Consider the following 52,145-nt stretch of genomic DNA (forward strand, 5'->3'; position numbering starts at 1 on the left):
GACTGTTATTCCTCCCAACGGAATGATGGAATTTTACAAATACGATGCGTATAACAGATTAAGCAGAGTCGTAGATGTGAATGGAAATACGGTTAAAGAGCACCAGTATCATAATAAAAACTAATAAGATGAAAAAGTATAAGAAATTACATACAGTATATAACAATGCCGTAAAACGAAAGCTGAAAAGTTTATTTTCTATTATAGGGGTTGGTTTGTCATGGTTTGCCCATGCACAGACCACTCCTACAGCTTCTGAAAACTATATCTATACCAAAGTATATTTATCTGCAAATGGGAGTAAGAAGAATGAAACCGTACAGTATTTTGACGGACTGGGAAGAGCAAAACAGGTCGTACAGGTAAAAGTTACTCCTTCAGGACAGGATCTTGCCATACCTGTTGTGTATGATGATCTCGGAAGGCAGGTAAAATCGATCCTTCCTGTCCCGGTTCCTACTGCGAATTTGGGCATCCAGAATACCGTTTCAGAAACATCAGCCAATACCTATTACGGAGTATTCAATGCGTATACCGAGCAAAAACTGGAAGCTTCACCTTTGGCCAGGACATTGGAGACGGCTCATCCCGGTACAGAATGGGCCATGAACACAGGACATACCGTCAAAACACAGTATCTTACCAATACGACATCGGACCAGGTTAAAAAATTTGCTACGGATGCGGCATGGAGCAGTAAAATTCTAACGACATCCATTACTGGAATCTCTACATACGGCAACAGTCAGTTATCCAAAACCATTGTTACCGATGAGAACGGCAATACAACCAGTGAATTCAAAAACTCAGAAGGAAAGACCATATTGGTAAGAAAAGAATCGGGCACCACTAAGCAGGACACCTATTATATCTATAACGACTTGAACATGCTTGCCTTTGTGATTTCTCCTAAGGCTGTAGAGAGTATCGCGGCAAATAGCAATTCTTTATCGCAACAGGTATTAAATGACCTGTGCTATCAATATATTTATGATAACAAGTACAGGCTCATTGAGAAAAAGATTCCCGGAAAAGGATGGGAATATATGGTGTATGACCAGCAGAACCGTTTGGTGGCTACTCAGGATGCCAATATGAAAAATAATCCTGATACTCCAAACCAGTGGCTATTTACCCGATATGACAAATTTGGACGGATCGTGTATACAGGCCGTTTCACGGGAGGAACAAGAGCCCAGGAACAGGCAAATGCCGATTTAAAAGGACTGAATAATGAGGCCAGAAGTTCTACCTCCTTTATACAGAATACACAGGAGGTATTTTACAGCAATTCGGCATATCCTGCGGGAACATTTACGCTGTACAGTGTGAACTATTATGATACTTATCCGGGAACGAATTTTAATAATACGCTTCCAAGACCTGAAACGATCTTAGGCCAGAGCATACTTTCCAGTTCTTCTACGGTGACCGCCAATGGAATCACCAGCATCAGGAGTACCATGTCAATGCCTACGGCTTCCCTGGTGAAAAATCTGGATGATGATAACTGGTCTTCCACCCACATCTGGTATGATCTTACCGGAAGACCGGTCGGAAGCCAGGGCAAAAACCATTTGGGAGGATATACCAAAACAGAAAAGCAGCTTGACTTTTCCGGAGCGGTTCTTATGGCTAATACGTATCATAAAAAATTAAGCACCGAAACTGAAATATTGATAAAGGAACGGTTTATTTATGATAACCAGTTCCGCCTTAAGCAGCACTACCATCAGGTTAATAGCCTTACGGAAGAATTGCTGGCAGACTATACCTACAACGAACTCGGACAGCTCACCAGTAAAAAAGTAGGGAATAATCTCCAGGATATACAGTATACCTACAACACCAGAGGCTGGGTAAGCAAAATCAACGATCCGGCCAATCTGGGCAGTAAATTGTTTGGTTATGAGCTGAAGTTCGGTTCTACATCCAATGCGTCCGTAGCACAGGCCAATTATAATGGAAATATTACGGAAGTAAACTGGAAAACGGCTGCAGATGGTATCTTGAAAAGATACAGCTATCAGTATGACGGGTATAACAGGCTTACCGCTGCGGTTTACCAGGAACCGGAAACCACAGTTCCTCAGAACGGATTCTATAATGAGAATATGAGCTATGACTCCAACGGAAACATCATGGGACTGAACCGAAACCAGAAATCATATTCAGGATTTGCCGAACAGATCGATGAGCTTATGTATACCTATAACGGAAACAGGCTTACCTCAGTAGTTGATCAGAAATCGAACTACAGTGGCTATCCTGATACTTCGGGCAACACCATTACCTATGATGATAACGGGAATATGACCAAGCATTTGGATAAAGGCATTCTTCAGATTAAATACAACTACCTCAACCTGCCTTATTATATCAAATTCAATGATTATGTCACCAGAAACGGAGAGGACATTTACAGTAACGTTCAGTACGCTTACCGGGCGGACGGCGTTAAGATAAAAAAGAGATTCCATTATTTTTCCGGAAAAACAAAACAGGATACTTTCGTTGATACAGAATATATTGACGGATTTCAATACAGTTACCAACTCTCAGATCTTTTCAATAACGGCCTTAAATTCTTTGCCACGTCGGAAGGCTATTATGATTATGTAAAAAAGAAGTATATTTACAATTACATTGACCACTTGGGAAATGTACGGGTAAGCTTTACCAGAGAAGGTGCACAGGCGGCAATCGTTGAAAAAAATGATTATTACGCTTTTGGATTAAAACACGGAACTGCTTCAGATACTTCCGGAGTGAATTACAATTACGAATATAACGGAAAGGAATTCCAGCAGGAGATCGGCATGTACGATTACGGCGCGAGGTTCTATATGCCGGATATCGGTAGATGGGGCGTTGTGGATCCGTTGGCGGAAGTGTACAGAAGGCATTCACCATACAATTATGCCGTTAATAATCCTATCATGTTTGTCGATCCGGATGGAAGAGGTGTAGAATACAATTGGGGCACAGGTGACTACGAAAGCATTGATTCGAATGGTACACGTAGCACATTGGATGAATGGGATGCGATGAATTACCTTTTAAGTCAGTCTCATTCTGTAAAAGTCTACCGTACCAATTCACTTGGCGCAGTAAATCAAAATTCAGGTGGTGGTGGAAGTGCCACTTTCGGAGAAACTCAGATGTATAAAGATATTATGGCATATCTTGCTGAACCATCATATTTCCAAGGGATTGATTTTTCGCAGTTTGGAGATGATGATATAATGAAAATCCGTCAGAATATTGTTAAGAATGCGGTGAAACATTTCGATAGTAAATCGTGGGCATATGAAATAGAAAAAGGTAGATTTGCAGCAAATACAAATAAATGTAATTTATTTGTTGATGATGTGTTAAAAGAAACTGGAATCAATATGCCCGGTCCTAATGGTTTACTTTCAATCATAAATTTTGGCACTCCTATAACTGCTGGTCAATGGGCGGATCCTAATTATATTATTTCTGGCTGGCAAGTTGTAAATTCACCTCAACCAGGAGATATTGTAGCAGCTTCGGCTAGTTGGGACGATGCCAGTGGCCATGTTGGGATTATTATCTCTAGTACAGAATCTATTTATGCTTCTCATGATAGAGTAAAAATGTCAAATTATGGTTACAGTAATAAACACTTAGAAAATATGCCAGGAACTAATGGATATGTCTACCGAAGATATGTTGGAACTCCCAAACTTAACAGTATAATAAAGCATAGTAATTTAAAACTTTTTGGTCAATAATATTATGAAAAGAACTATTTCAATAATTACATTTATTTTTCTATTAGTAATTCTCTGTTGTGTTCAATATTTTACAATTCTTAAACCAGAGAATACATTTTCATTAACTAATAGTAATGGAAAGAGTATCCCAGCTAAGATATACTCAAGAATTGTAGAGTCAGAGATTGATAATAAAAAAGAAAGTGTTTATCAAATACTTATCTTTTTTGATGAAAGAGAAAATAACAAATTTAATCCCATTTTATTAATTCCAAAATATAAGATGATAGGTATAGTTGAAGGAGGAAAGGATGGGTTTATTTTTTTTGGTAATAAAGTTTTACAAAAGTCAAGAACTTCTAACAAGTTTAACCTTCTAACAAACTCAACTTTTTTTGATAATGCCCCACCTATATTTTCAATAGTTTTTGAAGAAAAAAAGATTACTTTTAATAGTTTTGAAGGATTAGAAAAGTATGGTCAAAGTATAACTCTTAATTATGAATAATTATAAATGGTCGCTATCAATATATTGGTGTCGTGTATCAAAGTTAGTGATGGCATAATCTCCAATCATTAACTTGTTTAAAATCAATAAAAATTAAAAACAAATTAATATAAATCAAGAGTAGGTATTTCCTACTCTTGGTTATTTTTGTCGATAAAAACATTCTCAAATATCTTCATAATTATAAAAAAATTGATATATCTCATGTTTTTATATTTTTCTTTTTATTTCACAAGTAAAAGTCATATAAAATTTATTGATTCTAACAATGACTTAGTTAAATGAAAATTTTTAGAAATTAAGTTATTAATAATTCTGATTATATTTTACCTATTGACACAACAGATTTTAGTACTTTTTATTCTACTGAAAAATGTGTAGATTTTTTTGATTTAGAAAATTATAAGAATTTGACATTTAAGGCAGATATAAAAAATTTCAATAAGGATGTATCTGAGATGTCAATTCCTCATTATAAATTAACAGGTCAAATTGATAAGAAGAGAAAGTCTCAAACTAGGTAAACAACTATTAGAAAACGCAGATATAAAATTTTAAAAATGAAAAAAGTACAATTAGGCGATATTTACTCTATATCCACAAAAAAAGGACTTGGCTTTTTACAATTTGTTAAGTCACCCGAAAATGATAAAAGTGATGTTGAGCTGGTAAAAGTGTCATATGATTTACATACGAAGATTCCAGATAATATTGAGCGGTTTTTCTTAGAAGATTTTTTTTATGTGCAATTTCCTGTCAAAGCGGCACTAAAAAAAGGAATTATAGATTTTGTAAAAAACATTGATCTCCCTCGTGACTTTGTCACACCAAGATATTTTAGGACAGAACATTACCTGCATCGCGCAGAGTGGCTTATCATCGATAAAAAAACAAATGAGGTAGAACATCTTAAGAGTCTAACAGAGGAGCAATTGAAATTCTCTCCTAATAGCGTTTGGAATGACACCTATCTAAAAGAGCGTTTGGAAGAAGGATGGAAATTAGAAAATTGGAAATAAATGGAAAAGTACCATATTTTGATCCCATTTTGGAGCGATGACATATCTGAAGATTTCAATTTTAGATATGAATTATGTGATTATATCGAATCAATGAAAGGTATATGAAGAGGGTACGGGTGACGATGGAATGCACCTTTTTTTTGAAACCATTATTCCAGCAAAAGAGATTAAAGAAAAAATAGAGATGTTGATTCGAATGGTACGCGTCCGTTATTTGATAAATATAAAAGTAAATATGGGAATTATTCAATATTAAAAGCATATGAATTAGGACAAAGAGGTGCAAAATCATCAATGAATTATGTTTATACTGAAAAAGGAAAACCGATTCCATCCTCATCTTCAGTTTATTGCTCTGAAAAGGCGTCTTCAAAAAATGGTAGATAATTTTTTAGTCATGTATCAGAATTAGTGACAATCCCGATTTCGCAGACTTTCAGTCCGTGATCAGATAATAAAAAAAACTCGCAATTTTGCACTCACAAAATAGTAAGCATGAAATGAGATATGTAATATTTTATATTGATTTTACAAATGATGTTAAAGTATTTTATTATCCCAATCAAGAAGAAAAGATCTATTTAATGGATAAAGAAAAAGAAACAATTTTTAACGATTATAATGAATTGGTTACTTATGTTGATAAAGAATATCATAAAAAATTAAAAAAGAAATTTAAAGATAATTTCAGCTTATCTGATACAAATAGGAATTTATTTTTAGGTCAGAATCAATATAATGTTGATCAAATTTTTAATGAGGTTAAACAAAATTTTACTAACAAATACAATATTGATTTTAATAATGATATACAAATAAATACGGTTATTAATAATTACTTAAAAACAGCCGATGTTAATGAATTTATTGTTGATGCTGAAATTCCGTTGTTACTATATAGTATAGACTACATTAAATCCAAATATAAAACAAAGAAGAATTTAACCCTGGAGATTTTAACAGCAGAAGAAAAAAATAGTTTTGGAGAAATATTTTATACGAAAGTTATTAATTTTAATGGAGTTAAATTCAATCCTATTCTTTCAATAAGATATTATTTTAATGAATTATTGTATCGTAATAAATGGATAAAAAAAGATTCTGAATTTGATATTTTAATGTTAAAGCAATTTTTAGATAATGATATAGCCATTATTGGTAAATGGTGATATTTATTATTTGGTTATGATTTCTTGTTCCTATCTGTCGAATTTGCAATCATTACCAATAAAAAATAAGAGACTGTTGAAATTACAGTCTCTTTATTATCATTTAAATAATTCAGCAGGTTTAATTTAAAAAGTACACCGATGTTGACCAATTGGGCAACATCAGGGTAAGCTTTCCCAGAGAAGGCGCACAGTTGGTGATTGTTGAAAAATGATTACAACGCTTTTGGATTAAAACACAGGAATACTTCGGATACCTCCGGAGTAAATACAACTACGAATATAACTAAAAAGAGCTCCAGCAGGATATTGCAAATGGAATTTTACATATTGGCCAGAGCTGCTGCATGTATCACATTCAAAAAAAATCGTTTTAGATAATCTTAAATTCGAAAAATGAAAAATATTATTTTACTGTTCAGTATTATGTTATTCTCTTCTTGTAATTCTCAAGAAAGGATTTTTTTGAGACGGATGAATGTAAATTTATTAAGAGATAGAAACTCTTTTACTTATCGTGATTCAACAGAAATAAAGATGCTTACAGAAGGATATCAAATTTTTAGATTATTGGGTGCAAAGATCAATGATATAAATCCAGATAAAAAATATTCTCACATGTATATAGAAGACGGTTTCCACGATGAAGAAGGTTTTTACAACGGAATTTTTATTGTAAATAATAAAAATATTTTTGAGGTTACTACGAGTCCTTATAAATTACGATATGACAGTCTTTCTTATACTAAAGTTAAAGAGAAAAATAAAATTGTTTTTTACACAAAAAAGCTTTCTACAGAAGATTTTAGGAATAATTATGTTGATGAGTATTTTAGATACGAATTGGTCATCCAAGATAAAGTTAATGCCTTTGAAAAATGTTTGGCAATAGATCAATATACACCGAAATCAGTTATTTATGCCAGGAACTATTACTTTGCAGGAAAAGGGATTAAAACTTATAATTTACCAATAAAGTATAGCGATATTAAAAATGGTATTGAAGGGCTACCTTATTTTAAAGAAGATAGGAAAAGAGAATTTATAAAGTGTATAAATGAATTAAATATATTGAAATAAATGATGATCCCTGCTGAGGTGAAAATTTTGTTCGGGCCGATAAGATAAAGAAAAAGGCTGCATTTTGAGACAGCCTCTAATTGTCGGAAAAACCGTCAATGAATTAATTTTCATAATTAAGTTTTCGAAAATAATAGTAGGATACAGCAAGAAATACAAAAGGAACAAGCGGTGCAACACCCTTTACAAATCCATCGACAATGCCGTGCGCCAGACTTGCCGACAATAGCAGGATACCGAAACCAACATAGGCCCATTCTTTGAACATCGTAGGGATACGCGGAACCAGGATAACAATAGCTCCAACGATTTTTAAGATGTCCAGTTCAAGAGTAAAGTAATCAGGAAACTGTAAATTTTTTACCGCCTGGATGAGGTACTCTCTTGGTGCGAAATAGGATGGCAATATAATCAATGCCATTGTAAAGCTAGTGATGATCCAATAGATACGTTTGGATTTTTTATCAGGATTTTTTACGAAGTCAATCTGTTTTGTCATTCTTTAAGGATTAATTGTTGAAAATTTTATTTACATTTTTATTGATACAAAATTACGTACATTTGCTTACATTTTGTAAGCAGTTACCCAAATGTAAGCAGTTACCTTAAAGTAAGCAATATGACAGATCAATTTCCGGAAAGTACTAAAAACGAATGTTTGGCAAGAATGCTGACCGTGCGTGATGCCCTTGACGTCATCAGCGGCAAATGGAAGATTCTCATTATTATTTCTATTATGAGCGGTCATAAACGCTTCAGGGAAATAGAAAGGAGCATTCCGAAAATATCCTCAAAAGTTTTAGCTAAAGAACTGAAAGATCTGGAGGAACATCAGCTAATCAAACGCACAGTTTATGATGAATCTCCTGTATTGGTGGAATATACGGCAACAGATTATGTTTTTACTTTAGAAAAAGTTATTGAGGAATTGCATAACTGGGGAGCTAATCACAGGAAAAAGATATTAGGGAAATAAAGCGTTCTGTAAGTGATGTTTCCCCCAGTAGGTTTGGGATAAATCTTCCTGTAGTCTGTTTACTAAGATAGTAATTAATAAAACCGTGATGGCTAATGCTGCTGAATAAGGTGCAATTATAATTATAGAACGCTGTACAAAATTTTTAAACTCAAAATGATAATTTAATTATTATGTAATTACGATAGTAGACTTTATCAATTGTCCATTGTTATAGGTTGCCAATTAAATAATAAATAAGAAAGATGCTTAAGGAGATCAGCATGACCGCAAGGATCAGCAGCATAATATTGTTTCCCACGTAAGAATTGCTGATAATCTGCTTCTTAATCCGTAAATAATTGATGTACGAAAGGATTAATACAACTACACCTGCACCAACCAGCAATACACCTGTCAGACCGGATTGTCCATTCTGAACGTGCGAAAGAAGGTGATTCTCTGATGCAAGAGATATCTGTTTAAGGAAAATGGAAAATTTTACCAAAATAAATCCGAATCCCATCATGGCGATTGCCGTACGAACCCAAGCCAGAAAAGTCCGTTCATTGGCAAGGTGGTCGCCCGTATTGTTAGAAACTTTTTTATCCATAATTTTTATTGACTCATCAAATGATGACAAGAATTGTTCCTATTCAGATTGCTTTCATGGTTGGAAGCAACAATCAGTGCTATATTTTCCGATTTTCTTACTTTGATCGGTTTAAAGGGTTTCAGTTGTTTGATTTTTGTAATCTATTGTTTCAATTTGGTTATCACTGATGTACATTGTTACTCTAATTTTGTGTCATTAATAAAATCAGAATATGGATACGGATAAAGTATGGTTTGTAACGGGGGCCTCCAAGGGAATGGGACTTTCCTTAGTGAAAAGACTGATCAGAAGCGGTTACAGGGTTGCTGCAACAAGCAGTTTGATATATGCCGCCCAACTTATAATTTTATTATTTGCCTCAATACTACTACCAATATTTGTCATAAAGATTTGTAACTGTTTTTTATTTTGATTGACTACAACAATTACCAATTGGACTACTTTTTATAGAGTGAGATTAAGGAATTTTGTAATTGAAAATTGAGGTCAGTTTTAAAAACGAGTAAAAAAATTAATTATGCAAAAAAGAAAGTTAGGAAATAACGGGTTGGAAGTTTCCGCATTGGGATTTGGCTGTATGGGTTTAAATTTTTTGGATGGCAAAGGGCTTGATAAGAAAGAGGCCATAAAAACTACTGCGCAATGCCGTTGAAAGAGGAGTCAATTTTTTTGATACTGCTGAAGCTTATGGACCTTATACCAATGAAGAGCTTGTTGGAGAGGGATTAAAACCTTATAGAAAAGACGTTGTGATCGCCACAAAGTTCGGGTGTAAAGATGCCAGTCCTGCAGTAGGTTTAGACAGCAGACCCGAAACGATAAGAGCAGTAACTGAAGCATCACTCAAAAGATTAAAGACAGATTACATTGATTTGCTGTACCAGCACAGGGTTGATCCCAATGTTCCGATAGAAGAGGTTGCCGGAACAGTTAAAGACCTCATACAAGAAGGTAAAGTAAAATATTTTGGCTTATCGGAAGCCGGCGTTAAAACGATAAGAAAGGCACATTCAGTTCAGCCTGTATCAGCATTACAGAGCGAATATTCATTATTCTGGCGTGAACCGGAGGATGAGATTATACCAACTCTGGAAGAGTTAGGTATTGGCTTCGTCCCGTTCAGTCCTTTGGGAAAAGGTTTTCTCACGGGTGCCATCAATACAAAATTAGAGGCTGTTGATCGCAGGAATGTTCTCCCACGTTTCACGGAAGAAAACATAAAGGCCAATTGGGTTTTGGTGGAGGCGCTTTCCGAGATCGCCCAAGAAAAAAATGTAACCACAGGACAATTGGCATTAGCTTGGCTTTTAGCCCAAAAGTCGTGGATTGCACCGATTCCCGGAACCACAAAGCTGCATAGGTTGGAAGAAAATATTGCCAGTACAAATATTATTTTAACCCAGGATGAGCTCGCCAACATTGATATAACGGTGAAAGGAATTACACTTGCAGGTGACCGTTATCCTGAGTTTTTAGCAAAGCAAATTGACAAATAAAAATACAAGCAATGCATCATATTAAAGGAAAAGTAGTTGCCATTACCGGTGCAAGCAGCGGGATGGGTAAAGCCATAGCCATTGAATTGGCTAAAAACGGAGCAAAAGTTATTTTAGGTGCGAGACGTACAGAACAGTTGTTGCAGCTTGTGGAAGACATTAAAAGTACAGGTGGCGAAGCTGCCTGTATTACAACTGATGTGAAGAATAAAGCTGATCTTGATCGTCTGGTTCATAAAGCTGTTGACCAATATGGAAAATTGGATGTGATGGTAAACAATGCCGGTATCAGTCAGCTAAGCCGCATTGACGATCTGGATCTTGAAGGTTGGGAAGAAATGATCGACATTAATCTTAAAGGTGTACTCTATGGAATGGCCGCAGCAATTCCTGTTTTTAAAATGCAGGAGGCGGGACATATCGTCAACATTATTTCTACGGCTGGCTTAAAAATTACCCCGATGATGGGCGTTTATGCCGGAACAAAAAATGCTATTCGTACCATTGCGGAAGCTTTTCGCCAGGAATCGGACGGAAAAATACGCATTACGGGAATATCGCCGGGGTTTGTAAAAACAGATTTTGCTGGCAGCATCAAAAACGAAGAAATGAGAACGGCCATTCAAAAAGAAATGGATCAAATGGCCTTAGATCCTTTAGCCATTGCCAATGCGGTAATGTATGCAGTTAGCCAGCCAAACGATGTTGAAATTGGTGAACTGGTAATTCGCCCGTCAAAACAAAATTGATTAAATTAGTAACGAAATGCAAAAATCATCTGACATCTTTCATATCAACAGTATATCCCAATTGATACGTCTATTGGAGCTTCCTGCGCCGTTGCATCCAATGATTGCATTGGTTGACTATCGGAAAGTACCCATGGAGACATTTCCCAGAGGACAGAAAATAAGTCTTGATTTTTACAAAATTTCCTTTAAAACGGCATTTACGGGACAAATCAAATACGGACAGGGATATTATGATTTTGAAGAAGGCGGAATGGCATTTCTGAAGCCCAGACAAATCGTTTTCCCTCCCGAAGAAATAGAAAGCTATGAAGGAATTGCGCTTTATTTTCATCCGGATTTTATCCGAAACTATCCTTTGGGGAAGACCATACATCAATATGGTTTTTTCTCTTACGATGTGTCGGAAGCATTATTTTTATCCGCTAAGGAAAAAGAGATCATCGCAGGCTTATTTGCTTCAATTGCCGTTGAACTTGAGAATAATATTGACAGCTTCAGCCAGGATGTTTTGGTGTCACAATTAGAATTGTTACTGAATTACAGCAACCGTTTTTACAACAGGCAGTTTATTACCAGAAAAGCCGTCAACAACGATATTGTCAGCTCTCTGGACCAACTCTTAAACCGTTATTTTGAGGAGGGCAACAGTCTGAAAAACGGATTGCCGTCAGTTAAATACATAAGTTCCGAATTAAAGCTATCGCAACGCTATCTAAGTGATTTGCTGAGTTCACTGACCGGACAAAATACACAACAGTTTATTCAGAATACAATTATAGAAAAAGCGAAAGAAAAGTTATCGACAACGAATCTTTCCGTTTCGGAAATTGCGTATGAACTGGGCTTTGAACATTCGCAATCATTCAGTAAACTTTTTAAAACCAAGACTAATTTTTCGCCTTTGGAGTTCAGGCAGTCGTTTAATTAAATATAGCAATCGATCTACTATACGCCCCTTACTTATAGTAATTGAAACTGCCTTTTCATTCGTTATTTCTTACTGGAATTTTTTTGAAGGTTGATCTTTGTCATATATCTTTTGCCGTCATTCATGTATGTTTTTACATCAGTCTATTAACATCAGTTATGCGTTAAAGTTGTCTGAAATTCTTAGGATATTTCAAAGTCGGTATATTTTCCGGTGGCATACGCTTTGCGTATATTAAGGTATGACACCAACCAATAATTCACAAAATACAGAGCATGCCCTGTCAGTACGAGATGCTTTCAGGTCATTTATTGAAGACAAGTTATTTCCTTGTGTAGCAGCTAAGGCTGCACTTACGAGAGATCATATGCATATTTTTGTTGCCGGTCATTTGGCTTGCCCGAAAGATGATCAGGAAATCCTGGATTTCATTTATAAATTCATTGATGAATACAGATCGGCAGATAGCGATTTTCACACTGTTTGTGTGATCTTTCCCGAAACGCATTCTATCAATGAGGAGATGTTTGACAGTCTTCTTTGGCAGAGGTTACAGGCATTGTCTGATCTGGATGCACAGAGATATCCTTATGATTCCCGTGTAGATTCAGACCCGTCATCTCCACAGTTTAGTTTTAGTCTGAAAGAAGAAGCTTTTTTTATTATTGGGCTTTCCCCGGGAAGCAGCAGGGATGCAAGAAGATTCCGTTATCCGGCAATTGTTTTTAATCCACATGAGCAATTTGAAGAATTGAGATCATTAAAAAGGTATGACAAAATGAAAAATATTGTGCGTAAAAGGGATGTTGCGCTTAGCGGCTCCATTAATCCGATGCTTCATGATTTTGGTGATGATTCGGAAGTGTATCAGTATAGTGGTATGAGATATGATAAAAATTGGGAATGCCCTTATAAATATAAAAATTAATGAATACAATACAACCACGAAGCGGTACCGCATTTATTCTACGCAAAGGAGAAAAACTTAAAATTACCGATATCAAAGGAGAACAGGTTTCAGATTTTATATGTTTTAATCTAAATGATACCAAAGAATATCTTTCATCCGGAAGAACAATTGATTATGCAGAAACCATATTTCTGACCAAAGGAAATCCCTTCTATTCAAACAGAAGTAATATTATGTTTAATATTATTGAGGATACCGTGGGCCGTCATGACTTTCTGTTAACTCCCTGCAGTGCCGACACCTTCCGAATTATATACGGCGATGAAAATCCTCACCGCGGCTGTTTTGGCAATCTTTGTGAAGCACTAAAACCATTTGGCATTGAACCTGATAGCATTCCTATTTGCTTTAACGTTTTTATGAATGTTGCAGTTAATGGTGAGACTGGTAAAATAAGTGTGCTTCCTCCCAAAAGTGCAGCTGGAGATTATATAATTATTGAAGCAGCAATGGATCTTATTGTTGGTATGACAGCTTGTTCAGCTGAAATGTCTAATAATTACGCATTTAAGCCTATAGGCTATTCCATAATGTAATTGTAATACCGTAGGAAATCAGTATCAATCGAAATTATTTATAATTCGTGTAAATAGTATATCTTATCATCTGATTAGAAATTAGGAAATAAAAAACCGACATAAGAAAGTAAATCTTCAAATGTCGGTTTTGTGACCAATACGAGCGTATTTACAAAATAAATAATGTTTGAAAGTGATAGAATATAAATTTATATCGATGAGTAAACAGACAAAACATTTTATTTCTATTTATTTATAAATCTTTGAAAGAAAATCAAACCATGTTTACAAAATTGTCGTATATTATAAAAGATATTGCAGAATGAAAATTAATTTTCGTGTGAATAGTGGCTAATCAATTAAGCATAATTTTTTCTTTGCCTTCCGTAATACTTCTACGATAATTATTCATTTTAATTTAAAACTTATGGCAATATTCATTTTTATACTCATCCATTGGTATGCATCTCTTTTTTTTCAGTCCGTTTTTCACCATCGTTATGCTGCACACAATCTTTTTACAATGTCAAAATTTTGGGAAAAGATGTTTTACCTGGGCTGTTTTTTTACTCAGGGTTCCTCTTACATAAGCGCTTACACGTACGGTCTAATGCACCGTTTGCATCACGCACATACAGATAAAGCCGAAGATCCACATTCACCTCACAACGATCCTAATCCTTTTGTCATGATGTGGGCAACACGAAATAACTATTTTAACCTTTATATCGGAAAAACAGATGCCGCAGAAAAATACAAAAAGAATCTTCCGGAATGGGAGAGGTTTGATAAAATAGCACACAATTATATTACAAGATTTTGTTGGATTACTGTGTATATAATTATTTATGCTTTATTGACAACAGCTTGGTGGCAATGGCTTTTTTTACCAGCGACTGTAATAATGGGTTCTCTACAGGGAATGGCCGTAAATTGGTGGGCGCATAAATTTGGTTATGAAAACTATAAGTTAACAAATACTTCAAAAAATATTCTGCCATTTGATTTTATTTTCTGGGGCGAAGCCTATCATAATAATCATCATAAGTATCCGCAAAGACCTAATAATGCAACGAAGTGGTTTGAATGGGACATGGGTTTTCAAACGATGGTTTTTTTACAAAAACTTAAGATAATCAAAATAAAATATCAATAAACAGATTTTAGTTAATGATAATTATTCGATTAGTACCAAAACACATAAAGGAAGTTTCTACAATACTTAAATTGAGAAGAACTTTGAAGATATAATATTCCGTGACCGGTAATTTTTGAAACTAAAGGTTTGATTGGGTAGGAATAATAGATATTGACGAGAATATTGTGAGAAATTTCTCAGATCAAAATATTTTATATGTTTGCCTTCAAGAATCCTTTAAAAAAGAGAATTTCGTATTGCCCATTTGATGCTAAAGGAAGGAAATCATCATTTATTTATGGAGGGCGATAAATTTATAAAAGGTAAATTTTGTCATTCAGAAATATTAGATTAGATCATAACCATTGTTGTTTTTAATAAAATAATGTTCTATGGTTTGTTTTGAAGAACTGCATAAGTGTATCAGTTCTTTGTACGACAGATCTTCGTAAATAAAGGCACTGGGGATATTAATTACATATTCCGTAACAATTTGAATGTCTAAAGTTGTAATTTGCCTGGAGTCATCTAAAATATCCAAATTAGATTCCTTATTCAAAAAAGGTATTTTGCTGGTGATTGAATCTTTAAATTTATATAATCGTATAGTATTCATATGTTAATTTTTAATGATTAGGGATTTAAATTAGAAAATAAATGTTCAATCGGGAATAATGGAACAAATTATTTTACTAACTTCAATATGAAATAGTTTTCGGAACAATCCGGAATCTTATATTTAAATGCTATTAATCTTTCTTCTATCCTTGCCATCAATCCATCTTTCTAGCATTGTTTGTTCTGAAGGAGATTGATCTTTATTAATGGTCAGAGCTTTTAATACGACATTCCAAAAACTGAGTTTTTCGCTGAATTCCTCTTTATAGTTTTTTAAAGCCTCAATATATATTTGTTCGTACCTATTAAGTCTATCACTATTTTTGATTTTCGGAATGTTTACAATAATGTTCTGTATGATCTCTGATAAATTATGAGGGGAATGGATTTTGATAAAGTTTAGTTCCATTTTGCAAATATTTAAAAATGAAATCATAAGATGAAAAAACTCATCATGCATATTACGAATATTTGTTTTCCAGTATTGTAATACTTCTTTTGGGAGAATTTGATTTCCTAATAGCTCCAGTTTTGCGTAATTTTCTTTTATTATTTTTATGAAAATTTTATTCTGTTGCCAAAACAGAGAATAATTAAAGTAGTTTGCTTGTATAGTATTTTCTTTTATATATTCAATTTGGAGTTTGATATACATAAGATTTTGTTTTATCTCATTGATAATGGTTTCCCAAAGAATATGTTTAGTCAGTGTACAATTGGTTTTAAAAACCAGTCTTGATTTTTTATTTGATTTTTGCAGCTCTTTTAGTATACGAAGAATTTCTTCCAGATCTTTATTTAAGGCGATATTGGTATTTCTGATATAAAGCAATGAAACAAATTCAGTATGAGAGATTTTATTCAAGCTGTTTTTTTTATTGAGCAGACGAAATTTAGTTTTCCTTTTATTAAGTGTATGTTTCATTTTAAGCATCACAGGCAGTTATTTATTCTATTGAAAATTCCAGACTAAGCCTTGCCATCAGATAACTGACGGTAGATTCTGCACCCTGATTGAGATTTACATTTTTTTCCTCAAGCCCATCATAGCAACCTCCCGTTGCAGGGTTATAAACAATCTGATTCAAATGATTTTTCCCCAAAAACCAGTTGAAGGAATTCTTCATCATTTGCAGATACTTTTCATCTTTAAAAGTTTTATAAAATGAAGATAAAGCCAGAACGGTGTAGGCAACATCAATAGGTTGCTCTCCACCAATGGGGAGTACATTTTCAGTATTTTCTTTTTGCAGCCAGCCTTTATTGGAAATCACTTTTATGCTGTCATTAATCATAATTTTAGACATTAAAAACTGGAAAGACTCTTCAGCAATTTGCTTGTAAAGTTCATCCTTAGTAGAAATCCACGCACACAGTAAAGCTTCCGGCAATACGCTGTTTCCGTAGGTCAGATAATTCTCAAACCAATGCCAATCGTATTTTGCTTCATGTTGATACATTTTCACCAGACGATTTGCTAATTCTTTTAATAAAGGAAGGTTATTTTCTGAGTTTTGATAATACAATCCTTTAATAATAAAAGCCATTGCTCTTGTAGAATGAATTTTTTCTGCCCAGACAAGATTTTTCTGAATGATTTTTTCCGCATTCTCAGACAATTCCTGTGGCAAAATTTCTTTTAATGAAATTAAATAACCTAAAGCCCAGATTGCTCTTCCATTGGAGTCATCCAGATTAGTTTCATAGTTTTGATTAGTGAATTGTTTTTGTTCATTTACATAGTTCAGGAAACTCCCGTCTTTATGCTGGCAAAATTTAATAAAGTTTAAATAAATTAAAATCAATTGCAGATCTGCTTTGTTTCTACTGATTTGAAAATGCTTGCAAATAGCGATCATCGCCCGTGAATTATCATCCAGCGTATATCCTGAATTGATATCCGGTTTGCTTATCTTTGAAAACTGAATCATCCCAAAATCGGTTGTCATATTTTGAATATGCCCAAGATTGATTTCCGGTAGAGTATAATTGAGTTCTGTTTTATTATTTTTAAATTTCTGAAATAACAAAGCGTGTAAGATAGATGAATTTTCCCACGCTGTCGGAGCCATTTTTTCCAATGATTTCTGACGTAGCTCCTCTCGTTTGCTTTCATTTTCTAATAATGTGTTTACCGCAACAGCCAACTGCTCCGGAGCTTCAAAATCAATAATAATTCCTGTATCTTCCTTTAAAACTTCCATAGCATGCGGAATTGGAGTAGAAACAATGGCGCATCCGCTGCTGATTGCATAGGAAAATGTACCGCTTACTGCCTGATTTCTGTCTTTTGAGGTGAAAAGATAAACATCGGTAAGCTGAAGATATTCTAGTAATTCCTGAAGTGGAAGATAATCATTTATAAAGCGGATGTTGTTTTCCAGATGAAGGGTACAGGTAAGGTCTTCCAAAAAGTCACGATATTTTTCGCCTTCATGCCTTACTAATGCAGGATGTGTTTTGCCAAGAATTAAAAAAATGACATCAGGGTTTTTAGCAATGATTTCCGGTAAGGCTTTCAGTGTCGTTTCAATATTTTTTCCGGAACCTAATAATCCGAAAGTGGAAAGAACTTTTTTATTTTTAAGATTATACTTTTCTTTCAAAGTAATTTTGTCTACGAAGGGCAAAAGGTGTGTTCCGTGAGGGATTACCGTAATTTTATCAGGAGAAAGGTCATAATGGTTCAAAAGAATGTCCGCTGAAATACTTGTCATTACGATAATAGATTTTGCATAATCTGCGATCTTTTTCACTTTTTCCTTCAGCTCTTTATCAGGGTTTGGCAAAACAGTGTGAAAAGTGATGATAATATCTTTTTTTAAGTTCTTGAGAAAAAGTAACAAACCATTTTGGGTTTCATTAAAAAATCCGAATTCGTGCTGAAGCATCACTAACTCAATAGCATCATTTTTGTTGATTTTTGCGGCTAATTCCAAGTAGGAAACGGCGTCCGAGATATTTAATTTATACTCGGTAAATTCTTGATATTCATAATTTTCCTCTTCTGTTTCCATCGGACAAATAATTGATTTGAAGGATTCTCCGAATTTCGACTGAAGAGATTTTATCAGATCTTGTGTATAAGTGGCAATTCCGCATACCTTTGGAGGAAATGTACTTACAAAGACAATCTCGGTTTTATTATAGATTTTGTGTTTTTTATCATTATAAGATTGTCTAATTGCTTTATCCTCCACGTCTGAATTATTATTTTTATTCATTTTAATTTCTTTTTTAATTTGCCGAATAATTTTCATACCGCGTACATCATAAGCTCTTTCAATAACTTTGAAATACTGAGTGAGGCAACAGCAATTCTTTCGTCTGCGGCTCCATAATAAATATATAGTTTGTTATTTTCCACAATGGTTCCCGTCGGGAAACATACATTGTTAACCTCACCCTTGAGTTCCCATTCTTTTTCGGGTTTGAAAAGCGGATAAGGAAGTCTGGAAATTTCTTTTTTTGGATTTTCAAGGTTCAGTAAAGCTGCACAGGCGTTGTAAACATAACCGTTAATGGTGTCATAAACACCGTGATAAATCATCAACCAGCCGTATTCTGTTTCTATTGGCGGACATCCACCTCCGATATAACTTGATTCGTGATCGTATTTTGGAGATAAAAGAACATGGTCTTTAAAATGTGAAAAGTAATCCTGCCAGAAATCAGAATTCAAGTCTTCAATATTTTTTATGCTGACAATCTGAATTTCAGGCCTTATTCTGTGAAGAAAATAAAATTTATCGTTTATTTTTCTTGGGAAGAAAATCAGATTTTTATCCCACAAAAAAACAGGATCGCTGTCAGGATGATTGGTTTGAAATTCGTTGTATCTTCTATATTTATCCGGGATTAAATCCTCTGATTCTGATAAAAGCTTAAACTCTTCATAAGAAATTTTTGGAACAATAATTTCCTTATTTTTCCAGGATTTGAGATCTTTTGAAGTCGTTAATGTTCCTAAAGCATTGATGCCATCATAACTGGTGTAAGTAAGATAAAACAAATCATCTATTTTTACAATTCGAGGATCTTCTACACCGTGTTTTTCGTATTCAGATTCAGGAACAATAATGGGTGAATCTGACCGTTTTTCTACCGTAAGCGGATCTGACAATATGCAATGCCCGACAGTTGAAAAATTACCCTTGGCAACAGCGCGGTAAAATACATGTATTTTGCCATTTTCCTTAATAATAGCAGGATTCAAAACCCCTTCGTTTTCAAAACTTAAATTGGTTTTTCTAAGTATAATTCCTTCTTTTTTTATTTCTACCATTTAGGTTGTTGCGTTGCGACTTTCATTTTCTTTGTCTTTCCTTTTGTTTTGTTTGGCTTCCCGCTTCTCTTTTAATGATTTTGCCGCAGGTGTTTTATCTGTTTTTTTCTTTGTATCCTTTTCTTTTGACATTTTAAAATATTTTTATTATATGTAAAGGTCATCTATTAAAAAAAGAAAGGTTTGTAATAGTCTATTAATTTGTTACATAAATCATAGTAATTAAAATTTAAAGGACTAACTTTGAAAGGATGGCTGTCAACATATAGATTGACAAACACGAAATACGGTAAGGATTATGAAGTTATATATAAAATATATGGTAAGCCTGCGCTGCAAGATGGTGGTTCATCAGGAGCTTGAAAAACTGAATATCAGAAATGCCGTAGTAGATTTAGGACTTGTAGAAATATTGGATGATATTACAGATGAACAGCGACAGTTTTTAAAAGAAAATCTCCTCAAAACCGGACTTGAATTACTTGATGATAAAAAAAGCATTCTGATCGAAAAAATAAAAAGTGCGGTTACAGAAATGATCCATTATTCCGAATCTCTTCCGAAAGAAAATTTCTCAGATTATATCAGTGAAAAGCTTGGTTACGATTACACTTACCTTGCCAATACATTTTCTGAAGTGAAAGGAATGACTTTACAGCATTTTATCATCATCAATAAAGTGGAAAGGGTAAAAGAGCTCCTTTTGTATGATGAACTCAATCTTACTGAAATCTCTTATAAACTCAATTACAGCAGTGTTGCGCATCTTTCCAACCAGTTTAAAAAAATAACTGGACTTTCTCCTTCTTTCTACAAACAGCTAAAGCAAAAACGGCTGAAAAATTTAGAAGACTTATAAAAAGTGTGATATATGTAAATTTAGTATTGAAATGTGTAGCGGGATAAGATTAAAATGGATCACCTTTGGATTGTAATAATTCTGTTACACAAAAATTCGAATTATGAATACAAATCACAATAAAGCTCATGAGGCTTTTAAAATTACAGGAGATTGGAAAGAACAATCAAAACAGTTAAAAGAAAAGTTTTCACAACTTAAAGATTCAGATTTGGTGCTTGAAAAAGGAAAAGAAAATGAATTGCTAGGAAGATTGCAAAATAAACTAAGTAAAAGCCGTGAAGAGGTTATTAAGATTCTTAATAACACTCAACTTTCATAATGAGTTTATTATAACTCCGGTAAACAGCTCAATATGTTTAAAGGGGTTTTAATACAAAAGGGGACGGGTACTTTTTTAGTTCCCGTCCTTTTTTATTCTGATATTATTATATTTCGTTTAACTAGAAAGATATGAAATCAACTTATAATTTGCAGAATCTTACCGGACAGATCTTCAATGTAACGGCTAAAATCCAGTCTTTATATCCTGAATTGTATTTTCTATTAAATGAGACTCCATTATTTATGTCACCGAACGAGAAAAATATTACAATGAAAGACTTTAAGCAATATCTTTCCTCTATTAGAATGCAGCTCATTACTTTCGAAAAAGCAAAAAATAAAAAATGAAAACAATTATATTATATAAATTTAAAAACTCTTTCACGCAGAAAATGCCTCTTCTGAAAGAAAATAATCTGCTTAGTTCGCTTAATGATCTGATGGCAATTGATCTTCTTGATACAGAAGTGATAACGGAATATACAATTGATGTTCCTGACGATTTTAATTTTGAATACCACAGCAATGAAGAATTGTTGGAATTGTGCAAGGCTTCTAAAAGTTTTATAGATTATCATTTTGTAACAACTTTAAACGACTATGATGTTATCTGATTTTAGCAATAAAAGTTTCAATTTATTAGTATACTAATAGATGTAATATTCTAAAATAAAAGCGCAATCTGATATATTGAGTATATCCAAACTAAAAAAATCAAAATGGCGCAAACTGTCTTTAGTTTGCGCCATTTGGTAAATATGTGACCTCGACAGGATTCAAACCTGTAACCTTCTGAGCCGTAATCAGATGCGCTATTCAGTTGCGCCACGAGGCCATTGTTTAATGGTTTGCAAATATAACACTTTTTTGCTTTCTTTGAAAGATGAAACCAAGAATTTTACTATTAATCGCGTTTTTAACGCTAACGGCTTGTAAAAGAGAACAAAAAAAATCTACTTCAGAACCTGTTTTAATTTCAAACAACGTTCAGTATACCGAAGAAAACGGAATTTTAAATATCCAGTCGGGAAAGTTTAGCTATAATTTTAAAGAAAATCAGCTTCCATTCAAAAAAATCATATTGCTGAATGCAAGTATGGCGGGATACATAACCGAACTGGGAGCTGAAAATATGATAATCGGCGTTGCAAGTCCGGAGTATATTTATTCCGAAAATATTCAAAAATTAGTAAGAGAAGGTAAAATTCAAAACGTCGGAAATGAACAGAAATATGATGTGGAAAAAATCATTTCTTTAAAACCCGATGCTATTTTTACCAATCATATCGCGAGTTTCGACAATACCTATAAACTTTTGAAAGATAATGGAATTCAGGTTGTATTTTTAGATGAATATCTTGAGCAGAATCCGCTTGAAAAAACGGCCTATATTAAACTTTTCGGGAAACTTTTCGGGAAAAGTGACACAGCAATTGCTAAATATGATGAAATTATTAAAAACTATCAGGATCTAAAGCAGATGGCTGCTAAAGCTAAAGAAAGACCTACTATTCTTGCAAACGAAATGTATGGCGACATCTGGTATCTTCCCGGCGGAAAGACATCACTGGCACATTTTATTTCAGACGCCAACGCCAATTATATTTTGAAAAATAATACGGAAGAAAAAGCAGTTACCATGAGCTTTGAAGAGGTTTTTGCAAAAGCAGACCAGGTTCAGTACTGGATCAACGCCGGAAATCATCCTTCGAAAAAAGAAATGCTGACAATGAACCCTGTTTATAGCAAATTGCCTGTTTTTAATAAAGGGAAAGTGTATGTAATTACCGGAAAAGAAAAAGCCAAAGCCAATGATTTTTTCGAAAGCGGCGTGGTAAGATCGGATCTTGTGTTAAAAGATTATATTAAAATTTTCCATCCTGAACTTTTGCCGGGTTATCAGCTTACCTACATGAAAGAATTGCAATAACTCGGACTATTTGCTTATTTTTGACTTTTCATTTTTTAAATTATGTGGAAAACGATTAAACGCATCATATTCATCATTCTTATTCTGAACGTAGTATTTATTGTTTGGGGAAGATTTTTTAATCCGCCTATAACGATTACGCAAATAGGAGGATTATTAAAATACGGAAAATTGAACAGGGACTATGTTTCGTATGAGGAAATGGGAAACAATGTAAAAAAAGCAGTTATCGCTTCCGAAGACCAGAAATTCTTTTCACATAACGGTTTCGATTACACTGCCATTGAAAAGGCGATGAAGCACAATGAAAAAGGTAAAAAAATCAGGGGAGGAAGCACCATTTCCCAGCAGACGGCAAAAAATATATTTCTGTGGCAGGGAAGAAGCTGGTTCAGAAAGGGGCTTGAAGCTGTTTATACTTTTATTATCGAAAAAGTGTGGAGCAAAGACATTATCCTCGAAAGATACCTCAACTCCATCGAAATGGGACAGGGCGTTTTCGGAGTTGAAGCCGCCTCAAAGTATTATTTCGGGAAATCTTCAAAAGACCTTACTGTATCCGAAGCAGCTTGGATAGCAGCCGTTTTGCCCAATCCTAAAAAATATGATCCTAAAAATCCTTCAGCCTATTTAAGAAAGAAACATAATTGGATCATGAGACAAATGAGGAATGTGAGTTTGAAATAGTATCTTTGTACTAATGAAACTCTTTAAATCCGGTAACAATTTCGAGTCTGTTCTTAAAAAATATTTTTCCTTTAAGAATGAGACAGCTTCTCTTGAACCCTTTTCAGAATTTATGGAAAGTGCTAAAAGTGCGGATTTTACAGATGTGATTAATTTCCTGAGAAGCAATCCGCCAGTCGCAGAAAATTTTAAAAAGTATATTCATAATATTTTCAGGGATAAAACCTTTAATCTGTCTTTAACAGAAGCGAATATTCTCTCTGAAAATGCTTTCGTTCCTGAACTTAAGAAAAGAATTCTTAATAAGATTCTGCCCCCCGTCGTCAATGAACAGACGATCTGGTACATGATCGACAATGTAAGTTTTACACCGAAAAAAGATATTGAATTTCTTCAGAATCTGCCGGAGAATGAGATTGATGAATTCTTTAAAATTTTAGGATTATCGGATTTTATCATAAAGCCACAAGTAAAAAAAGAGTTGCTTTTCTCAATGAACATACTTTCGTGGCGTGTTACCGGCTCGGCAATGGAAGTTGAGGTAGTAAGGATGGCGCCTCAATATCGTAATTTTGATAATCCTTTTCTTGCTTTACAGAATGAGCTTGAGGAGCTTGCTGCAGAATTTGAGAAAGATCCGGAACTGCAGCTGCATTCTAAAGACAGCCGCTATAAGCAGATAAAAATTTACATCGAACAATGTCTCGAATTTGTAAATATTTCATTTAAAAATTCATCTAAATACGGAATTTCCGGGAAAATCAACCAGTCTCTGCTGAAAATCCGCCAGCAGGTTCAGAGAATTTATGAAACGGTACAGCTGTTGGTAATTGATGATGAAAAAGATATTTTAATCAATTCAAAGCAATTGGTATTTAATATTTTAAGTTATAAATCACACAGGAATAATATTTCAGAGCTTATTAATGACAGCACAAGGCTGATTTCGCATCTTATTACCAATCATACGGCTGAAACGGGAGCACACTATATTACATCCACACGCAAAGAATATATGACGATGTTCTATAAAGCCAGCGGCGGCGGAATTATTGTAGGAGCGCTTTGTGTTTTGAAAATGCTGTACGGCTATGTTCCGGGAAGTGATTTTTCACACGCATTCCTGTATTCCATGAACTATGCAATGGGCTTTGTGATGATTTACCTGATGGGCTTTACGCTGGCAACAAAACAGCCTGCGATGACGGCCGCCACCATGACGAAAGTTCTGTCTGAAGAAGGGAATATAAAAACAGACAGCAAAGAATTTGCCCACCTGGTCTCAAAGCTGTTCCGCAGCCAGTTTATTGCTTTTGTAGGAAATGTTCTTTTATCTTTCCCTGTCGCATTGATTATTATCTATGGCCTCGACGTTTTTTTCTCACAGAATCTTGCCGTTGAAAGGTCTGATAAACTCCTCAAAGATCTTGATCCTTTTAAATCCAAAGCGGTACTGCATGCATGTATTGCAGGATTTTACCTTTTTATTTCGGGCATTATATCTGGAAATATCGGCAACAATTCCGTGTTTTATCAGATACCGGAGAGAATATCAAAAAACCTTTCCATCAGAAGATTATTCGGAAAGAACTTTGCAAAAGGCTTATCAAAATATTATGCTAAAAACTGGCCGGGTATTGTATCGAATTTCTGGTTCGGGGTATTTCTCGGAGCGACGGCTCCGGTAGGATTGTTTTTAGGTCTTGACCTGGATATCAGGCATATTACTTTTGCAGCAGGAAATTTTGCCCTGGGTCTTTACGGAAAAGATTTCACTATAGATTCTTATACATTCTGCATCTCACTATTTACCGTTTTCCTGATCGGGTTTTTCAATTTTGCGGTCAGCTTTAGTTTATCTATGTTTCTGGCATTCCGATCAAGAAAGCTTAATTTCGGACAGGTAAGTGAAATCTATAAAGGGATTTTCAGATATTTTCTGAAAAATCCGTTGAGGTTTTTTATCCCGCTGCGCTCCGGACTTGATAAAAGAACGGATGATCTTATGAACAGCAGGATTACTACGAAATCTGAAGATCATTAAATTTCTCAGCACCAAACTTATCCTGGAATTTCTTCAGATAAAAACTTTTACGCATCTGAAAATCGTTTTTCAATAGCGGTGAATGGATTTTGATAATCACGGTTTTGTCTTCAATATTTACACTTTTAATTTCCCGGAAAAGGCTTTCATCAAGATATTCCTCTAAGAAATCCTTGATCTCAAAGGCAATCAGTTTATCTTCAAAACCATAGATCCTTGCGAAAGATTTCACAAGGTCGGATGACTGGTATTCCCGTTTTTTATTTTTCTTCATGATAAAATTCTGTTACATCAAACGGATTATAATTCGAAAATGATACTTTCCTCATTAATTTTTTTAACCACATTTTCTGTACGTTCCCGATGGGTATCTGTAATAAAAATCTGCCCGAAATTCTCCTGATTTACCAGCTCAATCAGCTGAGAAACCCTGTTGTCATCAAGTTTATCAAAAATATCATCCAGCAGCAGAATCGGCGTTTTTTTGGTAAGTTCTTTTACAAGGCTCATCTGTGCAAGCTTTAAGGAAATAAGGAAAGATTTTTGCTGTCCTTGTGAACCGATTTTTTTAATTAAAACAGAGTCCATTTCAAACAAAAGATCATCTTTATGAATGCCTTTTGAAGTATAGGTAAGCATTCTGTCACGCTCCAGGCTTTCTTTTAACAGGTCTTCGAAAGAGTTTTCCAAAAGATGGGATTCATAAATTACCGAAACATGTTCCATGCCCCCGGAAATAATCTGATAAAAACTCTGAACGATAGGATTCAGCTTTTCAACAAAATCCCTGCGTTTTATGAAAATCTTGGTTCCGGTTCTGGTAATGGGATCATCATAGATTTCCAGGGAATCTTTGTCCCAGATTCTGTTTTTAGCAAAATATTTTAATAGTGCATTTCTTTGCTGAATGGCTTTCTGATATTGGATGAGATCAAACAGATATTCGGAATCGGTCTGTGAAATCATAGAATCCAGAAACTTCCTTCTGCTTTCTCCGGAATCTGAAATCAGGTTGGAGTCGTAGGGGGAAATCATAACGCTGGGCAGATAGCCGATATGATCCGCGAGCCGGTCATAGCTTTTGTCATTCTTTTTGATGATCTTCTTGGCTTCTTTCGGCTGAGAAATTTTAATGACATCTTCACTGTCTTCATTCATAATTTCTGCATCAATTGTGAAAAAATCTTCCTCATGCCTGATATTATTGAGATCAGTGTTTCCCAGGAAACTTTTTCCTACTGAAAGATAGTGGAGCGCATCCAGGATATTGGTTTTTCCTACACCGTTATTTCCCACAAAACAGTTGATCTGCGGTGAAAACTCAAATCTTTTTTCAGAATGGTTCTTAAAATTATACAGCGAAAGTTTCTTGATAATCATTCTTCAAAAATACTTCATTATTACTGAAAATAAAAAAGGAAGTGCAGAGCACGTTTCCACTCCGAAAGAAAAATAGACATCATCTCTTTCGTTCTCAGAGAAATAAATAAAAATATACGTAATAATACCCGAAAGAAAAAAAGAAACCGAATAATTGAAAGTAAGATATTGTGAAGCAAGCATCATGCTTAGAAATACTAAGATATAAGCAATGTATTTGGTATTCTGAACACCGATAAGTGCAGGAAAAGTCTTTACTGTGTCCACTTTCATATCACGGATATCAAACGGAAGTACCAATGCGGTGATGAAAAAAAAACTGATCATGAATATAGGAATATTAAATTCCGGCAAGGTAAGCCAGCAGTTCACCAGCGCCCAGACCAGACCGACATAAAATACTTTCAGCAACGGGATTTTCCGGATGTAAAGATCAAGAAAAAAACTATTGTAGAGGAGTCCCAGAAAAACAATGATGCCCCATTTTATCAGGCGTATTTCATTATGATTATAAATAATTAAAAGAGCGCAAATCATCCCGGCGACAATATTCAGAATCAGTATTTTAAAGAAATGTTTTGTTTTCTGGTACTTGGTGTAAAGATATCCGCTGAAATAGGTGATAAAAATCAGGAAAACAGTAGGATAACGGAATGTGTTTTGCTCCTCCATGAAGAATACTGCAAAAAGGGTCCCCATTAAAGAAACATACAATTGGCTGTCTATAACGGATTTTTTCAGTATTTTTAAGAAATTCATTTATCAAAAATAACATATATGAAAAGATTTTCCAAGATTTTTATGCTTTTGCTGCTCCTGCTGAATTTTTCGGTGGTTTTTGCTCAGAAATATTATGATGAGCAATGGAAAAAAGTAGCTGCAAATTCTCAGAAAGGAGCTTATAAATCAAATCTTCCCATCATTTCAGAAATACAAAAACAAGCGATGAAAGACTATGATATCGTACAGCTAATTCAGTCTTTAAAGGCGGAATTTATCATAATTAACCGAATTCAGGATGATGAAAAAAACAATACGGCAAGTCAGTTTTTCAAAAAACTTACGGATGTAGAAAAACAGCTGAAAAGTGATGACAAAGTACTATTTGAGGTTTTACTGAATAGTTTTTTCCTTGATTATTATAATGAGCATTCCTGGGAAATAAGACAGCGTACCAATATCAATTCGCAGGATCTGTCACAAATAGAAACCTGGAGCAGGCTTGATTTTAAAAATTATTTAAATAAAAGCTATCAGACGCTTGATCTGCAAAAAGAAAAAATGAAAAAAATTGCTTTGAAAAAGTTTGAAAACACATTTTCAAATGGCGATTATATTACTTATTTTCCAACATTATGGGACTGGTATCTTATCCAGGAAAATATTTTTTTTGCCAACAATGATTTTTTTACTAAAAATGAACTCGAAGAAAACCGCATTAAAATTAATACAAACTTTGATGAATTAATCACTCAGAATACAGGCAATTCCAAACTGTATTTTATGCACCAAAAATTGCAGCAAAACTGTAATTTCAATCAGTGCAAAGACAGGTTGGTGCAGCTTCGTAATCTTCTGAAATCCGATGCAGATGGCGATTATAAAGTCCTGATCATGGAGGATATCATGAATCAGCTGATTTCTGATAAAAAGCAAAAAGAAGCGCTGGAAATAGCCGCTCAGGCCAAAAAACAATATCCGAAATCTCCTTTCATCGGTAATATAAAAAATATAGAAAATCAGATTTTAAATCCGTTTTTGAATATAAAATACGAACAGCAGACTCAAAGCAATAAACCGATTCACTTTGTAGCAGAATATAAAAATGTGAGTTCTTTTTCCATCAACATTTATGAGGTGAAAGAGGATCTGACCTCATTTCTAAAATATGCCAAAAATCCTTATGCCAATACGTTCAGCAGTGTTAAAAAGAATCTTATTAGAAAAGAGGCATATCAGCTGAATGATCCAAAAGATTACCAAAATCACAAAACATCTCTGGAAATAAAGTCTCTTCCGTCCGGAATTTATCTTGCGGAATACACTGTTGACGGGATCAGCGCCAAAGATGCCGAAGCTGAAAAAGATTTTTATTTTCTGGTCTCAGACAACAGAGTTATTTACCAGTCAAAGACCGACAGAAATCAGTTGGAGAATGAATTAAAATTGGTTAACAGCGAAAACGGACAGCCTGTTGCTAATGAGAGTCTTACGTTTTATGAATTTGTTTCAAATAAAAACGTCAATACGATACAAGGTAAAACCGACGGTAAAGGTGTTTTTACATTTCCAACAACAATCAATAAAGATTATTACAAAACTTTCCTCATCTCAGAATCGAAAACAAATAATTTTCAGATGATGGATGTGTATGGAAACCGAGCATCCGTTGTAGATCGAAACAATGAAACGAAACCCACCAAGGCCCAGATTTTTATGGACAGGGCCATCTACAGACCCGGTCAAACAGTTTATTTTAAAGTGATTAATACCAGTCTTGATAAAGAGAAAGAGTCCGTTACTTCAGGGCTACAGCAAAAAATAACATTAAACGATGCAAACGGTCAGGAAGTTTCGTCGCAGACATTCACTACCAATGAATTCGGTTCTTATCACGGAAGTTTTATGTTGCCGAAAGGTAAATTAAACGGAGTTTTCTATTTAAAGACCGATACCAATGAAGGGTATAAAGATTTCAGCGTTGAAGAATATAAACGACCGAAGTTTGAAGTAACCTTTGATCCCGTAAAAGACGAATACAAATACGGACAAACCATTGAGCTGAAAGGGAAAACCATGATGTTTTCCGGAGTTGCTTTAAGCAATACAATGGTACAGTACGAAATTAAAAAACACAATATCCGCTGGAGGTATTTTTCCTGGTATCCGCAGGATGATGATAATGAAAATTCTGTTTTGGGAGAAGCAAAAACCAATGAAAAAGGAGAATTTATCATTAAGCTTGATCTTAAAAAAGATGAAAATGTAGAAGGTATCCAGATTGATAACTATGAAATCAATGCTTCCGTTACGGATATCAACGGGGAAACACAGAGTGCGGATACACAGTTGAAAGTTGCGTCAGTTTCCCATTATATACAGGCTGAGGAAATTAAAGATGTATTCTCTGATGAAAATATAAAGCTGAAAGTTGAAACCAAAAATTATAATGAACAGAACCTTAAAAAATCGTATCAGGTAAAATTATCAAAGCTGCAGGCGCCGGACAGGATTTTCAGGGACAATTTTACATCTGAAGTTCAGGATATGCCGAAATACTCAAAAGCAGAGTTCATCAGCAAATTTCCTCATGATCTTTATGATAAAAATGATGAAAAGAAAAACTGGAAAACAGCTTCTGTTATTCTTAATGATGTAAAAAGAAATGAAGAATCGCTTGATCTTGGAAAACTAGAAGCGGGAGATTATCAGCTCGAATTATACAATATCGAAGGTAAAGACACGATAAAAACGACTCAGAATTTCAGTGTCTGGGATAAAAAATCTTTAAAGCCGAATCAAAAAACCTTCCTTACGGTTCTACAGCCTAAAGAGTTTCTAAGAGGCGAAAAAGCGGTTTTTACTGTTTATTCTTCAGTACCTGAAGCCTGGCTGAATATTTTCGTTCAGGACGGTTCTGGAAAAACAGTTTCTGAAGTTCGGCAATTTAAAAACGGAATGATAGAATATGCAGCAGGCATTCCGAAAGATAAAAATATTCAGACGTTGAATGTGCAGTTTCAGGTAGTGGCATTTAATGACGTTCAGACAGAATCTGTCAATCTTGCCATAAAAGATGCTGAGCAGCCTTTAAGAATTGAAACCGTTACTTTCAGAGATAAAATTCAGCCGAACTCAAAAGAAAAATGGTCAGTAAAAGTATCTGGAAATGAAAAAGAGAAATTCAATGCCGAGGTTTTAGCCAATATGTACGATATGTCTCTGGATAAATTTGTGATCCATAGATTCAACTGGTACAGTTTATATACGCCGGTTTCCATTGTTACTTCTTATGACATCAGAAAATATCTTAATCAGCAATACTATCAGAAAAGATTAGAATATATGGCGAAAAAACAAGTGAGTGTTCCTACTTTTAATTGGTTTGATAGGAGCTTTTTTAGATCACTGCAGGGTAATTTATCTGGACTTACAATTCGTAGCGCTGCCAATCCGGCACCAATGGCAGATAGTATTTCAAATAAAAATATTGAAGAGGTGGTTGTAATGGGCTACAGCAAAGTAGCTGCAACAGCTTCAGAAGTTGTTGCTGACGATGTTGATTATGACGGAGTTCTTGATAAAGACGACAAACCCTTGGAAAATATCCCTGTCCGCCAGAATCTTAATGAAACTGCTTTCTTTTATCCTGATCTGAAAACAGATTCCGAAGGAAACGTAAGCTTCGAGTTTAGTTCTCCGGAAGCGTTGACGAAATGGAAGTTAATGTTCCTGGCTCACACAAAAGATGCAAAGGCGGCAACTTTGGAAAAAGAAGTCATAACCCAAAAAGAATTTTCGGTAACACCCAATTATCCACGATTTTTAAGGGAAGGTGACGAATTAAATTTACAATCAAAACTGTCGAATTTAACGAATAAAAAATTAAACGGTTCGGCAAGCTTACAAATCCTGGATGCTATCACTAATGAAGATATTTCATCTCAATTCGGATTACATTCAAGTGCCAAGAATTTTGATTTAAGTGAAAACGAAAATTCAGCGTTAACATGGAACATAAAAGTTCCGGAGAATGTTTCTTCGATCATTTTGAAAGTAGTTGCCAAAGCCGGTCAGTTTTCCGATGGCGAACAAAAAGCGGTGGCAGTTTTACCCAACAGAATGCTGGTGACAGATGCGGTTCCGATTTTCGTGAAAGAAGGTGAAACCAAAACATTTACATTGGAAAATCTTAAAAATTCAACTTCAACATCAATTTCCAATGTTTCCAATACGCTGGAACTGACGACCAATCCGATCTGGGAAATCATGTTTGCGCTTCCAAGCCTTAAAAATGACCAGAATAATTCTGCCGATGTGATCTTCAATAAATGGTTTGCGGATGTTCTGGCTTCAGAAATTTTCAGGGCTAATCCGAAGATGAAAACTGTTTTTGAAGAATATCAGAATAAAGGATTATTAAACTCCAATCTGGAGAAAAACCAGGAATTAAAACAATTGTTACTGGAAGAAACGCCGTGGGTTTTGGAAAGTAAAAATGAAGAAGAGCAAATGGCTAAACTGGCAGTGTTGTTTGATGTAAATTCAATGAAAAATTCAATTAATCAGGATTGGGATGATCTCAGAAAACTGCAGAATCCTGATGGCGGATTCTCCTGGTATCAGGGATATCCGAGTTCCTTTTCCACATCATTGTATATCCTGAAAAACTTAGGAAAAATTAATATATGGCTGAAAGATCATGTAAGTGATTATCAAAGTTCCGAACAAAATGATTTGGTTAAAAAACTCATTCAGTATGTAGATAATGAAGTTGCAAAATATGATACTTCGGCTTCGCTTAAATCAAATAAAGAAAATATCCTGAATAACTGGACGCTGGAGTATCTTGATACCCGGAATTACTGGGAAAAACAATATCCTTTAACAGGAAAAAGCGAGACAATAAAATCACTGGTAAAACAAAAAGCAAAAACAGCAAAAATCACGGATTTCACATTTTTCGGATTGCATCGTACTGCTTTACTGATGAATGATTTCGGTTTGAAAGATGTTTCGGATAAACTGATGAATTATTTAAAAGAAACTTCCGTAGACTCAAAAGCTCAGGGCGTTTACTGGAAACAGAATCTTGACAACTGGGGTTGGTTCAGTTCCAAAGTTGTGAATCATGCCGGAGCGTTGGAAGCATTTAATACATTAAAGCCGAACGATCAGAAATTTATTGAAGATTTGAAAATCTGGCTGATCACACAGAAAGAAGTGAATTCATGGGGAAGCTCGAGAGCAACTTCGGAAGTAATTTTCACGATCCTAAATTCAGGAAAATCATGGACTTCTGCTGAAAGTGATAAAGCAACCATTATTTGGGATGGAAAAGAACTGAAGCCGGAAACCCAGGCAACCGGTTATGTGAAATCTACAATAAAAACGGATGTTCTCAATAAAAATCTTGCTGAGGTTACCATTACCAAGCCGGGACCGGGAATCGTTCAGGGAGGTTTATTCTGGCAATATTATGAAGATCTGGACAAAATAAAATCTTCAGAAAATTATCTGTCGGTAACAAAAGAATTGTACAGAAAAATCAAAACAGTCAACGGTGAAGAATTACAGAAAATAACACCGGAAACTCCGTTGAAAGTAGGAGATAAAGTTACGGTAAGAATGATTTTAAATACAGACCGTGCCATGGAATTTATTCATATCAAAGACATGCGGGCAGCTGGTTTTGAACCTTTGGATGTACTATCCGGATACCAGTGGAAAAATAATTTAGGCTATTATCAATCCACAAAAGATGCTTCCACGAATTTCTATATTCAGTATATGCCGAAAGGAAAATATGTATTTGAATATGATTATGTAGCGAACGCTTCCGGAAAATTCTCAAACGGAATTACCACGATCCAGAATTATTATGCCCCGCAGATGAATGCGCATACAAAAGGAAGCAACGTCAATATTTCGGAATAAGTAAGCTTTAGACCGTGACATAAAAACTCCGCAAATCAAAAGATATGCGGAGTTTTATTATTTTTAAAGTCTATATGAAAAGTTAGCTGACAGTCATCTTAAATGTTTTTAATGATTTTTGATGAGCAGAAATTTCAATAATATAATTTCCTTTTTTAAGTAAGTTTTGCATTTCAAAATATTGAGAATTTTCATTGTTCAATTTTCTTGTGATGATCATTCTTCCGGACATATCATAAATTTTCATGATGCAATCTGTTTTTGCAAGAACTTTTCCGCGGAGTGTGAAATTACCATTATTAGGATTGTTGAATAAAACGAGATCTGATGAAACTTCATTTTCAGATGTTGACAGATTTTTGTTGTCGAATCTTGCAATAAAGCAGGTAAGATCATTGGTGTTGGCCGGATTAGGCAGCTGCATCCATGAGCCTTCCATGCTGTAACCATTGTTCGAATTTGTGCTTCCGTACAGATAGAGGGTATTATTATTAAAAGCTACATTAATAGGTACAATCATTTGTGCAAGAATGGTAGACCCTCCATAATAAGAGCTCCATACCAGATTTCCTGAAGAATTGAATTTTGCAAAATAAAAGTTATAGTAATTGGCGGCATTTATTTCGGGTGTTTCCTGGTAAGCTCCCGGCGTTGCAATATTATTCCCTATGCCATATGTATTTCCAGTAATATAGATGTCATTTCCGTTTACCGCAATCACCTTATCGAATTCATTCATATCTTCCGCTGAAGATCCGAAATAAGTACTCCATTCCCGATCTCCGGACAAAGAAAATTTGGAGAGAAAGATATCCGAGCCTCCGGTCACATACTGCTTGTAGCTTGATGGGGTTCCAAAGAAGCTCGTGCCGTCATAATTATAATCTGTTCCGGCAATATAAACTCCTGTTTCATTGACATCCAGATCTACAAGAATGCCCAAACCTGTAGATGGGGCAGGTCCGTAATATGTTCCCCATTGCCTTGTTCCGTTTATCGCATTCATTTTTGTAATAGAGCTTGATGCAGGAGAAGTCTGAAATGCTCCCGCAGTAGCCATTGTATTCAGTGCAGGATTGGTGTTTGATCCGGAAATCATATAGAGAGAACCATTGTAATACTTCATAGCCGGTGCCATGCCGGAAGGCATGTAGGTTCCCCATATTCTTTGTCCGTTGGGAGAGAGTTTCAGCAAATAACCATTTGCAGCAAATTGTCCGTTGGGAGTAGGTATAAAATCATAGTCTTCCTGCAATACACCCGGTGTAGATAAGTTGGTGCTTAAGGTGGTTGTACTGTAAATATACAGATTATCCGCCTCGTCAATTTCAATATTAATATTCATTTGAGTTGAAGGCAGATAGCTCGCCCAGAGAAGTGTTCCGGAAGGGGAATATTTTGCCAGGATAATTTTGGCAGGTGAAGAAGGTTGCGGATCGGTACTTAAATATACTCCTGCTGTTGGCTGAATGGTCGGAGAAACAGCGTATGAAATATAATATCGGTTGTCCTGGTGATCGATTTTTTCTAAAAGTGTTGAAAACTGATTATTGGGATATCCATAATACGAGAGCATTCCCGAAGGTGTAATTTGGGTTTCAAAAAGATGTATGCCCGGCTGAGTGATATATGAATTTCCACTGCCTACTAAAAACTGATTGAAATATGCAGGTCCATAATTGGAAGAATTCCATATATTGCCTCTTAAATGCATATTCCTTTGAGAATCGAACAGAATTCCTTTGTTAATATATACCCCTGCGATCTGACCGCCGGTTGCTCCAAAATAGGTCCCCCAGGTTCTTGCATATTCAAAATTATTTTGAGAAAAAAACTGACTGGAAAACAGCGTAAAAAGTAAGAATGTATAAATTTTCATATCATAGTTATTAGCCTATATGGCGTTTACATTTAAAAAGGGATTATCCTTCGGTCTGATTCATTATAATTTTACCATGAAATTACAGTAGAGTCAATGGAAAGGCTGAATAATAATCAAAACACAATGATTGAATAATATTTTGATATTAATTGTGGATGAAAATATGAAAATTAATTGATATTTTATTCAACATTTTGTGACAAAATAATATTACTAGGGTTTTATAGATTTAAAATTAATTTAAATTAAATTTTTTCTAATATTTATGATGAAATGAAAAAAATTAATCTTTTAAAACATATTATAGTTTTATTTTGGATAAGTAATTTGTTGCATGCATTTTAATATTTCATGAAAACTGATCAGAAAAAAACTAATATATTTGTTTTTTAACATTACTAAACTATGGAAAACATTTTTGATGTAAAAGTTGTTCAGAATTACATTGACAGGATCAACACGCTTACTCCTGAAACACAGCCGTTATGGGGTAAAATGTCGGTAGACCAGATGCTGGCTCATTGTAATGTTTCTTATGAAATGGTCTACGAACCGGAAAAACACAGAAAGCCGGGATCTATTGCGAAATTTATTTTAAAAACATTCGTGAAATCCAAAGTTGTAGGTGAAAAAGGATATCCCAAAAACAGCCCTACAGCTCCTCAGTTTATCATTGCCGACAGGAAAAATTTCGAAGAGGAAAAGAAAAGACTCATCGGTTTTATCCAGAAAACACAGCAGCTGGGAGAAACAGCTTTCGACGGTAAAGAATCCTTCTCATTCGGTAAACTGAAGGCCCGGGAATGGAATAATATGTTTGCCAAACATCTGAATCATCACCTGGCGCAATTCGGAGTATAATTTAAATTAAAATAAAACACATGAAAAAAATATTACTATTTCTCGTTCTCATTTCAAATGTTCTGTTCTCACAAATGCCTGATATCTCCAATGTCTGGTTAAATAATGGTAAAACTTACACAGGAACAATCGGCAGCAAAGATCAGCAGATCAAACTTAAAATTAATATCTCCGAACAGGACCGGAAAAATGATCAGGAATATTTTGTTTCGGGTTATACGATGGTGGATAAGAATTATACCAAATTTGAAGGTAAATTTAAAATCAAAAAATACAGAGACTCCAGTAAAAAAGGAACTGTATATGGCGAATATGAACTTGCCGAAGAATACAAAGGAAAGCATTCCGGGATGTTCAGAGGAAAATTTGTATACACGTTTCGGTGGAATAAAAACAGCGAAAAAGTTGAACAACAATATATAGAGCTTACCGGTGACTGGAAAAGCTATGACGGGACTCTGGATTTTAAAACCCGCATACAGAACAGTCAGTAATTTAACTTAAATAAGATAATCCTTAAAAACAAAATATGAAATTAGGAGCTTTTTCAATCAGTTTAAGTGTAAAAGATCTTCAGAAGTCTAAAGATTTTTACGAAAAGTTAGGATTCAGCCAGATGGGCGGAAATATGGATCATAATTATCTTATTATGAAAAACGGAGACCACATCATCGGTCTTTTTCAGGCGATGTTTGATGGTAACATGCTTACGTTTAATCCGGGATGGGATCAGAATGCCCAAAATATTGATCGTTTTGATGATGTCCGCGATATTCAGAAACAACTAAAGGAAAAAGGTGTGGTGCTGGAAAAAGAGGCCGATGAAAATACCTCCGGACCGGAACATATTTACCTGAAAGATCCCGACGGAAACATGATCCTCATCGATCAGCACAGATAAACTAAAAAATATATTATTATGGCTACAGTAAATGTTTATTTAACATTCAACGGAAACTGCATGCAGGCTTTCGACTTTTATAAATCTGTTTTCGGGGGAGAGTTTCCCTATGTAGGAACTTTTGGCGAGATGCCTCCAATGGAAGGTAAGGAAACTCCTGAAGAAGATAAAAATAAAATTATGCATATCAGCCTTCCGATTTCCCGGGAGACGATACTTATGGGAAGCGATACGGCCGGAGAATGGGCTTCAAATCATAAGGAAGGAAACAATTTTTCGATTTCCATCAATGCAGAATCCAGGCAAGAAGCAGATAAACTGTTCAACGGACTTTCTGAAGACGGAAAAGTGACCATGCCGATGTCTGATACTTTCTGGGGGGCGTATTTCGGAATGTTTACCGATAAATTCGGAATCAACTGGATGGTAAATTATGACGATCCTGCCAAAACACAGCAGCATCCGTAAAGAGTAAAGAATACCGGCATTAAGTGCCGGTTTTTTTATTTTAAATTAAAACCAGACATAAATCATTTTTATAAACTGATTATTTTGCTTATTATTGATAAATAATATTAAACTTCAAATTTTAATAGATTTTAGTAATAAACAATAAAGAATGAAAATTTTAAGATTATTTGCGGCAGGACTCCTTATGTTTGGTATTTCTTCAATTCATGCACAAAAAAGCGATCTCGGCGCATGGTATATGTATTTTGGAAATAATAAAATCAGCAAAAAATTAAACTGGCATAATGAAATTCAGTACAGGAATTTCGATGCAGGCGGAGATCTCGAGCAGCTTCTGATCCGTACGGGAATCGGATATGACCTTACTGAAAACAACAACAATATTTTATTAGGGTACGGATTTATTCTAAGTCAGCCTTATACGAACGGTGAAAAAACTGAAAATATTGAGCACCGCATCTTCCAGCAGTATATCACGAAGCAAAAATTCGGAAGATTTTACCTTCAGCACCGTTATCGTCTGGAAGAACGGTTTCTTGAAGATGATTTCAGGATGAGGTTCCGGTATTTTTTAGGATTTAATATTCCCATCAACAACAAAGAGCTTGTCCCGAAAACTTTTTATGCATCTGCATACAACGAAATATTTCTGCATTTCAACAGTCCGGTTTTCGACAGGAACAGGGTTTACGGAGCATTAGGATATGTTATTAATAAAAATATGAGAATTGAAGCGGGATATATGAATCAGATTCAGGAGAACAGGAATCGCGGGCAAATTCAGATCGGGTTTTATAACAATATTCCTTTCACAAAGAATTAACAGGGAGTTTTTATAATTAATTTTTACCAACCTTCATCTGTCTGTTTACGGCTAATGAAATTCTTTTAGCATTCTTTTTGAAAAAAACATTACATTTAATAATGAATAGAATGAAGAAAAGATGACAATGTCAGAAAAGTTGCATTAAAAATCAATAAACAAATATATGAGCCATCCGATCATTGTAGAACAGAAAGTGAATGCGCCTGCAGAAAAGGTTTGGAAAGCATTAACGGACATAGATGAAATGAAAATATGGTATTTTGATATCCCTGATTTTATCCCTGAAACAGGAACCGTTTTTAATTTTTATGAACCGGGAGACGAAAGAAAATATCATCATCAGGCAGAAATTCTGGAAGTTATCCCGGAAAAAAAACTGAAACACACCTGGTTTTATCCCGAATTTTCAGACCAGAAAACCACGGTAACCTGGGAGCTTTATCCAGAGGGGCTACAGACTGTCATCAGACTGATTCATGAAAATATTAATGCTTTTCATAATCTCGGTGAAAATTTTTCCGAAAAAGCTTTCACGGAAGGCTGGACACAAATCACAGAACAAAGCCTGAAACGGTATCTTGAAAGTTAATCTTCATGCTTAATATATTACAATTTGGTGAACCTGATAAGTAAATTAGCAGGGTGCCATAAATTTTGCTAATTTTGAAAAAATTTTTAGAAATCAATGAAGAAAAATATTATAGCCGGTCTTGCGGCAATCTTATTGTTGTCAGCTTGCAAGGATGATCGAAAAGTTCTGGATGCATTGGCAGATTACAACAACTCTATGGAGCAGAAAGGATATCACTTCGGGGAAAAACTTATCCTGCCGAATGAAGTTACCGATGAAGCGGAAAGTATATCCATTAGTTTCGGGGATAAAGAAACCTCCAGTTTGACAATTGATCCGAAATTTTTTACACTGGGCGATAATCCGGTTACCTTTAATATCAAAACCAAAAGCGGTGAAACGCTTACCCAGGATGCAACCATAAATGTTTTTGCTAAAAATCCGGAGGAAAAAATGTCTTATGAAATCGTGGCAGAATATCCTCATGATCCAAAGAATTTTGTTCAGGGCTTCCAGGTTGAGGGAAACACTGTCTATGAAAGTGACGGACAAAACGGCTCTTCCCAGATATTAAAATACACATTGGGAACCACAACACCACTTGCTTCAACAAAACAGCCGCAGGAAGATTTTTCTGAAGGAAGTACTATTGTAGGAGATAAGGTCTATCAGCTTACATGGCAGAGTAAGAAAGGATATATTTACGATAAAAGCTCCCTGAAGTTATTATCAGAATTCGCCTATCCTAATGTGCTGGGTGAAGGTTGGGGACTTACTTACGATGGGAAAAATCTTATTGCATCAGACGGAAGCAAACTTCTTTACTTTCTTGATCCTGCCAATCCTTCAAAACTGGTAAAGTATATCGCAGTAGCAGGAAGCGCACAAGCATACGATCAGCTGAACGAACTGGAATTTCACAACGGATTTATTTACGCTAATGTCTGGCAGAAACCTATTGTTTTAAAAATTAATCCTCAGAATGGAGAAGTTGTAGGAACATTTGATTTTACGGATATTGCAAAACAAAATACCAAAGGAAGTGATGATGTACTCAATGGTATCGCTTTTAAAGGAGAAAATATGCTCGTAACAGGGAAAAACTGGCCGAAAATTTATGAAGTTGCTGTTAAATAGGTAATGATTATATTTAAAATTCTGATTAAGCTTTAAATTTTAAATAAAATAAATAGTAAATTGGTAGCGTTCCTTTGGAGCGCTACTTCAGTAAAATAATTTGAGAATATTATATTTGATATTGGTGTTTGTTTTCTGCTCTCTTTCAGCGCAGAAATCTCTTCCTTTGGATACGCTGAAACTGAAGGAAGCTAAAGATATGCTTGCTGATGATTACGGAAACCTCTATATCTACAAAAACAAAGATTTCAGTCTCACCAAATATGATTCGCTGGGAAAACAGATAGGGCAGATGATGCTTACGGTGCCCTTCAAAGTTCAGAGCGTACAGAATCCGCTGAGTGTGCCGCTTTTCTCGGAAAATGCGCAGGAACTTAAATTTGTTGACCAGAATATGAATGAGATTCAGCGCGTGGATTTTAAACAAAAATTCGGGTTTATAAAAATGGCCTATGCGGAAGACCTTCAGCAGCTCTGGCTGTTGGATGAAAGTACCAAAAGGCTCATCCAGTACAATTTCAGAAACGAAACCATTATTAATTCTTATCCTTTTGATGCGAGTTTCGATGATCTTATGGATCTTCTGGTGTACGAGAATAAGATTTACATATTAACAAAACAGGCTTTTCGGGTATATACTTTTAAGTTTGAAAAAATCTTTGAAGCACCGGTAGAAAATGGGAAACGTTTCAGAAGGGAAAATGAAAATATTTTAGTGATTACCAATAATGCTATTTTAAAATACATTCAGGAAAAAGAAATTGTTAAAATTTTTCAGGATCCCGAAGCGCGGATTGTGGATAAAAATACCCTTTCTTATTTTGAAATCAAGACCAACAAACTTTATCTTTACAGCCTCGAAAAAGAGGTTCAGCCGCAGCAGGAACCGGAAGAGAAGCAGAGAGAACCGGAGCAGGAGGTAAAGCAGCCTGAAGAGAAGCCGGCAGAATCCGGAAGCCCGGAAGAAAAGCTGGAGAAAAAAACTCAGGAAATTGAAGATAAAAATCCTTCCGAAAGCTCTTTGCAAAAGTTGATAGAGGATATCTCAACGCTGGAATCAGGCGGCAATTAGTCGGTAAAAAATCAAAAATATTAAGGAGAAAATATGCATATTGCAGTTACAGGAAATATCGGAGCAGGCAAAACTACTTTAACCACCATGCTTTCTAAACATTACGGATGGGATGCCCAATTTGAAGATGTAGATCACAATCCATACCTTGAAGATTTCTATGCAGACATGAGCAAGTGGAGTTTTGCGCTGCAGATCTATTTTTTAGGTAGCCGTTTTCAGCAGGTGAAAGAAATAAGGGAAAGTGGGAAAAATATCATTCAGGATCGAACGATTTATGAAGATGCCCATATTTTTGCAGAAAACCTGAACGATATGAATTTACTTTCAGACAGGGATTTTAATAATTATTCGTCTTTATTTAATCTGATGAAATCATTTGTTTCTGCGCCCGATCTTTTAATTTACCTAAAGTCTGATGTGCCTAATCTGGTAAAAAAGATTTATAAAAGAGGAAGGGAGTACGAAGCATCAATCAGCATAGAATATCTATCCAAGCTCAACCAGAAATACGAAAAATGGATCTCAAATTATACGGAAGGAAAACTGCTTGTCATTGAAGTAGATGATCTTGATTTCGTAGAAAAGCCGGAAGATTTTGGTTTTATCCTTGAAAAAATTGAGGCGGAGCTTTATGGCTTGTTTTAGAAAGATTTATTAAATTAAGATAGTTCTGGTAGTATTCTTGCTACATTTGTTGTAATCAGAATATATTTAAAATCATTAAAAATGTTAGTGAAAGTCTTACACAACGGAAATTGCTCAAAATCCAATGCGGTTTTGGAGTATCTTGATGAAAATGGGGTTCCGTTTGAAATCATTAATATTGTTGAGGAACCGTTGACCGTGCAGGAAATTAAGAGCGTTCTTAAAAAGCTCAATCAAAATGTTTTTCATATCATCAGAAAAAATGAAAAGCTGTATCTTGAAAAATATGCCGGGAAAAACCTTTCAGAAGAAGAATGGATAAAGGTTTTATCCGAAAACCCTTCTCTCATTCAGAGACCTATTTTGATTAAAGGTTCTGTAGCTATGCTGGGTAGGCCTGTTGAAAATGTAAAATACTTTATAGACAAATAACTAAAAAGTCAGCTTTTTGAGCTGACTTTAATTTTATAGTAGAATAACGCCTTCTATCTTGGCTACTTCCTTATAAATAGTGACTACCTGATTGGCATCCAATACAAATGCATTGATATTGCAGGCTGTATATTTTCCGTTTTTACTTTCCCTGTTTCCCAAAGTAAATTTAATCCCGTCAAAAACCCGGTAAATTTCGGTAAGTTTTGCCTGATCGGTCGGAATAATAAATTTGAATAAATAATCTTCCGGAAAATCATGATGATCTTCCAGTTTTGTCCTTAATGAATTGTAAAAATCATCCGGACTTGCATGTTGATTTCCTTGTAAAATATCCATCTCCAGTTGTAAATAATATATAAATATAACGAAAATTTTTCTACTTTCCAAGTGGGCCTAAAAGCGATCTGGAATTCTGAATCTCGTAATCTTCAATAATGTTAAACAGACCGTTCACCAGTTGCTCAGAAGCCATCTGACTCAGTCCGCCGGAATTTACCGTAGTTTTACTTCCTCCAAGCAGGCCATTCAGAAGATTACTTCCTGATAAAGCTGTATTGATGCTTCTTGTAATGCCATATTGGTTCAGCTGCTCTTCAACTTTCGGCGTAATTGCGGCGATAAGCTGTTGTGATGTCTTTTCCTTCAGGATAAGTGTGGCTGTCCCTTTTTCTCCCTGGATGATTCTTGTAACATCCTGAGCATTAAGACTGTTTACGGCATTTACAAGAATAGGTTTTGAAATATTTACGGTATAGACGGCTGCGTCTGCAATATATTCTCTCTCTTTAGCTACTAGTGAAGGTGCTACTTTTTCAAGCATAGAATTGATTTCCCGCAGCTGTTTAGGAAGAGCCTTGTCTACCATGTTATTTTGCAGAAATGCGTCTCTGTTGCTGTAGATGTTCACTCCTTTATCTATTCCGTTCAGAAGTAATCTTTTAATAACCGACAAACCGAGATCTGACGTTGCCAATGTAGTGCAAGACTGCACTGATGTACTGATGACAGCTCCAGTACCTATAATAAAGGCAGCAGCGATGATGTATTTTTTCATTGTAATGATTAAAAATAAATATATTCTCAAATAATAAACCAAATTTAATTACAAATATTGTTTTAACAAATTTTATAATAGTGAATACTGAGAATGTTAAAAAATTAGTATGAGGATAAAATATTTTTGATTTGAACTAAATATTAAAAATAAATATTTTTTGTTAAAAACAGATCTTGTGATTAAGTATAATAGCTATTTTAAACTAAAATTTGAATATCTTTTTTAAAATGGAAATATTATCTCTATTTTATACAAATTGATGATTTAACTAAAGTATAAAAACATTAAGTAAAATTAACATTGTTCAAGATATTTTTATAATTTTGACTAATGTCTTTTTGTGAGAATATGCGATATTTTCATGATAAGCAGGAAAAAATCAGGCATTTTTTCCATCACTATGATTGTACGAATAAAAAATAACTATATGAAACAACGTGATTTAAAGTATTCATGTCTCATTGCTGTTTTATACTTCGGTATGAATGTCAATGCACAAACCACACCAAATGATACTGTTGCGAAAGAACAGAAGATTGAGGAAGTGGTGATGATTGGATATGGTAGTAGAAAGAAAGTTGACAATACTGCAGCAATTAGCTCTATTAGCGCGGAAGAAGTCAGCAAAACAAAAGTGTTAAATCCAACTCAGGCTATTCAAGGTAAAGCTGCTGGTGTTCAGGTTTCTGCATCGGATTTGCCCGGTTCAACACCTTCAATTGTTATTAGGGGTTTAGGAACAGCACTTGGTGGAAGAGAACCACTTTATGTGGTAGATGGAATGATGGTTGGTGGTATTTCTAATATCAATACTAATGATATTCTTACTTACGACGTTCTAAAAGATGCATCAGCTTTAGCAATTTACGGTAATAGAGGAGCAAATGGAGTTGTAATCATTACTACAAAGAGTGGTAGAGGTAAAGGTATTTCTGTAGAATATGATGGATTTATAGGAGTAAGAACACCTCTTAAAAAGGTGAAAATGGCTGGTAGTAATCTGTTTTCTTACTATACTAATACAGCGTTAGGAACTACGAAATTTTCTCAGGATCAACCTGTAAATACAGATTGGTTTGATGAAATAACAAGAGTAGGTATATACAATCAACATAATGTTTCAGTTTCAGGTTCTTCAGAAAATGCAAAGTATTTCTTCAGTGCAAGTAATTATGATGAAAAATCAATTCTTAAAGGTACAGATTATAACAGAACTACAGTAAGAACCAACAATGAGTTTAAAATAGCCAAAGGTGTAACGCTTACTCAGACGTTAAGTGTTGCTTTTTTTAATGTCACTCCAAAACCATTAAGTGCTTTTACTGCTGCTTATAAGCAATCGCCTATAGTTCCTGTTTATTTTGGAACGGGGCAGTATGGTGTTTCTTTTGTAGGAGCAGATGGTTTTGCTTCGACAACAGGTTCTTCATTTAATAATGTTGGTAATCCGGTTGCACAATTAAATTTCAATAATCAAAGAAATAATGATTTTCAGTTACAAGGGAGTGCAAAATTAGATGTAGATATATTTAAAGGACTTAAGTATACAGGACAGTTTTCAGGACAGTATAATAACGCAAAAAGCTATAACTATACTCCAACCAGACAGATTTGGCTAGCTAATGACCCTACAAGAACTTTAGCCCAATATAATCCATCTGATCCAATCAATACTTTAACAAATAATAGATCAAATGATTTTAATTATGCAATCACAAACTATTTAACATATAATAGAAAGTTTGGAGTTCATGATATTGAGGCTACGGTAGGTACTGAACTTACAGTCTTTACTGGAGCAGAATCTGTAGCATATACAAGAAATAATGTCTTAGAAAACAGTAATTACTGGAATCTTGACGGTACTAATTATGCAGGTAATAATTTGGCTACCTTAAACTCAGTAAAAGCAAATGATGCTAGAACATTATCTTATTTCGGAAGAGCTCAATATAAGTTAATGAATAAATATTTATTGACAGCAACTATAAGAAGAGACGGTTCTTCTCAATTTACAAAAGATAACAGATGGGGAACATTCCCTTCTTTTGGTGCTGGTTGGGTTGTATCTGAAGAAGATTTCTTAAAAGATGTTTCTTTCTTAAATCTATTAAAGTTGAGAGGTGGCTGGGGTAAATTAGGAAACCAAAATGTACCACTTAACTTCTTGCCTTTCGCAACAGGTCAAAATTACAATTATTACTTCAATGGAGTTGCGAATAATGGAGGAACAACATTGGTAAGATATTTTGATCCGAATTTATCTTGGGAAATAGTTAAAGGTAGCAATATTGGGCTAGATTTTGAGATGTTGGATAGAAGATTAACAGGGACAATTGATTTATATAAAAAGGTTACTGATAATCTAATTCTCCAGGCTACACCTATTAGTACTACAGGTTTGGAAGAAGCAGGTTATTCTCATTTAGGTCAAGTTACAAATAAAGGTATTGAGATATCTTTAGGTTGGGGAGATAGAATTGGTCAGGATTTTTCTTACTCAATCAATGCAAATTATTCATTTAATAAAAATACTTTAGATAAGCTTGGTGATGAAAATGTAAATGACATCAATGGTGGGAGCTTAGGAAATGGACAGTGGACAAAACTTTTATCAGAAAAAACACTAGGGCAGTCTCTGGGAAGCTTTTATTTATGGGAAGTAGCTGGATATGATGCTAATGGAAATTTTATTTACGTGGATACTGATGGAGATGGTAAAAGCGGTGCGGCAGATGCAGATGACAGAAAATTCTTCGGATCTTATATTCCTAAATCTACTTTAGGTATTAATATCAATCTAAAATATAAAAATGTAGATTTATCAGTAAATGGTTATGGAGCATTTGGCTTTAAAGTTTATAATGGTAAAAAGGCACAAAGGTTTTCTGGAGAAAATATAGAGTACAATGTTGCAAATGATTTTTGGACTCCAAATAATACTTCAGCTGAAAACCCGGCTCCATTTAATTCAGTTCCGATCGCATCTAATTATTATTTAGAGTCTGGAGATTTTTTCAGAGTAAATAATATCACTTTAGGATATAATATTGATACAAAATTAAAATCAATTAAAACAATACGTTTATATGTAAATGCAATTAATCCTTTTATAAGCCAAAAATTCTCAGGATTTACTTCTGAATTACCAGGAGATAATAATCCATACGGAAGTGCAGGTATTGAATTAGATGCATATCCAACTGTGAGATCATTTGTATTTGGGGTTAATGTAAAATTTTAAATTGTAAGTCATGAATAAAAAAATAATAATATTATCAGTTATAGCTTTGTCAGGATTATTTTTGAATAGCTGTAATGATGAGTTGGATGTTACACCAACGGCAAGTGTATCTACTCAAGATTTATCTTTATATAATAATGATGAAGGAGCAAAAAGCTTTGTAACAGCTGTATACGCAAAGTTTTTAGATTGGGATATGAGTACCTTCTCATGGATTGGTATTACAAGTATAATTACTGATGATGCAGATAAAGGTTCTTCTCCTGGAGATTCAGGTTCAGATAAAGATTTAATAGATGCTTTAAATATCACACCCACTACGGGATCTTTTAACGAAGTTTGGAGAGCTAACTATAAAGGTATAAATAGAGCGAATCAAGCTCTCAAGTTTATTCCTATGCTTGATCAGGCAAATCCGCAGTTAAGAAACAGATTAATTGGTGAAGTAAAATTCCTAAGAGCATTTATGTACTTTACACTTGTTAAAGGTTGGGGAGGAGTTCCAATTGTTGATAGAATTGCAGATTCAAACAATGAGGAAGATCGTAAGATGTTATTAACCAGAAAATCAAAAGAGGAGGTTTATGCATTTATTGTTAAAGATTTAGAAGATGCAATTGCCGCATTGCCTGCAAAGAGTGCATATTCTGGGGCCGATGTGGGCAGGGCTAGTAAAGGAGCCGCTTATGCCTTGTTAGCTAAAGTTTATTTATATCAGAAAAACTGGCAAAAAGTTTCGGAAAATTGCGATCAGGTAGTAGGTTATTCATTGACTCCAAATTTTCAGGATATATACAAGGTATCTGGAGAAAATAATGCAGAATCTATTTTCGAGATTCAAGGTTTTGGTGGCGCTTCAATGCCTGGTATTCAGCAATATTCACAAGTTCAGGGCGCTAGAGGAGCTGGTGGCTGGGGTTGGGGCTTTAATACACCATCTCAAAGCTTAGTAGATGCTTTCAATGCTGCTGGAGATACTGAAAGAAGAGATGCTACAATTATTTTCAGAAACTCAACCTTATACGATGGTAGAGTAGTTCCAGCTACTGTGGAAAACCCGTATTATAATTACAAAGCTTATTCATCTGCATTTACTGGTTCGGATGATTCCGACGCAAATATTAGATATTTACGATACTCAGAAGTTTTATTAATGAAGGCTGAAGCTCTAAATGAAACAGGGCAGACTAATAATGCTGCAACATATTTAAATCAAGTTAGATCAAGAGCAGGGCTTGCAAATACTACCGCTACTACCCAAGCTGCCATGAGAACTGCTATTTGGAATGAAAGAAGATTAGAATTAGCTTTTGAGCATGATCGTTGGTTTGATCTTGTAAGAACTGGACAAGCACAAGCTGCTATGGCTGCAAATGGTAAAACATTTGTTGTTGGTAGACATGAATTATTTCCAATTCCACAGTCATTTATCGATGAATCAAAGGGAATGTCTCAGCAAAACCCAGGTTATTAATATTAATAATGTATACAGATGAAAAATATAAATTTAATTAAATATATAGCAGCAGCATTTTTATTTAGTATAACTGCTATCAGCTGTGAAGATAGTATTGACAAAGACAATCCGCCAATACCATATTCTTCTATCGGAGGATATCAAAATTCAGACGAAGTAGCATCCGGTAATCTTGTTGCAAAATTAAGTTTCGAAAATAACTTAAGTGATAAAATAAATAATATTACGGGGCAAATGCCACAGGGTGTTGCGTATACCTCAGGTGTAAAAGGAATGGCTTATAATGGCTCTTCCTCAGAAATGAAGTATTCTGTTGCTAATGCTACAACTGCGATTACAGGTCTGAATAGTTTTACAATTGCTTTCTGGATGAAAAGTGATGGTACGGTAGATCCTGCAACTCCGGGACAAGGTAAAGGTGCACAAGGTATTTTTACTATAGTTCGTCCAACCGAATTCTGGGGAGGTATTAATCTATTCTTAGAAAATCCGGATGCATCCAAACCAAACAGGATAAGACTTAAATTGGGTGTTGAAAATAGCAGAACAGGAGTTTCTTGGAAAGGACAGGGTGTTATAGCAAACCTTGATGGATATAAAGGAAAATGGGTTCATATAGTTTTCGCTTATGATGCTAGCACAAGCAAATGTTATGTATATCAAGACGGTGAAGCAGCCAAAAATCTTGACGGATTTGCTTATTCTCCTGCTGGAGGAGAGCTTGGTGGAGCTGCAACATGGTTTGCTTCAGATCCTGGCGGTGCGAGCAATCCAGCCAATGCTCCCGGATACGGTAACTTCCAAATGGGAGGAACGAATGGAAAAGTGGTTTTTGGATCACACCAATTTGAAACCGTACCACCGCAAAATAACGGATCACAGCAGGACTGGGCAACAAGTTACGCTGGACAGCTGGATGAATTCAGGATATATAATGTGGCTTTGAAAAGTTCTGATGTAATCGCGTTATATAAACTTGAAAAAGACGGAAGATAATCTTAGAAGAGCCTGTAATTAGGCTCTTTTTTTATATATTTGAATATGAGAAAAATGATAGCTTCAATAGTATTCATCGGAATTTTATTAAATTCTTGCTCTTCAGATGATACACCGGCAAGTTCCGGAACACCAATCGGGGGTGGTAATACCGAAACACCCAACAATTATACAGATCCACAACTTATCGAAATGGTTCAGAAAGATGTTTTAAAATATTTTTGGGATTATGCAGAAACGAATTCAAAGCTGGCCAGAGAAAGATACCATACCGATAATACATCTCAGGATGCAAATGTGGTAACTACAGGAGGATCAGGTTTCGGATTGATGACTATTCTGGTAGGAATTAAAAACGGTTATATCTCAAGAGCAGAGGCTGTTTCGAGACTTACAACTTCACTTAACTTTCTACAGAATGCCGACCGCTTCCATGGAGCATGGCCCCATTGGATGAACGGAACATCCGGACAGGTTATTCCGTTTAGTACAATGGATAATGGAGGAGATCTTGTGGAAACGGCATTTTTGGCACAAGGTCTAATCTGTGTAAGGGAATATTTTAAAAATTCTTCTGATACCTCAGAATTAGCACTATCTCAAAAAGCAGACACTCTATGGAAAGGAATTGAATGGAATTGGTATACAAAAGGAGAAAATGTACTCTATTGGCATTGGTCGCCAAATTATAATTTTCAGATGAATATGCAGCTGAAGGGCTTTGATGAAACATTGATTACCTATGTGTTGGCTGCTGCTTCACCAAATTATTCCATAGATAAGCCCGTTTATCAACAGGGTTGGGCTAGAAACGGAAACATTAAAAGTACCGCCACGCAATATGGAATCCCGGTTATTGTAAACCATAACGGAGCAAATGGAACAGTAGGGCCGATGTTCTGGTCACATTATTCTTTTTTAGGCCTTGACCCAAGGGGACTTTCTGACGAATATGTAAATTATGGAGAAGCAACTACTAACCACGCCAGAATTATGTATCAGTACTGTTTAACAAACCCTAAAGGTTGGCTGGGGTACAATTCAAAAAGCTGGGGACTTACCGCAAGTTATTCAAGAAATACGGACGGATCTACAGGGTATGCTGCTCATCAGCCAAATAATGATTTAGGTGTTATTTCGCCTACAGCAGCACTATCAGATATGCCTTATACACCTGCTGAAAGTATGAATGTACTTAGATTTTTATATAATGAAAATTACAGCAAATATATTGGTGTTGCAGGGCCATACGATGCATACTCGGTTCATTACAATTGGGTAACGCCAAGATATCTGGCGATAGACCAGGGTACAATCGCGCCAATGGTAGAAAACTATAAAAATCAGTTTTTATGGCAGCTGTTTATGAATGCTCCAGATGTGAAACAGGGGCTTATTAAGCTAGGCTTCCACTCTACACAGTATGGATTTTAAAAAATAAAAATTAAATTATGAAGAGGATAATAGCATCTATCGCTTTAATATCTTTATTCACGGTTTCATGCAAAAATTCGCAGGCTCCGCAACAGCAGACCTCGAAACCTCAAATCGTGAAGAATGATATCACAGATGAACAATTAATGGACAGGGTGCAGAAAGATGCATTAAAATATTTCTGGGATTACGCAGAACCCAACTCTAAGCTTGGACGCGAGCGTTATCATGAAGACAATATTTACCCCGATAACGACAAACATGTCATTACCACCGGTGGTTCGGGCTTTGGTCTGGCTACCGTTTTGGTGGGCGTTGAAAGAGGTTTTGTACCAAGAAAAGAAGCGGTGAAAAGATTAACCGTAATGATGGATTTTCTTGCAAAAGCAGATCGCCACAAGGGAGCCTGGTCACACTGGATCAACGGTGAAACCGGTAAAACAGTTCCTTTCGGCAAAAAAGACAATGGCGGAGACCTGGTAGAAACGGCATTTTTAACATCGGGGATTTTAATGGTGCGCGAGTATTTCAAAAACGGAAATGCCGAAGAAAAAGCGCTAGCCCAAAAATGTGATGATCTCTGGAAAGGAATTCAGTGGAACTGGTATACCAAAGGTGGGGAAAAAGTATTATATTGGCATTGGTCACCCAATTATGGATGGGAAATGAATTTTCCACTTGAAGGCTACAACGAATGCCTGATTACCTATATTTTAGCGGCATCGTCACCGACTTATCCAATTGATGCGGAAACCTATTACAAAGGCTGGACAAGAAACGGAACCTATCTTTCAGACAAAACAAAATACGGACTTCCTTTATACGTAAAGCATAACGGCGCCGAAGAATACGGAGGTCCCTTATTCTGGGCGCATTACTCCTATATCGGTCTGGACCCCAGCAACCTTTCAGACAAATTAATCAAAAATTATTTTGACCTTAATAAGAACCAGGTACTGATCGATTATAATTACTGTGTTGAAAATCCTAAAAAATGGAAAGGATACGGACCAAACTATTGGGGACTTACGGCAAGTTACTCCAGAAATGCCGACGGAACTGCGGGATACGACGCACATTTTCCAAAAAATGACAGAGGGGTAATTACGCCTACCGCCGCACTAAGCAGTTTTCCGTACACACCGAAAGAATCCATGGATTTTTTAAGGTTCATCTATACGCAGAAACCTGAATTTATTGGCTCTGCCGGACCTTATGATGCAACTTCAATCAATTATGACAACTGGTTTACCCCAAGATATCTCGCAATAGATCAGGGTACCATTGCACCCATGATTGAAAATTACAGAACCGGATTTTTATGGAAATTATTCATGAATGCTCCTGAAATTCAACAGGGATTAAAGAAATTAAGCTTCAGATCAGAAAAATATAATATTAAATAATTTTTCAGAAGCTGTTTCCCGCTTTCCGCACTCGCTATTTTTTGGGTTTCT

The 52,145-nt window shown here is 35.2% G+C and carries 49 protein-coding genes and 1 tRNA gene; 36 read left to right on the forward strand and 14 right to left on the reverse strand.

From position 1 onward, the window contains the following. Positions 1–128 precede the first annotated feature (128 nt). The 5 genes from U9K52_RS19395 (at position 129) to U9K52_RS19415 (ending at position 7,519) form a co-directional block, all read left to right on the forward strand. Positions 129–3,758, forward strand: a complete 3,630-nt coding sequence (locus tag U9K52_RS19395) for a DUF6443 domain-containing protein (protein WP_322927803.1) — start codon at positions 129–131, stop codon at positions 3,756–3,758. A 4-nt stretch (positions 3,759–3,762) separates the two neighbouring features. Continuing rightward, the gene (locus U9K52_RS19400) at positions 3,763–4,248 is read left to right on the forward strand and encodes a hypothetical protein (RefSeq protein ID WP_263602693.1); all 486 of its coding nucleotides are present in this window, start codon (positions 3,763–3,765) and stop codon (positions 4,246–4,248) included. A gap of 560 nt (positions 4,249–4,808) precedes the next feature. Further along, entirely contained in the window at positions 4,809–5,267 is a 459-nt protein-coding gene (locus tag U9K52_RS19405; protein ID WP_263602694.1) for a hypothetical protein, read from the forward strand. A 503-nt stretch (positions 5,268–5,770) separates the two neighbouring features. Next, complete coding sequence (locus U9K52_RS19410; RefSeq protein WP_263602695.1) at positions 5,771–6,439, forward strand: hypothetical protein; 669 nt, start codon at positions 5,771–5,773, stop codon at positions 6,437–6,439. Between the two features lie 396 nt (positions 6,440–6,835). Next, the gene (locus tag U9K52_RS19415; protein WP_322927804.1) at positions 6,836–7,519 is read left to right on the forward strand and encodes a hypothetical protein; all 684 of its coding nucleotides are present in this window, start codon (positions 6,836–6,838) and stop codon (positions 7,517–7,519) included. 103 nt (positions 7,520–7,622) lie between these two features. Here the strand turns inward: U9K52_RS19415 and U9K52_RS19420 are convergent, their stop codons facing one another. After that, the gene (locus tag U9K52_RS19420; RefSeq protein WP_322927805.1) at positions 7,623–8,018 is read right to left on the reverse strand and encodes a DoxX family protein; all 396 of its coding nucleotides are present in this window, start codon (positions 8,016–8,018) and stop codon (positions 7,623–7,625) included. 120 nt (positions 8,019–8,138) lie between these two features. On the opposite strand from U9K52_RS19420, the gene U9K52_RS19425 reads away from it, so the two are divergent. Continuing rightward, positions 8,139–8,495: a winged helix-turn-helix transcriptional regulator gene (locus U9K52_RS19425; protein ID WP_248393984.1), complete on the forward strand. Its 357-nt coding sequence runs from the start codon at positions 8,139–8,141 to the stop codon at positions 8,493–8,495. 211 nt (positions 8,496–8,706) lie between these two features. Here the strand turns inward: U9K52_RS19425 and U9K52_RS19430 are convergent, their stop codons facing one another. Next, positions 8,707–9,087 carry a YidH family protein gene (locus tag U9K52_RS19430; protein ID WP_322927806.1) on the reverse strand — a complete coding sequence of 127 codons (381 nt, stop codon included), beginning with the start codon at positions 9,085–9,087 and terminating at the stop codon, positions 8,707–8,709. 520 nt (positions 9,088–9,607) lie between these two features. Between U9K52_RS19430 and U9K52_RS19435 the strand changes: the two genes are divergently transcribed. The 7 genes from U9K52_RS19435 (at position 9,608) to U9K52_RS19465 (ending at position 14,910) form a co-directional block, all read left to right on the forward strand. Continuing rightward, complete coding sequence (locus U9K52_RS19435; RefSeq protein ID WP_322927808.1) at positions 9,608–9,742, forward strand: hypothetical protein; 135 nt, start codon at positions 9,608–9,610, stop codon at positions 9,740–9,742. Continuing rightward, positions 9,726–10,586, forward strand: coding sequence for an aldo/keto reductase (locus U9K52_RS19440; protein ID WP_322927831.1), 861 nt, complete (start codon positions 9,726–9,728; stop codon positions 10,584–10,586). Before U9K52_RS19435 ends, U9K52_RS19440 begins: the two co-directional genes overlap by 17 nt. Positions 10,587–10,597: 11 nt before the next feature. Next, a complete protein-coding gene (locus U9K52_RS19445; protein ID WP_322927809.1) occupies positions 10,598–11,335 on the forward strand; it encodes an SDR family oxidoreductase in 738 nt (245 codons plus the stop codon). Between the two features lie 16 nt (positions 11,336–11,351). After that, positions 11,352–12,266 carry an AraC family transcriptional regulator gene (locus tag U9K52_RS19450; protein ID WP_322927811.1) on the forward strand — a complete coding sequence of 305 codons (915 nt, stop codon included), beginning with the start codon at positions 11,352–11,354 and terminating at the stop codon, positions 12,264–12,266. 241 nt (positions 12,267–12,507) lie between these two features. Beyond that, complete coding sequence (gene gntA / locus U9K52_RS19455) at positions 12,508–13,194, forward strand: guanitoxin biosynthesis heme-dependent pre-guanitoxin N-hydroxylase GntA (protein ID WP_322927812.1); 687 nt, start codon at positions 12,508–12,510, stop codon at positions 13,192–13,194. Beyond that, a complete protein-coding gene (locus U9K52_RS19460) occupies positions 13,194–13,772 on the forward strand; it encodes an urea carboxylase-associated family protein (RefSeq protein WP_322927813.1) in 579 nt (192 codons plus the stop codon). Before gntA ends, U9K52_RS19460 begins: the two co-directional genes overlap by 1 nt. A 409-nt stretch (positions 13,773–14,181) precedes the next feature. Then, positions 14,182–14,910, forward strand: coding sequence for a fatty acid desaturase (locus U9K52_RS19465; protein ID WP_322927815.1), 729 nt, complete (start codon positions 14,182–14,184; stop codon positions 14,908–14,910). Positions 14,911–15,238: 328 nt separating this feature from the next. Here the strand turns inward: U9K52_RS19465 and U9K52_RS19470 are convergent, their stop codons facing one another. From U9K52_RS19470 to U9K52_RS19490, 5 genes are all read right to left on the reverse strand, one after another. After that, positions 15,239–15,508, reverse strand: coding sequence for a hypothetical protein (locus U9K52_RS19470; protein WP_322927816.1), 270 nt, complete (start codon positions 15,506–15,508; stop codon positions 15,239–15,241). A 123-nt stretch (positions 15,509–15,631) separates the two neighbouring features. Continuing rightward, positions 15,632–16,435, reverse strand: coding sequence for a hypothetical protein (locus tag U9K52_RS19475; protein ID WP_322927817.1), 804 nt, complete (start codon positions 16,433–16,435; stop codon positions 15,632–15,634). A 22-nt stretch (positions 16,436–16,457) separates the two neighbouring features. Further along, complete coding sequence (locus U9K52_RS19480) at positions 16,458–18,734, reverse strand: glycosyltransferase (RefSeq protein ID WP_322927818.1); 2,277 nt, start codon at positions 18,732–18,734, stop codon at positions 16,458–16,460. 32 nt (positions 18,735–18,766) lie between these two features. Further along, on the reverse strand, positions 18,767–19,795 hold the full coding sequence (locus tag U9K52_RS19485; RefSeq protein WP_248393969.1) for a pesticidal protein Cry7Aa: 1,029 nt from the start codon (positions 19,793–19,795) through the stop codon (positions 18,767–18,769). Then, complete coding sequence (locus U9K52_RS19490) at positions 19,796–19,927, reverse strand: hypothetical protein (RefSeq protein WP_262486255.1); 132 nt, start codon at positions 19,925–19,927, stop codon at positions 19,796–19,798. A gap of 166 nt (positions 19,928–20,093) precedes the next feature. On the opposite strand from U9K52_RS19490, the gene U9K52_RS19495 reads away from it, so the two are divergent. From U9K52_RS19495 to U9K52_RS19510, 4 genes are all read left to right on the forward strand, one after another. Further along, a complete protein-coding gene (locus tag U9K52_RS19495) occupies positions 20,094–20,654 on the forward strand; it encodes a helix-turn-helix domain-containing protein (RefSeq protein ID WP_051289100.1) in 561 nt (186 codons plus the stop codon). 103 nt (positions 20,655–20,757) lie between these two features. Beyond that, positions 20,758–20,976, forward strand: a complete 219-nt coding sequence (locus U9K52_RS19500) for a hypothetical protein (protein WP_027378534.1) — start codon at positions 20,758–20,760, stop codon at positions 20,974–20,976. Positions 20,977–21,107: 131 nt separating this feature from the next. Beyond that, the gene (locus tag U9K52_RS19505) at positions 21,108–21,326 is read left to right on the forward strand and encodes a hypothetical protein (RefSeq protein WP_248393967.1); all 219 of its coding nucleotides are present in this window, start codon (positions 21,108–21,110) and stop codon (positions 21,324–21,326) included. Then, complete coding sequence (locus U9K52_RS19510; protein ID WP_248393965.1) at positions 21,323–21,592, forward strand: heme oxygenase; 270 nt, start codon at positions 21,323–21,325, stop codon at positions 21,590–21,592. Before U9K52_RS19505 ends, U9K52_RS19510 begins: the two co-directional genes overlap by 4 nt. Before the next feature lie 147 nt (positions 21,593–21,739). Here U9K52_RS19510 and U9K52_RS19515 read toward each other — a convergent pair. Continuing rightward, positions 21,740–21,813 (reverse strand) — tRNA-Arg (locus U9K52_RS19515). Between the two features lie 48 nt (positions 21,814–21,861). Between U9K52_RS19515 and U9K52_RS19520 the strand changes: the two genes are divergently transcribed. The 3 genes from U9K52_RS19520 to U9K52_RS19530 are packed head-to-tail and all read left to right on the forward strand — an operon-like array spanning position 21,862 to position 25,639. Beyond that, the gene (locus tag U9K52_RS19520; protein ID WP_322927819.1) at positions 21,862–22,908 is read left to right on the forward strand and encodes an ABC transporter substrate-binding protein; all 1,047 of its coding nucleotides are present in this window, start codon (positions 21,862–21,864) and stop codon (positions 22,906–22,908) included. A gap of 42 nt (positions 22,909–22,950) precedes the next feature. Next, entirely contained in the window at positions 22,951–23,595 is a 645-nt protein-coding gene (gene mtgA, locus U9K52_RS19525; RefSeq protein ID WP_248393961.1) for a monofunctional biosynthetic peptidoglycan transglycosylase, read from the forward strand. Positions 23,596–23,608: 13 nt separating this feature from the next. Further along, complete coding sequence (locus U9K52_RS19530) at positions 23,609–25,639, forward strand: hypothetical protein (protein ID WP_322927820.1); 2,031 nt, start codon at positions 23,609–23,611, stop codon at positions 25,637–25,639. Here the strand turns inward: U9K52_RS19530 and U9K52_RS19535 are convergent. Genes U9K52_RS19535 through U9K52_RS19545 form a run of 3 tightly spaced genes read right to left on the reverse strand, consistent with a single transcriptional unit; the run spans position 25,617 to position 27,778 of the window. Further along, entirely contained in the window at positions 25,617–25,913 is a 297-nt protein-coding gene (locus U9K52_RS19535) for a hypothetical protein (protein ID WP_248393959.1), read from the reverse strand. The genes U9K52_RS19530 and U9K52_RS19535 overlap by 23 nt on opposite strands. 26 nt (positions 25,914–25,939) lie before the next feature. Next, positions 25,940–27,019 carry a DNA replication/repair protein RecF gene (gene recF / locus U9K52_RS19540; RefSeq protein ID WP_263602749.1) on the reverse strand — a complete coding sequence of 360 codons (1,080 nt, stop codon included), beginning with the start codon at positions 27,017–27,019 and terminating at the stop codon, positions 25,940–25,942. 3 nt (positions 27,020–27,022) lie between these two features. Beyond that, positions 27,023–27,778, reverse strand: a complete 756-nt coding sequence (locus U9K52_RS19545) for a hypothetical protein (protein WP_263602750.1) — start codon at positions 27,776–27,778, stop codon at positions 27,023–27,025. A gap of 18 nt (positions 27,779–27,796) precedes the next feature. Here U9K52_RS19545 and U9K52_RS19550 point away from each other — a divergent pair, with 18 nt between their 5' ends. Further along, positions 27,797–33,676 (forward strand): alpha-2-macroglobulin family protein, encoded by a 5,880-nt coding sequence (locus tag U9K52_RS19550; RefSeq protein WP_322927821.1) that lies wholly within the window; start codon positions 27,797–27,799, stop codon positions 33,674–33,676. Between the two features lie 82 nt (positions 33,677–33,758). On the opposite strand, the gene U9K52_RS19555 is transcribed toward U9K52_RS19550, so the two are convergent. After that, a complete protein-coding gene (locus U9K52_RS19555) occupies positions 33,759–35,555 on the reverse strand; it encodes a T9SS type A sorting domain-containing protein (protein WP_322927822.1) in 1,797 nt (598 codons plus the stop codon). Positions 35,556–35,963: 408 nt separating this feature from the next. On the opposite strand from U9K52_RS19555, the gene U9K52_RS19560 reads away from it, so the two are divergent. The 10 genes from U9K52_RS19560 (at position 35,964) to U9K52_RS19605 (ending at position 42,477) form a co-directional block, all read left to right on the forward strand. After that, complete coding sequence (locus tag U9K52_RS19560) at positions 35,964–36,419, forward strand: DinB family protein (protein WP_248393953.1); 456 nt, start codon at positions 35,964–35,966, stop codon at positions 36,417–36,419. A 20-nt stretch (positions 36,420–36,439) separates the two neighbouring features. Then, a complete protein-coding gene (locus U9K52_RS19565) occupies positions 36,440–36,913 on the forward strand; it encodes a hypothetical protein (protein ID WP_322927824.1) in 474 nt (157 codons plus the stop codon). Positions 36,914–36,948: 35 nt separating this feature from the next. Further along, entirely contained in the window at positions 36,949–37,320 is a 372-nt protein-coding gene (locus U9K52_RS19570) for a VOC family protein (RefSeq protein WP_248393949.1), read from the forward strand. An 18-nt stretch (positions 37,321–37,338) separates the two neighbouring features. Continuing rightward, positions 37,339–37,788, forward strand: coding sequence for a VOC family protein (locus U9K52_RS19575; protein WP_322927825.1), 450 nt, complete (start codon positions 37,339–37,341; stop codon positions 37,786–37,788). A gap of 151 nt (positions 37,789–37,939) precedes the next feature. Continuing rightward, positions 37,940–38,614 carry a DUF2490 domain-containing protein gene (locus U9K52_RS19580; protein WP_248393945.1) on the forward strand — a complete coding sequence of 225 codons (675 nt, stop codon included), beginning with the start codon at positions 37,940–37,942 and terminating at the stop codon, positions 38,612–38,614. A 166-nt stretch (positions 38,615–38,780) separates the two neighbouring features. Then, positions 38,781–39,206, forward strand: coding sequence for an SRPBCC domain-containing protein (locus tag U9K52_RS19585; protein ID WP_322927826.1), 426 nt, complete (start codon positions 38,781–38,783; stop codon positions 39,204–39,206). Between the two features lie 96 nt (positions 39,207–39,302). Next, positions 39,303–40,325, forward strand: a complete 1,023-nt coding sequence (locus U9K52_RS19590; protein WP_248393941.1) for a glutaminyl-peptide cyclotransferase — start codon at positions 39,303–39,305, stop codon at positions 40,323–40,325. Between the two features lie 100 nt (positions 40,326–40,425). Beyond that, a complete protein-coding gene (locus U9K52_RS19595) occupies positions 40,426–41,397 on the forward strand; it encodes a hypothetical protein (RefSeq protein ID WP_248393940.1) in 972 nt (323 codons plus the stop codon). Positions 41,398–41,430: 33 nt separating this feature from the next. Continuing rightward, positions 41,431–42,045 carry a deoxynucleoside kinase gene (locus tag U9K52_RS19600; protein WP_248393939.1) on the forward strand — a complete coding sequence of 205 codons (615 nt, stop codon included), beginning with the start codon at positions 41,431–41,433 and terminating at the stop codon, positions 42,043–42,045. A gap of 81 nt (positions 42,046–42,126) precedes the next feature. Further along, positions 42,127–42,477, forward strand: coding sequence for an ArsC/Spx/MgsR family protein (locus tag U9K52_RS19605; RefSeq protein ID WP_322927828.1), 351 nt, complete (start codon positions 42,127–42,129; stop codon positions 42,475–42,477). Positions 42,478–42,510: 33 nt separating this feature from the next. Here U9K52_RS19605 and U9K52_RS19610 read toward each other — a convergent pair whose 3' ends face one another. Then, a complete protein-coding gene (locus U9K52_RS19610) occupies positions 42,511–42,816 on the reverse strand; it encodes a DUF493 family protein (RefSeq protein ID WP_072884052.1) in 306 nt (101 codons plus the stop codon). A gap of 40 nt (positions 42,817–42,856) precedes the next feature. Further along, positions 42,857–43,534 (reverse strand): DUF4197 family protein, encoded by a 678-nt coding sequence (locus U9K52_RS19615; RefSeq protein ID WP_312173993.1) that lies wholly within the window; start codon positions 43,532–43,534, stop codon positions 42,857–42,859. Positions 43,535–43,964: 430 nt separating this feature from the next. On the opposite strand from U9K52_RS19615, the gene U9K52_RS19620 reads away from it, so the two are divergent. Genes U9K52_RS19620 through U9K52_RS19640 form a run of 5 tightly spaced genes read left to right on the forward strand, consistent with a single transcriptional unit; the run spans position 43,965 to position 52,094 of the window. Beyond that, entirely contained in the window at positions 43,965–46,781 is a 2,817-nt protein-coding gene (locus U9K52_RS19620; protein WP_263602762.1) for a SusC/RagA family TonB-linked outer membrane protein, read from the forward strand. A gap of 10 nt (positions 46,782–46,791) precedes the next feature. Further along, the gene (locus U9K52_RS19625; RefSeq protein ID WP_248393935.1) at positions 46,792–48,255 is read left to right on the forward strand and encodes a RagB/SusD family nutrient uptake outer membrane protein; all 1,464 of its coding nucleotides are present in this window, start codon (positions 46,792–46,794) and stop codon (positions 48,253–48,255) included. A gap of 18 nt (positions 48,256–48,273) precedes the next feature. Then, complete coding sequence (locus tag U9K52_RS19630) at positions 48,274–49,254, forward strand: LamG domain-containing protein (protein ID WP_263602764.1); 981 nt, start codon at positions 48,274–48,276, stop codon at positions 49,252–49,254. Positions 49,255–49,299: 45 nt separating this feature from the next. Continuing rightward, a complete protein-coding gene (locus tag U9K52_RS19635; RefSeq protein WP_323673820.1) occupies positions 49,300–50,688 on the forward strand; it encodes a glucoamylase family protein in 1,389 nt (462 codons plus the stop codon). A 17-nt stretch (positions 50,689–50,705) separates the two neighbouring features. Beyond that, the gene (locus U9K52_RS19640; RefSeq protein WP_322927830.1) at positions 50,706–52,094 is read left to right on the forward strand and encodes a glucoamylase family protein; all 1,389 of its coding nucleotides are present in this window, start codon (positions 50,706–50,708) and stop codon (positions 52,092–52,094) included. Positions 52,095–52,145: the final 51 nt, after the last annotated feature.

The sequence above is a fragment of the Chryseobacterium sp. MHB01 genome, from assembly GCF_034651565.1.
In the GTDB taxonomy this organism is placed as follows: Bacteria; Bacteroidota; Bacteroidia; order Flavobacteriales; family Weeksellaceae; genus Chryseobacterium; species Chryseobacterium nepalense.

Excerpts from the sequence above, each read along its gene's own strand:
- U9K52_RS19395 (WP_322927803.1), top strand. The coding sequence starts at position 129 with ATGAAAAAGTATAAGAAATTACATACAGTATATAACAATGCCGTAAAA.
- U9K52_RS19400 (WP_263602693.1), top strand. The coding sequence starts at position 3,763 with ATGAAAAGAACTATTTCAATAATTACATTTATTTTTCTATTAGTAATT.
- U9K52_RS19405 (WP_263602694.1), top strand. The coding sequence starts at position 4,809 with ATGAAAAAAGTACAATTAGGCGATATTTACTCTATATCCACAAAAAAA.
- U9K52_RS19410 (WP_263602695.1), top strand. The coding sequence starts at position 5,771 with ATGAGATATGTAATATTTTATATTGATTTTACAAATGATGTTAAAGTA.
- U9K52_RS19415 (WP_322927804.1), top strand. The coding sequence starts at position 6,836 with ATGAAAAATATTATTTTACTGTTCAGTATTATGTTATTCTCTTCTTGT.
- U9K52_RS19420 (WP_322927805.1), bottom strand. The coding sequence starts at position 8,018 with ATGACAAAACAGATTGACTTCGTAAAAAATCCTGATAAAAAATCCAAA.
- U9K52_RS19425 (WP_248393984.1), top strand. The coding sequence starts at position 8,139 with ATGACAGATCAATTTCCGGAAAGTACTAAAAACGAATGTTTGGCAAGA.
- U9K52_RS19430 (WP_322927806.1), bottom strand. The coding sequence starts at position 9,087 with ATGGATAAAAAAGTTTCTAACAATACGGGCGACCACCTTGCCAATGAA.
- U9K52_RS19435 (WP_322927808.1), top strand. The coding sequence starts at position 9,608 with ATGCAAAAAAGAAAGTTAGGAAATAACGGGTTGGAAGTTTCCGCATTG.
- U9K52_RS19445 (WP_322927809.1), top strand. The coding sequence starts at position 10,598 with ATGCATCATATTAAAGGAAAAGTAGTTGCCATTACCGGTGCAAGCAGC.
- U9K52_RS19450 (WP_322927811.1), top strand. The coding sequence starts at position 11,352 with ATGCAAAAATCATCTGACATCTTTCATATCAACAGTATATCCCAATTG.
- gntA (WP_322927812.1), top strand. The coding sequence starts at position 12,508 with ATGACACCAACCAATAATTCACAAAATACAGAGCATGCCCTGTCAGTA.
- U9K52_RS19460 (WP_322927813.1), top strand. The coding sequence starts at position 13,194 with ATGAATACAATACAACCACGAAGCGGTACCGCATTTATTCTACGCAAA.
- U9K52_RS19465 (WP_322927815.1), top strand. The coding sequence starts at position 14,182 with ATGGCAATATTCATTTTTATACTCATCCATTGGTATGCATCTCTTTTT.
- U9K52_RS19470 (WP_322927816.1), bottom strand. The coding sequence starts at position 15,508 with ATGAATACTATACGATTATATAAATTTAAAGATTCAATCACCAGCAAA.
- U9K52_RS19475 (WP_322927817.1), bottom strand. The coding sequence starts at position 16,435 with ATGAAACATACACTTAATAAAAGGAAAACTAAATTTCGTCTGCTCAAT.
- U9K52_RS19480 (WP_322927818.1), bottom strand. The coding sequence starts at position 18,734 with ATGAATAAAAATAATAATTCAGACGTGGAGGATAAAGCAATTAGACAA.
- U9K52_RS19485 (WP_248393969.1), bottom strand. The coding sequence starts at position 19,795 with ATGGTAGAAATAAAAAAAGAAGGAATTATACTTAGAAAAACCAATTTA.
- U9K52_RS19490 (WP_262486255.1), bottom strand. The coding sequence starts at position 19,927 with ATGTCAAAAGAAAAGGATACAAAGAAAAAAACAGATAAAACACCTGCG.
- U9K52_RS19495 (WP_051289100.1), top strand. The coding sequence starts at position 20,094 with ATGAAGTTATATATAAAATATATGGTAAGCCTGCGCTGCAAGATGGTG.
- U9K52_RS19500 (WP_027378534.1), top strand. The coding sequence starts at position 20,758 with ATGAATACAAATCACAATAAAGCTCATGAGGCTTTTAAAATTACAGGA.
- U9K52_RS19505 (WP_248393967.1), top strand. The coding sequence starts at position 21,108 with ATGAAATCAACTTATAATTTGCAGAATCTTACCGGACAGATCTTCAAT.
- U9K52_RS19510 (WP_248393965.1), top strand. The coding sequence starts at position 21,323 with ATGAAAACAATTATATTATATAAATTTAAAAACTCTTTCACGCAGAAA.
- U9K52_RS19520 (WP_322927819.1), top strand. The coding sequence starts at position 21,862 with ATGAAACCAAGAATTTTACTATTAATCGCGTTTTTAACGCTAACGGCT.
- mtgA (WP_248393961.1), top strand. The coding sequence starts at position 22,951 with ATGTGGAAAACGATTAAACGCATCATATTCATCATTCTTATTCTGAAC.
- U9K52_RS19530 (WP_322927820.1), top strand. The coding sequence starts at position 23,609 with ATGAAACTCTTTAAATCCGGTAACAATTTCGAGTCTGTTCTTAAAAAA.
- U9K52_RS19535 (WP_248393959.1), bottom strand. The coding sequence starts at position 25,913 with ATGAAGAAAAATAAAAAACGGGAATACCAGTCATCCGACCTTGTGAAA.
- recF (WP_263602749.1), bottom strand. The coding sequence starts at position 27,019 with ATGATTATCAAGAAACTTTCGCTGTATAATTTTAAGAACCATTCTGAA.
- U9K52_RS19545 (WP_263602750.1), bottom strand. The coding sequence starts at position 27,778 with ATGAATTTCTTAAAAATACTGAAAAAATCCGTTATAGACAGCCAATTG.
- U9K52_RS19550 (WP_322927821.1), top strand. The coding sequence starts at position 27,797 with ATGAAAAGATTTTCCAAGATTTTTATGCTTTTGCTGCTCCTGCTGAAT.
- U9K52_RS19555 (WP_322927822.1), bottom strand. The coding sequence starts at position 35,555 with ATGAAAATTTATACATTCTTACTTTTTACGCTGTTTTCCAGTCAGTTT.
- U9K52_RS19560 (WP_248393953.1), top strand. The coding sequence starts at position 35,964 with ATGGAAAACATTTTTGATGTAAAAGTTGTTCAGAATTACATTGACAGG.
- U9K52_RS19565 (WP_322927824.1), top strand. The coding sequence starts at position 36,440 with ATGAAAAAAATATTACTATTTCTCGTTCTCATTTCAAATGTTCTGTTC.
- U9K52_RS19570 (WP_248393949.1), top strand. The coding sequence starts at position 36,949 with ATGAAATTAGGAGCTTTTTCAATCAGTTTAAGTGTAAAAGATCTTCAG.
- U9K52_RS19575 (WP_322927825.1), top strand. The coding sequence starts at position 37,339 with ATGGCTACAGTAAATGTTTATTTAACATTCAACGGAAACTGCATGCAG.
- U9K52_RS19580 (WP_248393945.1), top strand. The coding sequence starts at position 37,940 with ATGAAAATTTTAAGATTATTTGCGGCAGGACTCCTTATGTTTGGTATT.
- U9K52_RS19585 (WP_322927826.1), top strand. The coding sequence starts at position 38,781 with ATGAGCCATCCGATCATTGTAGAACAGAAAGTGAATGCGCCTGCAGAA.
- U9K52_RS19590 (WP_248393941.1), top strand. The coding sequence starts at position 39,303 with ATGAAGAAAAATATTATAGCCGGTCTTGCGGCAATCTTATTGTTGTCA.
- U9K52_RS19600 (WP_248393939.1), top strand. The coding sequence starts at position 41,431 with ATGCATATTGCAGTTACAGGAAATATCGGAGCAGGCAAAACTACTTTA.
- U9K52_RS19605 (WP_322927828.1), top strand. The coding sequence starts at position 42,127 with ATGTTAGTGAAAGTCTTACACAACGGAAATTGCTCAAAATCCAATGCG.
- U9K52_RS19610 (WP_072884052.1), bottom strand. The coding sequence starts at position 42,816 with ATGGATATTTTACAAGGAAATCAACATGCAAGTCCGGATGATTTTTAC.
- U9K52_RS19615 (WP_312173993.1), bottom strand. The coding sequence starts at position 43,534 with ATGAAAAAATACATCATCGCTGCTGCCTTTATTATAGGTACTGGAGCT.
- U9K52_RS19620 (WP_263602762.1), top strand. The coding sequence starts at position 43,965 with ATGAAACAACGTGATTTAAAGTATTCATGTCTCATTGCTGTTTTATAC.
- U9K52_RS19625 (WP_248393935.1), top strand. The coding sequence starts at position 46,792 with ATGAATAAAAAAATAATAATATTATCAGTTATAGCTTTGTCAGGATTA.
- U9K52_RS19630 (WP_263602764.1), top strand. The coding sequence starts at position 48,274 with ATGAAAAATATAAATTTAATTAAATATATAGCAGCAGCATTTTTATTT.
- U9K52_RS19635 (WP_323673820.1), top strand. The coding sequence starts at position 49,300 with ATGAGAAAAATGATAGCTTCAATAGTATTCATCGGAATTTTATTAAAT.
- U9K52_RS19640 (WP_322927830.1), top strand. The coding sequence starts at position 50,706 with ATGAAGAGGATAATAGCATCTATCGCTTTAATATCTTTATTCACGGTT.